Genomic DNA, 57407 nt, shown 5'->3' on the forward strand with positions numbered 1-57407 from the left:
AGCCCCCTCTCAAGCTCACTCAATCAACCTGATCCACCGCGTCGCCGGGTTTTAGGGCCGCTGCGCGCCCCAGCGGGAGCAAGCTCCCTCGCCACGGTTGTTATGAGTGAAACACCAAAAACAGCAGCACGATGTTCACCACCAGGGACACCAGCGCCAAGGTCCGCCAGACCTTCAGCGGCTCGCGCTCCAGCAGTGGCCGGGGCCTGACGTTCAAGCTGCGGCGTTCACCCTGCTCCAGCAGCAACAACCACTCTTCGGCGGTTTCAAAGCGTTGCTCCGGGTCTGCGGCGACGGCGCGTTCCAGGCTTTGCCCGAGCCATTCGGCCAAGTCCGGTCGATAGCGACTGGCACTGACCGGTACGCCAAAGCGCGGGCGTTGGAAGGCTTCGATTTCGCCGTAGGGATAATGCCCGGTCAGCAGGAAGTACAAGGTCACGCCGACCGAGTACAAGTCCTGTTGCGCCGTCGGTGCGGCGCCGCCGAAGGCTTCCGGGGCGATGTAGCTGGGGGTGCCGGGCAAGACGTTGGCCTGGTCCTCGGACAGGCCCGGGCAGTACGCCAGGCCGAAATCCAGCAAACGCAATTCCCCGTCATCCCCCAGGTGCAGGTTTTCCGGCTTGATGTCGCGGTGGTAGATCTGCCTTCGATGTAACAGGCCTACTGCCCGTACCAGCCGCTGCGCCAGGTCCAGCCACTGGGCCAGAGGCAGTGGCCCGCCCTGGTTGAACAGCTCGGCCAGGGTCGCGCCCGGATATTCACGCATCACGTAGTACAAATGCTGACGCTGGGGAACGCCATGGACCTCGGGAAACTGCCGCCCGGCGACGCGCTTGAGAAACCACTCCTCCGAGAGCAACGCCTGCCCCGCGCGGCTATCGTCCCGTAGTTGCGCGGGCAGGGTTTTCAGCAGCCAAGGTTGGCCCTGACCATCGTGTACCCGGTAGAGCAACGATTGCTGGCTGTGGCCGAGCAGGCTTTCGATCTGCCAGCCCTCGAACATCTGGCCCGGTTTCAGCGCAGGCGGCAGGGGCCATTGCTGCAACTGGATCAGCGCATCGCCGATGCTCGCTTCGCCCACCGCATCGACCCGCACCAGCAAGGCACTGGCGTTGTCCTGGCTGCCGGCCAGGTGCGCGGCGTTGACCAGGGTCTGGGCGGCGACGTCCAGGTCCGGTTGATCGCGAAGAATGCCGGCAATGGCCGTGTCGCCCAGCACTGCCCAGACGCCGTCGCTGAGCAGCACGAAGGTTTCGTCGATGCGCAGTTCGCCGTCAAGAAAGTCGAGGATCAGGTGTTGGTCCAGGCCCAGGGCACGCTTGAGCACATGCTGCATGCCCTGTTGTTCCCAGACGTGGTCTTCGCTGACCCGTTGCAGATGATCGGCGTGCCAGCGGTAGACCCGGCAATCGCCGACATGGGCGAGGGTGAAGCGCCGGCCCCGCAGGACCAGGGCGCTGACGGTGGTGAGCAGCGGCTGTCCGCCACCGTTGGCTTGCAGCCAGCGATTCTGCGCCAACAGCAACCGGTCCAATGCCTGGGCCACGCCCCAGGTCTGTGGCGTGGAGTAGTAATCCAGGGCCAGGGCCTGCAAGGTCGAACGGGCGGCCAGCCCGCCATCGGCGCATTGGCTCACGCCGTCGGCGATGGCGAACAGGTATCCCTTGCTGGCGGCCAGGGCCGGGGCGGGGGTGACCAGGCGCAGGGCGTCCTGGTTTTCCTCCCGCGGGCCGATGGCACTGGCTTCGGCGAAACTCAGTTGCAGGCTCATGGAGGCTATTTATACCCGAGCCGCAGTGACGGCGGCCGAACCCCAAGTGGTCCTCCAACGGCGCTTGACGCCGTGCAGGCCGAACCAGGCCAGGACACCGAGGCTGGCAAACAACCACAGTGCCAGTTGATAGCTGCCGGTGCTCTGCTTGATCGCGCCCATGCCCGCCGCCAGGGCGAAGCCGCCGATGCCGCCGGCCATGCCGATCAGCCCGGTCATCACGCCGATCTCGCGACGGAAGCGTTGTGGCACCAGTTGGAACACCGCGCCGTTGCCTGCACCCAAACCGAGCATGGTGCAGACGAACAGGGCCAGGGCGGCGTAGGAGCTCGGCAGGTTGAAGCCCACTGCGGCGATGCAGACGGCCGCGACGGTGTACATGCCCAGCAAGGTGCGGATGCCGCCGAAACGGTCCGCCAGGGCGCCGCCCAATGGACGCATCAGGCTGCCACCGAAGACGCAGGCGGCGGTGTAGTAGCCAGCGGTGACCGGGCTCAGGCCATATTGGTCGTTGAAGTAGCCGGGCAGGGCGCTGGCCAGGCCGATGAAGCCGCCGAAGGTCACGCTGTAGAAGAACATGAACCACCAGCTGTCGCGGTCGCCCAGGGCCTTGAGGTAGTCGGCCATGGATTTGGCTTTTGGCCGCTCGGGGGCGTTCTTGGCCAACCAGGCGAAGAGCACCAGGGTCAGCACCAGCGGGATCAGCGCGAAGCCGAACACGTTGCTCCAGCCGAAGGCCACCGCCATGACCGGAGCGATCAGCGCCGCGAGCACGGTGCCCGAGTTACCGGCACCGGCAATACCCATGGCCTTGCCCTGATGCTGTGGTGGATACCACTGGGACGCCAGCGGCAAGGCCACGGCGAACGACGCGCCGGCCACGCCCAGGAACAGGCCTAGCAACAACGCTTGCTCGTAGCTGTGGATGCCCAGTTTCCAGGCGCAGAACAGCGCACCGATCACAATCACCTGGCCCACCATGCCAGCAGTCTTCGGCGAAATCCGATCGGCCAGCAGGCCCATGAACAACCGCAGTACGGCGCCAGCCAGGATCGGCGTCGCGACCATCAGGCCGCGTTGCTGGGTGGTCAGGTGCAGGTCGGCAGAGATCTGTACCGCCAGTGGACCGAGCAGGTACCAGACCATGAAGCTCAGGTCGAAGTAGAGGAAGGCCGCGAACAGTGTCGGGGTATGGCCGGATTTCCAGAAGCTTGAATTCATCGCGCACCTCAGCTGTAAAAGTCTCGAGAAATGAGTCAGTGCTTTGAGCAGTGCGCCGCCTGTGGTCGCACCACCGGCCCCGAAGGGCCAAAACAAAAAAACGCCGCAACCCGGATCGCCAGAAAGGCAAGGAGGGTGTGCGACGTCTTTGTCGTAGGTGGGGCAACCGCCGTTGGTTACCTGTGGGTTTGCTTAAGCGAGATCTGTGCCAAGTCTGTCACGATCGTTCCTACGCTCTGCGCGGGAATGCCGCGCCAGGGACGCTCCGCGTTCCGCTTCACAAGGTGACGCAGAACGTCACAGGATGCATTCCAACGCAGAGCGTGGGAACGATCATCAGTAGGGCGGTAAGGCAGGCGCTACAAGGCTTTCAGCCCAGCAGCTCATTCATGGCAATGATCTGCTCCGCCACCTGGATCAGCTTCTGCTGGCGGCTCATGGCCTGGCGGCGCATCAGGGTGTAGGCCTGCTCCTCGTTGCATTCCTTCATCTTCATCAACATGCCCTTGGCCAGTTCGATGCGCTTGCGCTCGGCCAGTTGCTGGTCGCGGGCCAGGAGCTGGGCGCGCAGGGCCTGGTCGCTTTCGAAGCGGGCCATGGCCACGTCGAGGATCGGTTGCAGGCGTGCGGCGTGGATGCCTTCGACGATGTAGGCGCTCACCCCCGACTTGATCGCCTGGCGCATCACGTCGGGGTCGTGCTCGTCGGTAAACATGACGATCGGTCGTGGTTGGTCGCGGCTGACCAGCACCACTTGCTCCATGACATCCCGTCCGGGTGACTCGGTATCGATCAGGATCACGTCCGGACGCACCGTTTCGACGCGCGCCGGCAGGTCGATGGTCAATCCGGATTCATCGATGACTTCGAATCCGGCTTCAATCAGGGCGGCTTTGAGGCGGCCGACTTTTTTCGCGGTGTCGTTGATCAGCAGGATACGCAGCATGGTCGAGGCTCCTGTCAGCGGCTGGCGAAAAGGGGAGCCGCATCGCTCAAGGCGTGCAGTTTGAAGCTGCGGGCATACTTGGCCGGGTCCGAACCGTCCCAGGTGGTGCCATCGATCAACTGGCTGCTGCGCATGTCCTGGCGCGGGGACGCGATGCCCAGTGCGCCAGCGGCTTCACGGTACAGCTTGAGCTGCTGGACGTCCTGGGCCACGGCCAGGTAATCCGGGTCTTCGCGCAACAGGCCCCAGCGACGGAACTGGGTCATGAACCACATGCCGTCGGACAGGTACGGCAGGTTCACCTCGCCATTGCCGTGGAAGCGCATGGCGTGGGGATCCTGCCAACTGTTGCCCAAGCCATCGGCATAGATCCCCAGCAAGCGCGGCTCGATGCAGTCCAGTGGCGCGTCGAGGTATTCGGGCGCGCTCAACAGTTGTGCGGTGCTGCGACGGTTTTCGCTGCTTTGTTCGATGAAGCGGCTGGCTTCGAGGATCGCCATCACCAGGGCCCGGGCGGTATTGGGGTACTGCTCGACGAATGCGCGGGTGCAGCCCAGGACTTTTTCCGGGTGATCGGGCCAGATGGTCTGGGTGGTCGCCAGGGTAAAACCCAGGTTCTGCTTCACCGCGCTGGCGCACCAGGGTTCACCGACGCAAAAACCGTCGATACGTCCGGCTTGCAGGTGCGCGATCATTTGCGGCGGCGGCACCACGACGCTGTCGACATCCGACAAGGGATGGATGCCCTGGGCGGCGAGCCAGTAATAAAGCCACATGGCATGGGTGCCGGTGGGGAAGGTCTGGGCGAAGGTCAGTTTCGGGCGAGTTTGGTGCACGTGCTGTTCCAGTGCCTCAGGACTGGTCACGCCCTGGGCCTGCAAGCCATGGGACAGGTTGATGCTCTGGCCGTTCTGGTTCAGGCCCATCAGCACGGCCATGTCGGTCGGCGCGACGCCGCCGATCCCCAGGTGCACGGCGTAGATCAGGCCGTACAGGCTATGGGCGGCATCGATTTCACCACTGACCAGCTTGTCCCGCAGGTTGGCCCAGGACGTCTGGCGCTTGAGGTTCAGGGTCAGGCCGTAGGGTTGGGCGAAGCCCTGGGTGGCGGCCACGACCACCGGGGCACAGTCACTCAAGGCCATGAAACCCAGGTTGACTGCGCTCTTTTCCGGGGCATCGCTACCGTTGACCCAGGCCAGGGGATTGGCTGGAACTTCATTCATCGCGCATCACCTTCCACGTAAAAAAAGCGCCGTACCCAGCGCTGCCAGGGCAGGGCCGGATGACGACGCCGTTGTCCTTTAAATCAGTGTGGCACTCATTCCGCCATTGGCATGGGCGCCGATGAACGAAAAGGGTGCAAGGCATATGCCAGTGCGTGCCCCATCACCTTTCCATCAAGATTCAAGACGCCGGGTCTTTCATCCTGTCGGCCCTTCCAAGGCTACGTAGCAAAGGAGACCGGTGTGCAGGACAAATCATCTCGCTCCACGGCATTGCCTGAACAGCGCGAACGGGTGCTGCACCTGCGTGTCGCGCAAAGCCCGGTTCAACTGAGCGCCGCGAGGTTTGGCGTCAGTCATCGCCTGCCGGTCGGTTGGGAAGGGGTGGTGGTGGCGGGTGATTCGCTGCGCTGGAGTGGTGGCCCGTTGCAGGTCCAGCCTGTGACTGCGGCGCCGCTGGTGAAGTTGCAGGCTTTTTTCGACATGAGCAATGCCTTCGTCGAGGTCGGGCAACGGGGGGCAGTTGGACCGTGGGCCCTGTTGCCGGTGACCGAGGAAGTCGTCCGCTCCCAGGAACGATTCGAACGCTGGTTCATCGGCCAGGCGCTGGGCGGCACCGCGGCCTATCACGCGGCTGCCAACCTGTTGCGGCATCACGAGAGCTACGGGCTCGTACGGTTTTTATTGGAACAAGGCACCCACAGCGAAAAACTTAACACGCTGGCCCAGCGCTACGGTGTGTCGGTTTCGCATTTTCGGCGGCTGTGCCAGCAGGCCTTGGGGAGCGCGGCCAAACCGGTGTTGCGCGGCTGGCGCACGGCCCAGGCGCTGCTGAACATGAGTCTTCAGGACGGCTCGCTGACCGATGTGGCGCTGGAGTTCGGCTTTGCCTCCTCTTCACACTTTTCCAAGGAAGTCCGCGAACTGGTGGGTTTCGCGCCCAGCAGCCTGGCGGATATCACCTACCTGCCAGGCAAGTGAGTCGATGAGCCAGCGACGATTTTCCCTGACCCTTTCATGGTTGTGCCTGAGTACCGCGATGCTGCTCCCAGCATTGGCCGCCCGGGCTGATGTCTACAGCTTCGAAGCCCGGGAGCAGAGCGCGCGGACTTTTTTCAGCGAGTTGTCCGGGTCGTTGGGCAAGCCGGTCATTGTCAGCAAGGCCGCGGCGGCCAAACGGATCGGCGGTACGTTCGATCTGCGCACCCCGCAACGGACTTTCGAGCGTGTCAGCGCGCAGATGGGGCTGATCTGGTACAGCGATGGCCAGGCGATTTATCTGTATGACGCCTCGGAAATCAAAAGCGCGATGATGTCGCTGCAGACCCTGACCGTCGCCAAGCTCCAGGCCTTCCTGGGGCGTTCGGGGCTGCACGATGTCCGGTATCCGTTGCGTCACGACGGTCTGCGGACATTCCATGTCTCGGGCCCGCCGATCTATGTCGACCTGGTGGTGCAAGCCGCCGGCTTGATGGACAACCAGCGCTCGGAGCTGCTGCTGGGCAAGCAGCAGATCGGTGTGATCCAAGTGCGAAACACCTTTGTCAGTGACCGCAACTATGAGCTGCGCGACGACAAGGTGACCATTCCAGGGCTGGCCACTGTGATCGAGGCCCTGTTGCGCGGCGAAAAGCACGAGGTCGAGCCGTCGGTGGCGCAAGGCACCGCGTCGGGAGTGCGGGGCGCGATGCCGCTGTTTCCCCTGGCGGGCCTGGCGGACACCCCCTCGAACCAAGACCCGAGGGCCCCGCGAATCATTGCGCGGGAGGTGGCCGCCGGCAACATTCGGGTGGTGGCCTACCCGGACACCAACAGCCTGTTGGTCAAGGGGCTGCCGGAGCAGGTGCGCTTCATCGAGAACCTGGTCAATGCCCTGGACACGCCGAAACGCCACGTCGAGTTGTCGTTGTGGATCATCGACCTGCACAAGGATGAGCTCAACCAACTGGGCATCAACTGGCAAGGCGCGGTGAAGTCCGGGGCCACCTTCAGCGCATCGCTCAACGCCGGCTCGGCGACCACCCTCGATGGCGCCTCGTTCGTCACCCAGGTCATGGCCCTGGAGCGGACCCAGCGGGCCAATGTCGTCTCGCGCCCGGTGATCCTGACGCAAGAGAACGTGCCGGCGATCTTCGATAACAACCGCACCTTCTATGCCCCCTTGGTCGGGGAGCGCAGTGTCGATCTGCAGCATGTGACCTACGGCACGTTGGTGAATGTACTGCCGCGTTTCGCCCACGCGGACGAGATCGAGATGTCGCTCAATATCGAGGACGGCAACGAAGTCGAGAGTCCGGGCCAGGGTGAGCGCCAGGGCGCGTTGCCGACGGTCGGTCGCACCCGCATCAGTACCGTAGCGCGAGTACCCCAAGGCAAGAGTCTGTTGGTGGGCGGTTTCACCCGCGATGACCACGGCGAGCAGATCGGGCGCGTCCCGGTGTTGGGGGCGATTCCCTGGATCGGTCGCTTGTTCAGCTATCGCCAAGGGCGCTCGGCCAACACGGTGCGCGTATTCCTGATCCAGCCCAAGGAGATTCGCGAGGCTTTTGAACCGGCCACGAGCGAGCCGGGCGGGCAGTTGCTGACTCCGCAGCAGCACGAGCGGGTGCGTCGAATGTACTTCCGGATGTCAGAGAAATGATGCTGCCCCCGGTTTCCCTCGGTGGCCGGGCTGCCCAGGCGCGGCTCAATGCCGAGAAAGCCGCCGAACACCCGCAACCACCCGTCGATGCCGAGACGCCGGAGGACAGCGCAACGGCCGCAGTGGCGCAGCGCCTCGTGCAGATCAGCGACGAACTCTCGGCGGCACTGACCCAATTCCGTGGTCGCCGGTTGTTTGAGCTCAAGTCCGAGGCCATGACCGACACCTTCGAGCGCGTGCTGGAAGACGACACCGTGCCCAAGGCCCGGCAGGTGCTGAGCCTGGCGCGGTTGGCGGACAAGCCCGTCGCCTGGTTGCTGCAAATGGCGCGAAGCCTGTTTCCCGATGACAGCGACCTGGCCCTGGTGCTACGGGCGTTGTTGCGCCGCAAGAACCTGGAAACGCTGACCCGGCAGCGCCTCGAAACGCTGTTGCAGACGGTGGTTGCCCAAGCCTCCCCCAAGCGCCTGAACGCCGGGATCAACGCGGCGCTCAAGGCCAGGATGTTCGGCAAGAGCCTGGCGGTGCGGGCCGGCCTGCTACGCGAGACTTACCGGGATTTCCTCGAATCCGACGAAGGCCCGCTCAGCTGTTACCAGGACTGGATCGCCCTGTATGGCGCGGCGCAACGCAGCGGGGTGCTGGCCTTCATCGAAGCGGCGGTGCTCACCGACATCAGCGCCCAGGACCCCAGTTGTTCGCGCGCCGAGTTCGGCCAATTGCTAGCAAAGGTGACCGACCTCAAGCGCCTGCGTTCGGCCGATGAGCTGTTTATCGGCGCAGTACTTGGCGATGCCGTCATCTGCCGGCACAACCCCGAGGAGTCCGACTGGTTGGTGTTCCTCTTCGGCGTGTTGACCTACCCCGATGACCTCGACCAGTTGTTGCTCGGTGCGTTGGGCGAACAAGTGCTGCTCAGTGCCCACCGTGAGCGATCGATACTCTTGCAGACCCTGCGCCGGCTCAGCCTGCGGTTGCCCTTGCCCCTGTTTGCCGATGAGGAGGCGCCACAGCGCCTGGCCACCCAGTTCACCCGCTTGGCGGACGTCGCCTATGCCCATGAATGCATCGATCAGCGCCGCTCGGGTGGTTGCCCATGACCCTGCTCAATGGGTTCTTGCGCAACGTCGGCGCTCGCCCGGAGCTGCTGATCCTGACCTTGATGGTGATGATCATCGCCATGTTGATCATCCCCTTGCCCACGGTGCTGGTGGATTTTCTCATCGGCCTGAACATCGTCATCTCCCTGCTGGTGTTCATGGGCTCGTTCTACATCGAGCGCATCCTCAGCTATTCGACGTTCCCGGCGTTGCTGCTGTTGACGACCTTGTTTCGCCTGGCGCTGTCGATCAGCACCAGCCGGCTGATCCTCAGCCAGGCCGATGCCGGCGAGATCATCGCCTCGTTCGGTGACTTTGTGATCGGCGAAAGCCTGGTGGTGGGCTTCGTGATTTTTTCCATCGTCACCATCGTCCAGTTCATCGTGATCACCAAAGGCTCGGAGCGGGTGGCGGAAGTCGCCGCGCGTTTTTCCCTGGACGGGATGCCGGGCAAGCAGATGAGCATCGACGGTGACCTCAAGGCCGGCGCCATCGACGCGGCCCAGGCCCGGGAAAAACGCAGCGTGCTGGAGCGCGAAAGCCAGCTGTACGGGTCTTTTGACGGGGCGATGAAATTCATCAAGGGCGATGCCATCGCCGGGATCATCATTATCTTCGTCAACTTTATCGGCGGCATGGCCATCGGCGTCGGGCAACTGGGCATGGACCTGTCCACCGCGCTGTCGACCTACACCCTGTTGACCATCGGCGATGGCCTGGTGGCCCAGATCCCGGCGCTGCTGATCGCCATCGGTGCCGGCTTCATCGTCACCCGCGTCAACGGCGACGACAGCAACCTGGGGCGCAACATGCTCACCCAGATGCTCGGCAACCCGTTCGTCCTTGGTGTTACCGCGTTGCTGGCGGTGGGTGTGGGGCTGTTGCCGGGTTTCCCGTTGCTGACGTTCCTGTCGATTGCCGGCGTGTTGGGGCTGGTGGTGTTTGTGCGCCAGCGCAAATCGTCACGACAGGCTAGCCCGGGCCAAAGCCGCGCCGAAGCCGCCGAGCAAGACGCGCTGCCGAGCGAGTCAGGACTGCTCGATGACGTCGACAACCTCGCGACAGAAACCATCGCCTTGATGCTGCTGGTGCCCAAGACGCAACTCGAAGCGCTGGAAAAGCAGCGTTGGGCGGCGCGCTTTCGCAGCCAGTTTTTCGTCGACTACGGCTTGCGCATTCCCGAGCCACGGCTGCGGGCCAGCGAGGCGCTGCCGGCGCATCAAGTGGCGGTGTTGATCAACGAAGTGCGGGCCGAGCAGTTCGACATTCATTTCGATCACTGGCGCCTGCTGGATTACTCGCCGGAGCTGGACCCGTTGGGTTTTGCCTTGGTGCGCGGCAACGACAGCAATCGCCTGGGCGGTGTCTGGGTCAGCGCCGCCGACCGCGAGCGGGTGCAGCAGTTGGGCTATCACCTACGGCCCGCCGATGAAGAATGCTATCGCTGCCTGGTCACGCTGCTGGCGCGCAACATCCAGGAGTTCTTTGGCGTGCAGGAAACCAAGCAGTTGCTCGACGAAATGGAAACCCGCTGCCCCGACCTGCTCAAGGAAGTCTATCGCCACGTCACCGTGCAGAAGATCGCCGAAGTGCTGCAGCGCCTGATCGGCGAGCGCATCTCCGTGCGCAACATGAAGCTGATCCTCGAATCCCTTGCCCATTGGGCCTCCCGGGAAAAGGACGTGCTGGCGCTGGTCGAACACGTGCGCGGCGCCATGGCCCGCTACATCAGCAACAAGTTTGCCCAGGGCAACGACCTGCGCGTGCTGCTGTTGTCGCCAGAGTTCGAAGAAGTGGTGCGCCGTGGCATCCGGCAAACCTCCGGCGGCAGTTTCCTCAACCTGGAACCGGCCGAATCGGAAGAACTGATGGACCGCCTCAGTGTCGGCCTGGACAGCGTGCACATCGCCCACAAGGACATGGTGTTGCTGTGTTCGGTGGATGTGCGGCGCTACATCAAGAAACTCATCGAGGGACGTTTCCGGGAGCTGGACGTCATGTCGTTCGGCGAAATCTCCGAGAGCGTGTCCGTCAATGTCATCAAAACCCTGTGAGGACACTGCACATGGCGGTTGGAAATAGCCTCCGCCTGGAGCGACAGGCGGCCCACCCCTTGCGCTTGAGCGGGCCACTGATAGAAGCGGCGCTGCCCGGGGTGGTGGTCGGCGAAGTCTGCGAAGTGCGTCGGCACTGGCGCTCGCCCGAGGTCGCGGCCAGGGCGCAGGTGATCGGCTTCAAGCCCGGTGCCGTGTTGCTCAGCCTGCTGGGTGATGGCAAAGGCTTGTCCCGGGAGTCGATGATCGTGCCCACCGGCTCGACCTTGCAACTGACCTGCAGTGACGCCTTGCTCGGCAGTGTGGTCGATCCCCAGGGCACGATCGTCGAGCGCCTGGCGCCTTCGACGGCGGTGGCGCAACGGGATTGTCCGGTGGATGCCGACCCGCCGTCCTACCAGCAGCGACGCCCGGTGGCGGAATCGCTGCGCACCGGCATCCGCGTCATCGATGGCTTACTGACCTGTGGTGTCGGTCAGCGCATCGGCATTTTTGCCGCCGCCGGTTCCGGCAAGACCACCTTGATCAACATGCTGATCGAGCACACCGACGCAGAGGTCTTCGTGATCGGCCTGATTGGCGAACGTGGGCGGGAGGTGACTGAGTTCATCGCGCACCTGCGCCAGTCGCCCAAGCATTCTCGTTGCGTGGTGGTATTCGCCACTTCGGATTTTTCCTCGGTGGATCGCTGCAACTCGGCGCTGCAAGCCACCACCATCGCCGAGTATTTTCGCGACCAGGGGCGGCGCGTGGTGTTGTTGCTGGACTCGTTGACCCGCTACGCCCGCGCCCGTCGCGACCTGGCCTTGGCGGCCGGTGAAGCCCCGGCGCGGCGCGGCTATCCGGCCTCGGTGTTCGATGCCTTGCCGCGCTTGCTGGAGCGACCAGGGGTAACCGCGACCGGCAGCATCACCGCCTGGTACACGGTGCTGTTGGAAAGCGACGACGAGCCGGATCCGATCGCCGAGGAGATTCGTTCCATCCTCGATGGCCATGTCTACCTCAGCCGTGCCCTGGCGGCCAAGGGGCACTACCCGGCCATCGATGTCCTGCGCAGCGTCAGCCGGGTGGCGACCCAAGTCACCACGCCGCAGGTGCAGCAACTGGCCGCGTCGACCCGGGAAACCCTGGCCCGTCTTGAACAGTTGCAGGTCTTTCTCGACATGGGCGAGTACAGCCCGGGCGCGGACGCGGCCAATGACCACGCGATGCACCGGCGTGATGCCCTTGACCGATGGCTGCGCCAGCCGACGGGCGAGTGTTGCGAGCCGGACGAAACCTTACGGAGCCTGCATGAAATCCTTGCCTGAGCAGCGACGCTTGTTGGCCTTCAGCGAGTTCCGGCGGCAACGCGGCGAGCAGGCGCTGCTGCACGTCCAGCGCCAATTGCAGCCGCTGCTGACGGAGCGCGGCGGCTTCGAGGCGCAGGAAGCGGCGCTGCAAGACCTGTTGGCCAGCCATCGCGCCAATGACTGCGTGCTGGATCACGCGCAGCTGTTGGCGCTGTTGCGCACCCAGGCGGTGATCCGTCGGCGGATCGATCTGCTGCGGGTCGAGCGGGATCGTGTGGACCAGCAGTGCCGGCAGGTCGAACAGCAGTTGCAGGTGCAGCGCGAGCGGTTGCGTGGACTGCTGCGCAAGCACGACAAGTATGAGCGTTCCGTCCAGCAACTGTTACGGGTTCAACGGCTTGAAGCGGTGCGCCGGGAAGAGCGGGAACTGGAAGAAATGATGGAAGGACGGCGATGAAAGAGCTCTCAGTGGTTCCCGCTCGGCCGGTCCAGGTCTTGGACCCCGTCGACGAAGGCCCGATGGATGAGCTGCAAGACCTGCTTGTCCCGGTGCAGGAGGATGAACTGCCACAGGGCGTGCTGGACCTGATGGTTGCGCTGGTTCGGCCTCATCGCGAGCCGATGGACAATGGCCGTGCGCTGGCCTGGCGTTCGATGAGTACTGTTCAGGGCGGCGCGGAGGTTGAGCGTGATGGGGAGCGCTCGGGTGCCCGCGAAGCGGTGGAGGTTGAAGCCGTTCGCGCGCCACCCCGTGCCCAGGTCGCAATGACTTTTCCACACGCCGGCCCACCGCTCAGCCAGATGGCACGCCATCCGTTGTCTCAACGCTTGGAGCCAGCGGTGGATCCATCAACGCTGCCGACCTACTCGGCATTGATCGAGCCGCCACGGCATGAGCCGTTCACCGCTGCCAGTGAGCAGTCGCTGGCCCTTGGCGATGAACCGCTGCCCCAGGCGCCGTTGAGCCTTCAAGGCACGCGTCACGCACCGACGGTTGCCACGGCATCCGTCCCTGCATCGACGCCGCCACCCGCACTCGATGTCATGGTCGAGACGTTGCCGGGTGCGGATCGAGGGTTCCTGCAAGTCCCCTTCAACCGAGGGGGGGCCAGCGGACAAGTGACGATCAGCCGCGGGTCTGAAGAGCCCACTCGACCCCTGACGCTCAGCCCCAGCAATGCCCTGGTGTTCGAGCAACTCAAGGAACCTTTCGCCCTGGCCCGGGAGCCTGCCTGGCGGCTGACCGACAGTGGCGGCGAGCAGCCGCGCCAGGGTTCGCAGCAGGGGCCGGACGAGGATCCGGACGAACAGGCTGAGCCTGCGGCATGAGCGCATTGCAGCTGCGTCGGGTCGAGCCTTTGGTGCATGCCCACGCCCAGGCGATTCAACGCTGGCGGCGCGGCGGTCGGGACGCGGATCTGGCCAAGGTGCCCAAGCGTTCCGACTATTTGAGCTTCTGCGCACAGGGTGATGGCGGGCCCTGGCGCGGGCTAATCAGGGCCCGTGACTGGTTGCACCATTCGCTCCCGACCTTGCAAGCGCTGCTGACGCAGCCGTGCCCGTTGCCCCGTATCGTCGAGTTGTTCCGGGCGGTGCCACGGCCCTTGTCACTGGAGGTGGACGAGTTGCGTTACAGCCATCTGTCGGACATCGAATCCGTGGCCCCGGCGCGCTTGCCGACGGGCGAAGTGCCGTGGCTCGACACCCCCGGAGGGCGCGTGTGGTTGACCCAATTGCCGCCCAGGAATGCCCAGCGCGGCCCCGTAACCGCCGACTCATGGCTGAAGACGTTGCCAATGCGCCTGGAACTGATCCTCGGCGTCAGTCACCTGAGCCTTGCCAGTCGAATACGGCTGGGGGAGGGCGACGTGCTGCGCATCGCCCAGCCCATGCAACGCTGCTTTGTGGCGGGCCAATGCCTTGGCGTTTTCACCTTTACCGAAGAGGGTTTACACATGCAACCGACCGTGGCCGAGGCCAGTTCAGAAAGCCCGTCAGAACCTGCCGTGGAAATCGACCTGGGATCGCTCCCGGTGCGCCTGGAATTCCTGCTCGCCACCCATGATCTCGACCTGGCCGCGCTGTCGCAGATCATCGCCGGGCAACTGATCCCGCTGGCTGACGACGCGGCCCGGCACATCGAGGTGCGCGCCAACGGCAAGCCCGTGGCCCTGGGCGAACTGGTGCAGTTGGACGGGCAGTTGGGCGTCGAATTGCTGAAGGTCTATCGGGACGGTGACGATGAATGACGTTTCGCTGATCGCGCTGCTGGCGTTCGCTTCGTTGCTGCCGTTCCTGGTGGCGGCGGGCACTTGCTACCTCAAGTTCTCGATTGTCTTCGTCATCGTGCGCAACGCCTTGGGCTTGCAGCAAGTGCCGTCGAACATGGCGCTCAATGCGATTGCCCTGATGCTCGCGGTGTTCGTCATGACGCCGGTCGTGAAGCAGGGCCATGACTACTACAAGACCGAGGCGGTGGCCTTTACCGATATCGAATCGGTGGTGAATTTCGCCGAGAACGGCCTGGGCAGCTACAAGGATTACCTGCGCAAATACACCGACCCGGAGCTGGCGCTGTTCTTCGAGCGGGCCCAGGCGGTCCAGGATGAAACCGACGCCGGTTGGCCCGCCGATGAAGCGCTGGCGCCTTCGCTGTTTTCGTTGCTGCCGGCCTACGCCCTGAGTGAAATCAAGAGTGCCTTCAAGATCGGCTTCTACCTGTACCTGCCCTTCGTGATTGTCGACCTGGTGATCTCCAGCATCCTGCTGGCGCTGGGCATGATGATGATGAGCCCGGTGATCATTTCCGTGCCGATCAAGCTGGTGCTGTTTGTCGCCCTGGATGGCTGGGCGCTGCTGTCCACCGGGCTGGTCAAGCAATACCTGACCTTGCTGGCGTAGGCGCAGCCATGAACGATCTGGTCTACGCCGGCAACAAGACCCTGTACCTGATCCTGCTGATGGTGGCCTGGCCGATCGTCGTCGCCACGGTGGTCGGCCTGGTGGTGGGCTTGATCCAGACCGTGACCCAGTTGCAGGAACAGACCCTGCCGTTCGGCTTCAAGCTGCTGGCGGTCGCCGCGTGCCTGTTCCTGCTCTCGGGCTGGTACGGCGAAACCTTGCTGGACTTCAGCCGCGAAGTCATCCGCCTGGCGTTGGGTTAGGCCGATGACGGTGACGCTGTTCTTCGAGCTGTATGCGGGGTTTGCCGCCGCGCTGTTGGGCGTGGCGCGCCTGGCGCCGATTTTCTTCATGTTGCCGTTTCTCAACAGCGGCGTGCTGACCGGTGTCGCGCGCCAGGCGGTGATTGTCCTGGTGGCGCTGGGGTTCTGGGCCTACGTCGGCGTGCCGGCGCCCGCCCTCGACAGCCTGGCGTTCCTCGGCTTGATGCTGCGGGAGGTGAGTATCGGCGTGCTGCTGGGTGTGCTGCTGTGCTGGCCGTTCTGGGTGCTGCATGCCATGGGCAACCTGATCGACAACCAGCGCGGCGCCATGCTCAGCAGCACGGTGGATCCGGCGAACGGTGTCGACACGTCGGAGTTGGCGAATTTTCTCCAGTTGTTCGCGGCGGCGGTGTACCTCGAAGGCGGAGGGATGCTGTTGATGCTGGAAACCGTCGCGCAGAGCTATCGCATCTGTGCGCCGGGCAACGACTGCGTGATGCACTTGCCGGCTCTCCACGCGCTATTGGATGTGCTGGTGAGCAAGACGCTGGTGATCAGTGCGCCGGTGGTGGCGACCTTGCTGGTCAGCGAAGCCTTGCTCGGTTTGCTCTCGCGCTATGCGCCGCAAATGAATGCGTTCTCCGTGTCGTTGACGGTCAAGAGCCTGGTGGCGCTGGTGGTGTTGATGCTGTATTTCGGCGTGCACCTGCCAGACGAAGTCCTGCGCATGGGCGGGATGTCCGAGGGGCTGGCGCAGTCTCTGGGCGACGGGGAGGGCGATCATGTCATCCAGCGCCTCGAAGACTGAAAAGCCCACCGCCAAGCGCCTACGGGATGCCGCCCGCAAGGGCCAGACGTTCAAGGCCAAGGACCTGGTCATCACCTGCCTGACCCTGTGCGGCATCAGTTACCTGGTCTTCAACAGCTCGCTGTTCGAGATCATGGAGGTCTACCGGCGCATCATCGCCAGCGATTTTGACGTTGAACTGCAAGCCTACTCGGCGGTGCTGGTGCTGGTCGGCCTCAAGACGTTGCTGCCGCTGTTGCTGGTCTGCGTGCTGACCAGTGCGTTGCCGGCCCTGCTGCAAAGTGGTTTTGCCCTGGCCAGCGAAGCGTTGAAGCTGAATCTCGGCGCCTTGAACCCGATCAATGGTTTCAAGAAATTGTTCAGCCTGCGCACGGTCAAGGACACCTTCAAGGCGCTGTTGTACCTGGGCAGTTTTGCCATGGCGCTGTGGCTCGTCTGGGTCACCCAGCGGCAATTGCTATTTGCCCAGCTGTTCGCCCAGGCAGCGGACCTGTTCGCGATCTGGGGGCATCTGCTGCTGGTGTTGGTGCTGGCGTTCCTGGCCTGCATCCTGCTGATCGTCGTGCTCGATGCCCTCAGCGAATATTGGTTGTTCATGAAAGACCAGATGATGGACAAGGACGCGGTCAAGCGTGAACACAAGGAGCAGGACGGCAACCCACAGATCAAGGGCCGCCGCCGTGACCTGCACATGGAGCTGTTGTCGGAGCAGGTCAAATCCGACGTGCGCAGCTCGCGCATGATCATCGCCAATCCGACGCACATTGCCATCGGTGTGTATTTCCGCCCGGAAATCACCTTGCTGCCGTTCATCTCCCTGATGGAAACCAACCAACGCGCCCTGGCGGTGCGGGCGTATGCCAAGGCAGTCGGTGTGCCGGTGATCAACGACAAAGCCTTGGCCCGACGGATCTTCAAGACCCACCAGCGCTACAGCTTCCTCCAGGTGCAGGAAGTCGAGGAAGTGCTGCGCCTGCTGATCTGGCTGGAACAGGTCGAACAGGCTTGAGGCCCACTCATCATCGACGGCGCCGTACACCTGTGGCGAGGGGATTTATCCCCGTTGGGCTGCGAAGCGGCCCCAGAAAAGCAGCGAGCGCTGCGCACTCGAGCGGGGATAAATCCCCTCGCCACAGAAGCAAAACCCGACGACGCGGTGCATCAGGTTGATTGGCGTGGTCTTCGGGGGGCTGCTGCGCAGCCCAGCGGGAGCAAGCTCCCTCGCCACAAGAGCCGTTCGCCAGCTGGAGATTTCGTCTGGGGGCAACACCGACCCGAAACAGCACCCCATCCACCACGCCGAGCACCCAACCCCGTGGCGAGGGAGCTTGCTCCCGCTGGGTCGCGCAGCGGCCCCAAAACCTGACGACGCGGTGCATCAGGTTGATTGGCGTGGTCTTCGGGGGTCTGCTGCGCAGCCCAGCGGGAGCAAGCTCCCTCGCCACAAGAGCCGTTCTGCCAGCTGGAGATTTCGTCTGGAGGCAACACCGACCCGAAACAGCACCCCATCAACCACGCCGAGCACCCACTCCGTGGCGAGGGAGCTTGCTCCCGCTGGGTCGCGCAGCGGCCCCAAAACCCGACGACGCGGTGCATCAGGTTGATTGGAGTTGGTCTTGCGGGGGGGGGCTGCTGCGCAGCCCAGCGGGAGCAAGCTCCCTCGCCACAAAGGCAAGGATGAGCGCAATTTGGCAGCGTGACCTATCGGCGTTTTGGCTCAATGCACCCGTCAGCAACGCTGACGTTTTTTCAGGAGTGTGGCCGATGAATCGCGACAACAAACAAGACGAGCAGGTGGCCCTGGAGGTCGTGGACGCGGTACTCGGTGGCGCGGCGTTGAAAGACGTGCAAGGCATCAGTGACGAACACATGGACAGCCTCTATGCCTTCGCCTTCCAGTTCTACGAACAAGGACGGCTGGACGACGCCGAGAAGTTCTTCCACTTCCTGTGCATCTACGACTTCTACAACAGCCATTACTGGATGGGACTGGCGGCGGTGCACCAGCTCAAGCAAAACCACCAGAAGGCCATCGACCTGTATGCCATCGCGTTTGCCCAAGGCAAGAACGACTACCGGCCAATGCTCTACACCGGCCAGTGTCATCTGGCCCTGGGCAAGGTCGGCAAGGCCAGGTTGTGTTTCGAATACGTGATCGAGCAAGCCGCGGAAGACGATCTGCGCGAGCAGGCCAAGGTGTATCTCGACACCCTGGCCCACATGGAACTGCACTGTTCGGAGGACTGAACATGACTGACATAGGAAGTACCCGTAGCGCTCCCTTCCTGGGGGGAATGAGCCGCACCGAAGCCTTTGAAAAGTACGGCGCGGCGGCCAGCAAGGCCGCCAGGACCACGGACTATCAGGAGGCCGGTCGCAAAGCCCTGGCGGACCTGATGTCAGTGCAATACGACGGTCACGATGGCCGCTCCGCGCCCAGTACGGGTCGACCGGTGCTGCACGCACCACCGCCGCGGGCCGATGGCAACAAGCAGGAAACCAACGGTGACCTGTTCACCCTGTTGATGGCGATGATTGCCGAGCTGATCGGTGAGGTCGACGTCAACAAACTGAAAAACCGCCTGGAGATGTTGCAGAGCATGGCCGGTGCCCGCCAGCAGGGGCTTGAAAACCTCTCGGCCGAATACGCCGCCGCCGTCCAGGCCATGGCGGATGCCGAGGGGGATGTCGGCAGCAGCCAGGCGCAACTCGACCAATTGCACGAGCGGGTCCTGCATTTCCAAGGTCTGCTGGAAGACAGCGAAGCGCGGTTGGCACAACTGGACCCTGACTCGCCCGAATACGCCGAAGAGCTGGCCCGTCGCGACCAGCTCAAGGGCGAACTGGCGAGCCACACCCAAACGTTCAATGCAGCGACCGCCGCGCACCTGAAGCTGATCGAGATCGCCAATACCTTTGCCAAAACCTTGAGCGGGGTGATCGCGAAAGTGGTGGTGTCCGGCGGCGCAGGCCCCGACCAAAAGGAAACCGACGAAAAAGCCCTCAGCAGCAGTGCATTGGCCTTACTCAACCGCTTGAAGATCATCGAGTTGCTCGGTGAGGCAGCGCAGAACAAGGAGGAACTCAGCCAGGAGTTGTTCCAGGAGCTGCAAGTCAAGCTCCAGGAGCACATGAAGCGTGAGTCGGATAAATACCTGGAGGAAGTGCGCAAGGCCGAGGCGTTGCAGAAAACCATGGGCTGCATCGGCAAGATCGTCGGGGCGATATTGGCCGCCGCCACCATCGTCGCCGGGGTCCTGACCGCCAACGTGGCCCTGATCGTGGTTGGGGTGGTTGGCGCGGCGGTAATGATTGCCGATGCGGTGGTCGAGGAGAAAACCGGCAAATCGTTCATGGCCGAGGCTATGAAGCCGCTGACCGTCGCCATGCAAGAGGCCATCGAGTTCTTCACCGAGCTCTACACCCAGATACTGATAGAGGTGGGCGTTGATGAAGACAAGGCCAAGGAAATCGCGCAGATCGCCGGCATGATCCAGGGCGTCGTTTCGACGCTGGCCGCCATTGCCTTGGTGGCGGTTGTCGGGACGGCGGTGATCGGGCCGATGGTCAGCGCCGTCGCCTCGAAACTGGGGTCGGTGGTCGCCCAGGCCGCGCCCGCCGCAATGCAAGCCATGAAGCAGGTGGCAACCTCGGTGGGCAAATCGGTGACCCAGATGCTCACGCAGCTGCGCAGCTTGGTGACCAACGGCGCCGATGCGGTATCGCTGGCCCGTTACGCCGCCAACCTGGAGATCGTCCAGGCCGTCACCGAGTTCGGCCATGTCGCGGCGCAGGGCGTGATGCAAATCGAGGCCGGTCGGCATCAGGCCCAGGCGGCCGTGCATTTGGCCGATGTGCGAGTGCGCATGGCGATCAGCGAGGAAATCAGCAAATACCTGACCCAGGTAGTCGACGACTACGGCCAGGCGATGCGGGAGCGAACCCATCAGATCGAGCAGGTGTTTGCCGATCTGCAGCGCAGTCACAACGTCAGCCTGAACATGGTTCGGAACGTTTGAAAATCACGGATAGCAGGTACCTACGATGAAGGCTATTGACACTTCGAGCACGCATGTTTTTGTCCTCAATGCAGGGCAAGACGTGTTAACCGCTCAAACTGAATCTTCAAACCCCCTCAAAAGGAAGTCCCTCTCCGATTCAGCGGTTTTCGGCGAGATCACCGCAAGACAAGTCCTCCAGAACCCCAGCATCACGGCGCCTTCAGCTGCGGAGCTGGAGAGTGCGATCAACGCCTACCAGCCCACCGAGTCGGACTGGCAAGACTTCATGGCCGCCTCGATGATGCTCAGCGATGAAGTGCGCAACGAGCTGATCTTCGATCCTGGCGCCTGGGAGAAACACGCGAACGTGCTGGTGGCCGCGATCATCGCACTGAACATCGCACGGGTCGCCAACGCTCAACTGCGTGGGCATTTCAGCGTCATGGCCTCCGAGGCGGCCAAGGCCCAAGGTGCGGCCATTATCGAGTCAGGCGAGGCCGCACGGAACAGTGCTATTACGGGGGCGATCGTGTCCGGTGCAATCTCCGGGTTCGCCCTGCTCAAGACCCTCCATGGCCAGACGTTGAAGCATGCGGATATCAACCTGCACAAACGCAACGCCATGGACGCTCGCAATATCGAACGCGACCTCAAGCTTGAACGCAGTCGCAGCGAGTGGAATCCGCAGGGCACCTACAAGATCAAGACTCTTGATGAATTCGGTCGCGCGAAGACGGTCGATTTCAAACCCAGCGGTTCACCCCGGCCACCCGAGGACCAAGCCTGGTTCGACAAGGAAATCCTCAAGGCACAGGAGGTCGGTCGCAACGCCAAGTGGCTGAGCGAGACAGACCCCCAGAACCGCTTGAACCTGCACAAGCCCAACGCCCTGAACGCCAGGAACATCGAACGCGACCTCAAGCTTGAACGCGACCGCACGGACTGGAATTCGGACACCACCTACAAGATCAGGACATTCGACGCGTTCGGCCGCCCGACGCTGGTCGATTTCAAACCCAAGGGGTCGCCCCTGTCACCCAAGGACCAAGCCTGGTTCGAAAAACAAATATCCAACGCGCAAAAGGTCAGCGAGACCTCCGACTGGCTGAGCCAGATGGGCAGCCGGGGTATTGAAAGAAAACTGGAAATCGGCCGCGCCCTCAGCGCCATGGCGACGAACCTGAGCCAAGTGGTGTCGAGCATGGTGCGCCTGGCTGAGTACACCGCGCGGGAGAAAGAGGTGCTGCAGCAAAGTGCGCAGAACAGCCAGAAGAGCCTGGGGGATGAAGTCGCTCAGAAGGACGCGGCCGATGCCGCATTGCTGCAAAAACTGATGGACATGGTCATGCAGCTTTTTCAATCACGCAGTGACGTTATTCGCGCCGTGACGGCTTGAGGAGAGGAATATGGAAATCACCAGATTCATACAGACACCTGTCGTCTTGCTGCCGAACATCGACGCCACGGTCGATACGCCGTTGCCTGTGGACATTCCCGTTGAAGTACAAACGGTCAGCTCTCTGACACAGTTGCTCGACCGCTCCGTGAGCGCACTCAATCGCAGCCTCGCCAATCTGCTCAGGGGCCCATTCAACGCCAAGTCGCTGGAAGGCATGACCACCGAGTCCATGGCGCAACTTATCCCGGAGCTTCTCGAACAGATCCACGCCAAGCGCGATCGCTCACACCTGTGGGCCCAGCGCGCCCACCAGTGTTGTGCGGTGATGAGCCACAGCATGAAGTCCACGCTTCTGGACGACAGTCGACTGCGCCAGCTCAATGAGGAACAAGGCGAGATCCTGCGCAGCCTCAAGCAAGCCGTGGACCAGGACAAACCCTTCGAAATCGCGGAGGCCCTGGATGCCGGGATCAATTCCTCCAATGACTTCTTCGACAAACTGCTCGATCTGATCGACCTGATCAAGAACGGCTACCTGGCCGGTTACGAACACATCATCAAGGCCTATACCGACTTCTTCGCTGATTTCAACGCTGAAATCACCGCGAAGATGAAGGACTGGATCGAGGGGACGAACGACGGTAAAGAGGTCAAGGTAAGTGTCAGCGGATTGCGCGCCGCGTTGACCAGTCTGATCAATAAATACAGCCACCCCAACTCCGCGTCCGTACTCTTTCCGAAACCTGGCGACGGCGCAGCGAGCAAGGAAGAAGCAGAGAAATGGCTCAAGGCCCTGGGCTTGCCCGCCAGTTGCCTGAAACAGAATCCTCCGCCGGATAGCGGCTGGTGTGTCGTCATCGACCTCAGTCCATTGACGACCATGCTAGGTAGCGTGCCGAGCGGAGGCACAGTGACGTGGGATACCGCCAAGTACAACCAATGGCAAACCGGCTTCAACGCCCAGGAAGAACGCCTGAAAAACATGCTGCAGTCCCTTACCCAGAAGTATTCGAATGCCAATTCGTACCATGACAATTTCAATAAGACGCTGTCGGCACATTTGAATCAGTTTGCGGATATGTTGAGGGCGATGTTGAATTTTTAGTTGTGAGTGTCTGGAGAGTGAGTATGTCTGTTGTTGAGGCAGCTGTTGAGCCTAATGTAATAAGGCTGCTGGCCGAGTATTTTTCGAAGGCACATCGAGAAATATGCAGAAGTTCGCGGCTTGTGGAAGATTTGAAGGCTGATTCTGTCGATATAGTAGAAGTCGTCATGATTATAGAGGGCGCCTTTAATATAGAGCTGTCGTCGAATCAGGTGGCGGAATGGAGATCTGTGGTGGATATTGTTAAATCAATTGCAAGTGGCGAGAGAATGCGTGCTGTAATTGAAGGCTAAGGGCTAGCCACGAAAAAATATATAAATGGGCGGGTGGTCTGATCGATTTTGGTCGATTGGCCACTCTCAAAATTAGCGGGGGCTGAAGTCAGCCAAAAATGCATGGCTACCTCAGAGAGTTCTAAAATGGGTCGTTATAGATGGTTGTATCCTGCAATCCTTTATCATTCTCTCAAAATGTTCATCAAGAACTCAGTTCGCTGGTTCGTGAGGCACTGACTGTGCTAGGAGTTTCAGACCGACTGTTGCACGATTTTGACTCGCACTCAACCATAGCTATTGATATGGATGAAGAATGGTCAATTAATATTTCACTGGTCGATGATCGCCTTTTTGTCTGGTCGTTCATCGACATTAGCGAAGAGCTATTGATCGAGAATTCGAGAAGTGTCATTCCCGTCATTACCAGCCCAATGGAATATGTTGAGACGGGGCATTTAACATTAGGCAAGTGCGATGATGGCTTCGAACTAAAAGCGTTGATTGATCCGCTTGCAGTAGCTGGAAATAAACTTGGCCAAGTCATCCGTGATTTCCATGGCGCACTGAAAGTAATATATAGCCAGCGTTGAGGGTGAGTATTTAGTATTGGAATATTGATTCAGTCACACCGCTCGGTCAGCGGGCATCGAGCAGAGTAGCAGGGTGAGCTGTCTCACCAAATTATCGAATACGACACCTCTACCGCGTTAGCCCGGAACGGGGCTGAAATTACAATCATCAATCCTGTTAAAGTTATCAAGGATACAGACAATGACTCAAATCCAAGCATCGCAACGTTCTACCGCTACTATACCGACTGAGCAAAGTCATCAGCGCAATCAGGCCCTAACGGTAAAGGCGGTGCACAACACTCAAGAATCGCCAATGCGCAGAACACTGGACGCCTATGGTATAGATGATACTCGGGGAGCATTTAGCCAGCTAAATCGGGAGAAATACCATGTGTTTGTAAAAAAAGACAGCGCAGGCACCCCTGATCTAACCCATGGCGCCTATGTGTCTAAACAGGATGAAGACGGCTATGGTAACTTTAACTGGTTGAACCCAAAGGGCCTTATCAAATATCAAACCCAAGATGTCGCGGTCATCACCTTTACGAACAAAGATCAGCTGACACAGCTCAGTGATACATACCTGAAGCGTCCCCTGCCGGTATTTCTCACCAAGATACTCAACGCAGAAGCCTGTCTGGATACAGATCTTTATCGTCGGAATGCGAGCCTGGCTGAATTTATCTCGCCGATCGACCTCACGCAGCATGGCTATCTCATTGGGCCCAATTCACCGTACTGTGATGCAACAGTCTTAGATACCTATGTCAATGCTCCCGAGACACTCAAAAACAGTAAAGATGGCATCATCTTGTGTACCTATGCGATTCATCCGGGTATACAGTCCGAATTTCTAGCGGCTCGACATCACCCATCTGGCCCTGAAAGGCTTGAAACAAGCCAGCAGACGCCGCAAAGTACGATCGGTGATAAAACAAAGCTTGAACCCTTGACCAGTATTTTAAGTTTAAAGCAGGAGCATATTCCGCAACTGGAAAAATTGCGGGGTGAGACATTTAAACATCTTCGAGAGGTTTACGCTGTAGGCGAACATGATAACGTCAGGATGTTCTTTCATTTCCCCGTTGCAGAAAAAACCGCCACGCTCCACTTGCACACCTGGGTTAACAAGGGCGATCACCCGCTGAATGAACCCCGGTCTTTCGATCTCGATACAATCATTGCGCATCTTGAGTCTGGAAAAGACATCGGAGATTTTGTTCTTAGTCGTAACGAGGGATCCTATTTCTTACCTACCTCGGACACCATCAAGGATATCAGCGGAATCCCATTTAAAGGTCTGCGCGACAATGTCTTAAATCTGCCGTTGTAGTTTATGTGCAGCCATTGTCTTGCCGGTGCAGTACGTTCAGAGAAGCCTTGGCCACTGAGCGCAGCCAACGTACCTGTCATTTATAGCATGACAATCACAGGAGTTTATTAATGACTTCAATTCAGGTATTGCAGTATTCTGCTGCGACTAAGCTCGCTGATTCGAGTCAGTCCCGACATCAGGCGCCGGATGTACAGGCAGTACGTAACTCTCAGGTCTACCCGAAGACACATAAATATTCGGAGATCAGCAGAACATTGGATGCTTATGGTATAGATGATAATCGGAACATACTAAGCCAGTTGAGTCAGGATAAATATCAAGTTTTGATCAAGTCAGACAATTCAGGTGTCGCCGATTTTAATCATGGCGCCTATATATCAAAAAAACTTGAAGATGACTACGGCGCTTTTAGATGGCTAAGCCCAAGAGGGTTGCAAAAATATCAGACTGACGACTTGGCTCAGGTAACGCTGGGAACTACTAATCTGGCGCAGCTCCAGCAAACATACAAAGATGCACCTGTCACCCAATTTTTGGTTGAGCTGCTGTACGGTAACAATCGGGAGTCAGGCAACAAGGTATACGACGAGGTTTACAAAGAAAACCCCGATGTCTTCTATTACTCCGCCCCGTTGGGAATGGACAATGGATTCCTGATTTACCCGAATATTCCCTACATGTCGAAAACTTACACCGAAGGAAAAACCACGGATCTGTCCACTAGACCAGAAGGTATCCAGCTGATGGCCTGGGCTGTTCATCCAACAGCGCCACAGGATTTGATCCAGGAAATCAACGGTGATCTTTCGATAGGAAAAAAAACGACTAGTCAGAAGATTGAATTAAATCAGCGTCGCGCTGAATCAATGTCGGGCGTGAAATCATTAACCTCTATATTGGACCTGGAACAGGGTGATGTCGAGATGCTGGAAAAGCTGAAGATGGACAGTCTTCAGCATCTACTTGATATTTATGGGGTGTCTGCTGAAAAAGATAAAATCAATCTGTTTTTCCATTTTCCGGTAGCACCATCGACCGCTACCTTGCACCTGCATATTTGGGTAAACAAAGGGGATCATCCATTGAATGAATCGCGCGCATTTGCTATTGATGAGGTCATTCATCATTTAAGGCAGGGTGAAAATATCGATACGCTGATATTGTCCAGAAACGAGGGGCAATTCATATTGCCAACCAAAGACATGTTACACCAGATCAAGGGCATGCCTGAAAGTAAAACGCCAAGTCCTGTCGATTATCGCGAACTCAAGCTGCCTATCGGCGTTGCGAATGGATAAGATTAATTCGCATGTTCTCTTACCCACTTTGATTAAGTGGACATCATTGTCTTCAGGGATGCTCTGAAGTTGCCATGCGTCTCTGGCTGTCTTCACCTTCGTGATTTTGAAAGCGGTAATCGGCGATACGCTCGATGGCGCAACGGCCGCTGCTCGGAACGACAGCTTGGTCGAGACCGTCAAGGTCAACGACCAAGCGTCCTCTACGTGGCTGCGCCTCGCATTTAGGCATTTTTCCTACGGTTACAGGCGTGATTTCTTTAGCTAATAGGCGTGCCACCCTACGGAATCCTCCCACACATCTTCCTATAGTCACGCAGCTCGCCATCCCGAGCCTTTCCACCCGACAGGCTCAATCGCGCTTCAGTCACTTTCTATAGAGAAGTCTCAGAGTATGGACAGTACAACTGATCAAACGCCGGGCAGGTCATTCGTTTTTGACCGCTGGCTATTGCAAAGCGATGGAACGCTGATGCGAGATGGACAAGGAGTTCATGTTCCACCCAAAGAGTTGCAAGTACTGCGCTTGTTGCTGAGTTCGGCGGGGACCGTCGTCAGCAAGGAATATCTGCTGGACCATGCCTGGCCACGGATGGATGCCGCGGAGGAGTCGTTGACCCGCTGTATCTATGCGCTGCGCAAGTTGCTCAAGGACAACAAGGATTACATCGCAACGGTGTACGGCCAGGGTTATCGGTTCACCGAGCCGGTGGTTGAGCTCGATGCGCCGGACCCGGTGAAGGCGATGGCGCCTTCGCTGGCGGTGTTGCCGTTTCGCAACCTGGACGAGACGGCGGCGCTGGATTTGCAGGACCTGGTAATCCGGCAGTTGAGCACCGCATTCGGCGAGGCCTTGCACGTCATTCCCTCGGGCTTGATAGCAGGCTGCGGCGCATCGAACGACGTCCGCTCGCAGGTGCAGCGGTTGGCGGCGGACTACTGCCTGAGCGGACGTTCTGTCGGTTCGGGTGAGCAGCGTTACTGGTCGGTGGAGTTGATTCGCGGCAGCGATCAGGCGCTGTTGCATGGCCAGACACTGGACGCTGGTGATCCGGGGGAGGCGCTTGGTGCGTTGACGTGCCTGGTGGCGCAGCGCGTATCCGGGTTGCGTCCGGTGGGTGAGCGCTGCGGTTCCTATTCGGTGGCGGTGGCCTATCTGCGTGGGCTGTGCAGCCTGCAGCAATACACCGCGCAAAGCCTGGACGATGCCCAGGTGCTGTTCCGGCAATGTCTGAAACTCGATGCCGGGTACGCGCCACCCTGGTGCGGCCTCACGGATGTCTGGCTGGGGCAGGTGATGATCGGCCTGGGCAACCCGGCGGCGGCAATCGAGCAGGCGCATGCGACAGTTTCCAATGCACTGGCGCTGGACCCCGGCAATCTTTCGGCATTGACCCGCCTGGCATTGCTGACCAGTTTGCGCGGCTGTGACCAGGCAGCCGAAGTGTTGTTCCGGCGCTGCCTGTTGTCCGCCGACCGGGCTGATGTGCTGTATTTCCAGGCCTGGCATCACTGGTTCTGGCTACGCAGTGAGCAGGCGGCGCGGATGATCGAGCAGTGCCTGGAGCACGATCCGGGTTGCGTACGGGCGCGGATCCTGCGCGAGCGCATTCAAGCGCAGCCGGCCTGGACCCATGAGCGACTCCTGGCATGATGCGGCGCAGCGGCAAGTGGTTGTTTTGTCTTGGCCTGGGTCTGGGCGTGACCCAGGCGCACGCCTGGTGCTGGAGCAGGGCGGGGCAGTTGCATGCCATCGAACCCGAGCTGCTGCAAGCGATTGCCGATGTCGAATCCGGGCAGCGGCCAGACGCAATCAACCACAACCGCAACGGCACCCGCGATATCGGGCTGATGCAGATCAACAGCATCCACCTGCCCCGATTGAATGCCCAAGGCATTACCGAGCAGCGTCTGCTGGATGAGCCGTGCCTGTCGGTGGAAGTCGGTGCCCAGGTGCTGGCCGAATTCATCGCCCGCTATGGCTACAACTGGACGGCAGTCGGCGCCTACAACGCCGGCCATTCGCCTCACCGTCAAGCGGCGCGGCTTCGCTATGCCCGCAAAGTCTGGAAACGCTATCAGGCGTTCACCCAGGCGCGAATGGCAGCACCGTGAGCCGGGCTGGTCCAGGGATTCTGATCCTTTGCGGGAGGCAATCGGCAGATTTGCATCAGGAACCCTGGGGCCGGCCTTTCTAACCTGCCTGCTCATTTGACTGCCCTGGAGTTAGGACGGTGACAGTCCCGACGGCCCTCCCTCTACAGCCCTGCGTCTTGCGGATACTCAATGGCCCGTTGCAAGGCTGTGAGTTCCCGCTGGGTGAAGGCGCGACCCTGTTCGTGGTGGGGGCTGTGGATGTGCTCGGGGACGGCGTCCGTTCTGCCAGCGTTCCGGCTGAAACCCTCTTCGTTCCCCTGGAGGAAGGTGGCTGCAATTTCGAGGTGCTGGCCGACCAGGCCACGGCGGACGGTGTGCCGTTGCGGTTGCTCGGCGATTCGGTGGAGGTACGCCATTGTGCCTTCCAGGCCAGGGTGCAGATCGGCAGCCTGCAAATCGTCTTGCGTCCTGAACACCAACCCTGGGCGCCCGAATGCCTGGGTCAAGCACCCGAGACGCCGTCCAATGCCAGCGCTCTCGAGCGTTGGCGGGCCCCTTGGATGCGCTGGGGCGCCGGCGGTCTGGCGCTGATTGTTCTGGTTACCGTGATGGGGCTTTGGTCGATGCCGGGGCCTGCGCCGGAAACCGATATTCGCGCGTTGATCAGCGGCGGCAGTGCCGAGGTTCAGGTGCTGTCGGGGCGCGATCATTCGGTCTACGTCTTTGTGTCTTCCGAACGCGATGCCGGTTGGAGCCGACAGGTGCTGACGCGCCACAACGCCCTGAACGGCAAGGTGCTGATGAGGGACCAGGAGCGTGGTCGACTGGAGCAGGTGCTGATCGATCACGATCCGCAACTGGCCTGGCACTTCCTGGACCTCAAGGACCCGTCGACGCCGCGGCTGCTGCTCAGCACCCAGCGCAACCTGCTCACGCCGGACAAGCAAGCGCAACTGCTCGATGTGCTGCTCGCGGCGGCGCCTTATGCCCGCGACGTCGTGGTGCAGATGCAGGATGACACGCTGCTCGCCGACCTGGCGCAGGGCGGCTTGCAACGCCTGGCCCTGGCCTTCAACCGGATCGAGCACGCGGACAGTGTCACGTTCGCCGTCGAGGGCAACCTGCAGGATTCCGAACTGGCCGCCACTCGCCAGTATGTCGACCGCTTTTACCGGCAGTGGGGTGATCGCTACGTGCATTTCACTGTCGAGCTCAAGGACGACGCGCTCAAGGGCCTGTCGTTTCAAACCGGCCCGCAGGGCTACGTCAAGACGAGTGCTTCGTCCTGGTTTTTTCCAAACAGACACAATAGGTGAGCAATGGCTGGTATCGGTTTACCCATCACATTTCCCGACGACTTTCTCGGCGAGCAAGCTGCTGCGTTCGAACTCGGTGCACAGAAACTCAAGGACGTCCTGGATAAAGCGCTGGAGGACCTGAAAAAAGATGCCTCTGACCCTGGGCTGCTAGCGGCCTACCAGACCGCGTTTTCCTCCTACACGGTCTTTCGCAACGCCCAGACCAACACCATCAAGGGCTTCAAGGACATCGACATGGCGATCATCCAGGCGGCCCGCTGACGCTGGCTTTTTTCGATTGGCCATCGCCGTGACGATGGCCATTTTCATGAGTGCATCGTATGTCCATCCTCAGTGTTTCCCCTTCGCTCGTTCACGGCTCGACCTTCATTGAACTGCGCGGTCCGCAGGAAGGCCCGGTCGTGTCACTGGAATCGCGCTTGATCGAGGCGTTTGCCGGTTCCGCCGTGGACAGCGGCCAGGAAGTCGCCGCGATCAATCAGTTGCTGCTGCGTCCGGATATCAGCGACCCTGAAGTATTGGCCCAGTTGCAGGAGATGACCGGGCAATACAACGTCGATATCAACTTGCTCAACGTGCTGGTGCGCAAGGCCGTAGGCACGGCAGAAACCTTGTTGCGTGCGTCATGAAAGCGGGCGTGGTGTTGCTGCTGTTGGGCCTGGCGCTGGCGGGGTGTCGCCAACCGAGCCTGCTTGAAGGGCTGGATCAGCAGCAGGCCAATGAAGTGCTTTCGGTCTTGCAACGCAACAACATCGCGGCGGTGAAAGTCGACGCCGGCAAAGCCGGTTATGCGGTGAAAATCGATCAGTCGGATTTTTCCGCCGCCGTCGATCTGCTCAACCTTTATTCGTTGCCGTCCCGGCCACGCCTGCAGGTTGCGGAGATGTTTCCCGCCGATTCCCTGGTGGCCTCGCCCCGCGCGGAAAAAGCCCGGTTGTATTCGGCGTTGGAGCAGCGCATCGAGCAGTCGCTGGCGGTGCTCGAAGGTGTGGTTTCCGCGCGGGTGCATGTCAGTTATGACCTGGATGCCGGTGAAGGCGGGCGCAAGTCGCCGCCTATCCATCTCTCGGCGGTGGTGCTGCATGAGCGCGATGTCGAACCGCAGTTGCTGATCACCGACATCAAGCGTTTTCTCAAGAACAGTTTTGCGGCGGTGGAGTACGAGAACGTCTCGGTGGTGCTGTCCAAGCGCGCGTCCATCCAGCATGTCGCGCCAACGGTTATCGCAGCTCAGGGGCGTCCGAGTTGGCCGTGGTGGCTGGCGCTGATCGGCGGGTCGCTGTTGGCCGCTGGTGCCTGGGCCTATCGTCAGTCAAGTGCAGGGCGGCGTGATGACGGACGTTGACTGCTTGCAGCAGATTCTCGCTGAGCCTTTGGGGTATCTGCATCCTCAGCGCCTGGTGGTGCCCGCGAGATTCGAGGGGGCCGAGGCGTGGAGCCTACTTAACCGGATCGTGCTCGAAGGGCTGGCGATGCAAGGGCCTTGGCCATCGATGCCACTGACCGGCGTGGCGAAACAATGGGTTCGTCACTGGCGACGATTGCCTTATATCGCCTTGCTGATGGGCGCTTATCGTTTGATGCCCGATCTGGCACGAGGCGCTGCGCTGGGTTGCCTGCCGATGTCGGTTCGTCGTTTCGCGAGTTACAGCTTAGGGGGGCGAGGCGGTCTGCCGATCGACCGCTCACCTGTTGTCGTGGCCCAGGTTGAAGCGGCTGGCCTCAATGCGTTGTGGAGCTGGCACGAACAGGTTCCCGCCGCGCTGCTCGATCGTCTGGCATTGCAATTTTCCGAGGCGGTCGTGCGCTTGCATCGGCAATGGCCGCTCACGAAGCCCAATCCAAGCCTGTTCTTTCTGGCGGTGCAGCATGCTCGACTCTATCCGCTCCCTGACTGACCTGCCTGTGGGCGAGGACGCGCGCCTGGCGCGCGAGGACATCGCCGCTGCCCGTCGCCGCCAGCGCTTGCAGCGTGAGGCCCAACGCCGCGCCCGCGAGTGTGTCGAGCAGGCCCGGCGCGATGCCGAAGCGCTGCACGCCCAGGCGTTTCAACAGGGTTATGCCGAGGGCATTCTGCGCGCCACCGGGCAACTGGCTGACGGTTTGTTGAAGTCGCAAACCCTGGGCCTGCAATTGCGCCACGCGCTGGCTCGGGCCGCGCGTGATCTGCTCGCCCAAGCCTTGAGCCAGCCGCAATGGCTGGATGAAATGCTGGAACGTTGGCTGGCCGCACACCCGGTCGATTCGACCGCAGTCCTGCAGGTGCTGGTGCCGCTGCATTGCCGCCCGCGCGGCCATGAACTGCGGGACAGCCTGCGCCAGCAATGGGCCGGCGAACTGATTCTGGAATATCACCCGCAGGAGCGCTATGTGCTGCGGCTCGCGGATCAACTGCTGGAATTCGACGTTGAAACGATCCAGGAACGGTTGGCGCCCAGGTTGCTGGCGAGCATCGCCGCCCTGCCGGAGTCGGTTCGCGCTCTGGACCAGGCATCGTTACAGACCCTGACGGACTTGTGCTCAAGCTTCGTCGAGCACCCCACCGATTCCACGGCAACCGAGGTTCACCATGAAGATTGAAACCATGAGCGGTTCCAGCACGCTGGATCGCAGCGTCAGTCCGGCGGTGGAGACGCTGGAAGCGCGCCTGCTGGCTGCTGGTGAGCAAAGCAAACGTCCGGACCCTGAGTTCGAGCACTTGTATCAATTGCTGCTGGCCATGGAAGGGCAGGGCGAGAAGGCGATTCATGAGTTTCTTCGCACACTGCGTGGGGCGGACGGAGAAACCGCTGCGTACCCCACCGCGATGGCATTGAAGACGATCACGCAGCAGGTGCTGGTTCGGTTGAAGGACGAGGGCCTGGAAAAGTCGCAGCTCTATAAGGAAGTCCGCGGGGCCAATGGCCTGGCGTTTGCCATGGAAGTTTATGTATTGGGCGTTATGCGTGATGTGTTTCAGCCCATGGGGGATGACGCTTGGGAGAGGAGTGAGTGGTGAGGAGTTTTTGATGGTTTACATAACAATATGGAGAAACAACCATGCAAATTGTGAATGGGGCGAGCGTTCCTACGAGGGCTGTCCAGAGCGACTTCGTTTCATCTTCAAATGGTTCGGCAGGGGCATTAGAGACGCTTGACGCTGGAAAGCTGGATACTTCGGGGTTTGAACTGAGCCGATTGGGGTCGCCTAAGCAGATCGCAGCGGGTCTTGAGCATTTAGATCGTGCAGCAGCCATTGGATTGGAGAGTCTCGCCACTTATCAGGGGCAGGAAGATCTGGTTATAAGGTCCCGGATTTCCGAATTTGTTGAAGAGGGTAATCTGCCCGCCGAAAGAAGCGGAATTTTTAGCTTTGTAGATGAAGGGGCAGCAGGCACCGGAAACCGCGAGGATCGCTTGAAAGCTGTGCTCGAGGCCGGCCTGGAACTGCTCGAAGCCGCCAAAGGGCCAGGGCTCAACCTGCTGAATGTCGCCGGGCACACGGGGATGATCATTGCGCTGGCCACCGGTTTGCGTCAGTACGTTGGCTATCTCGTCGAGCAGGCTATGCGCGAAGGTGATACACCTGAGGCCGCTCGGACATGGGCGACCGTTGCGCTGGCAATGATAGGGCCAGCGTTGACGCTGATGGGGGCTGTCCACAGGGAGGTTGCAGGGGAGGCGACCTGGAAGTCTCGGGCGGGGAGTCTTTTCATGGCGATTGCTGTATTTGGAAGCACGCTCGGGGCCGTTCTCACGGGAGCGGCGGCAAAGCTTTTCCCTACAATAGCCGGCGGAGTCGTCTACATCATGGCCCGGGCGCTGGCTCAGTCCTTCTTCACTTTGAAAGACAACGCAGGTCCCGCGAACGCAGCGGTAACCGGGGTTACAGCTGCGGCTTATGGCGCGGTTCAATTTGCGTTGGCAGAACTGGGTAAGGCCATGCCATTGAGTGGTCCTGCCAGGGCAGCCGAGGGGCTTGGTTACAATTTCGGGGCGGACGTTATTCAAGCCGCGCTGAATGCTCTCGGAATGATAGCCGATGTAGCTACCTTCACTGCCTGCAAAAGTTTGGATGTGCTATCACGCAAGTTAGGGCCGGATTCGGTCTTTTCTGATCCGGAGTCTTTACAACAGATGGCCCTGGAGGTACGCGCTGGTGTTCAGTGGCCCACCAGAACGCAATTGGCCGATGCATTCATAAAAGTTGCAGGGGCACGCCTTTCGTTTGGGCACACTGTCAGCCTGTTCGTAGGTGCGGCAGCAGCTTTGTTGAGTGAGTCCGAGATCGGTGAGGATGCCCAGGGCCATGTTCTCAATGGCTGTTTCGCCGTAATGATGATGCTTCTTTACTTTCCACTCATTTTTACCAACCTAAAGGCAACCGGCCGAACCTTTACTCCGGAGGGTATTAACACGCCTTGATCCAGCCCCAAGAGCGAGCAGCCATAGGTTGCTCGCTCCTGTCCCTTTACCCCGGCTATAATCCCCGCCTCATTTCGTCGATCGAGTCAAACCCACCCATGTACACCCTGGCCCGTCAGCTGCTGTTCAAACTTTCCCCGGAAACCTCCCACGATCTGTCCCTGGACCTGATCGGCGCGGGTGGACGTTTGGGCCTCAACGGTTTGCTGTGCAAGGCGCCGGTGAACCTGCCGGTGACGGTGATGGGGCTGGAATTCCCCAACCCGGTCGGGTTGGCGGCAGGGCTGGACAAGAACGGTGCGGCCATCGACGGGTTCGCCCAGTTGGGTTTCGGTTTCGTGGAAATCGGCACCGTCACCCCGCGCCCGCAGCCGGGTAATCCCAAGCCACGGCTTTTCCGTCTGCCCGAGGCCGAGGCGATCATCAACCGCATGGGCTTCAACAACCTGGGCGTCGACAATCTGCTGGCCCGGGTGGCCGCGGCCAAGTACAAGGGCGTGCTGGGCATCAACATCGGCAAGAATTTCGACACCCCGGTGGAGCGTGCCGTCGACGATTACCTGATCTGCCTGGACAAGGTCTACGCCCACGCCAGCTACGTGACCGTCAACGTCAGCTCGCCGAACACCCCGGGGCTGCGCAGCCTGCAATTCGGCGACTCCCTCAAGCAACTGCTGGCCGACCTGGCCCGGCGACGCGCCGAGCTGGCGGTGATGCATGGCCGGCATGTGCCGCTGGCGATCAAGATCGCCCCGGACATGACCGACGAAGAAACCACCCAGGTCGCCCAGGCCCTGATCGAGACGGGCATGGACGCGGTGATCGCCACCAACACGACCCTGGGTCGCGAAGGGGTCGAAGGGCTGGAGCATGGTGACGAGGCGGGTGGGTTGTCGGGAGCGCCGGTGCGTGACAAGAGCACTCATACCGTGAAGGTGCTGGCCGCCGAACTGTCGGGGCGCTTGCCGATCATTGCGGCGGGTGGGATTACCGAAGGCCGGCATGCCGCCGAGAAAATCACCGCCGGGGCGAGCCTGGTGCAGATTTATTCGGGCTTTATCTATAAAGGACCGGCGTTGATCCGTGAGTCGGTGGATGCGATCGCGGCGTTGCGTTGACTTAAGGCTGGGTGGAACCTTGTGGCGAGGGAGCTTGCTCCCGCTGGACTGCGCAGCAGTCCTGAAACCGGCTGACGCCATTTGCCTGGCTCACCGTGCAATGGCTTTTTGGGGCTGCTGCGCAGCCCAGCGGGAGCAAGCTCCCTCGCCACAACAGTGTTCGCAGCTCAGGCAATGACATAAAGCCCAGGCATTAAAAAGGGCTCCTCGAAGGAGCCCCCTGGGCCGTAGCCCGCCGTCCGGATGGGACGTGCGTGGTTAAATCGATATGGGTGTCAAATTGTCGAGTTCTTGAGTATTAAGCCCTGTGTCAGCCGACGGCGTGAAGTTCGTTGAGTCTATGGATACCCGCAGTGCCGGTCATACCGTCCCAGTTGTCGCCGCGTCCTTCTCGCCAGCCATTGATCCAGGCTTGACGTACCGACGGTAGAGTAAAGGGGCAAAGCTCACGGGATTTACCACCAACGCCATATTGGTAACCACGTAAAAATGCTCTTTCCAACGGATCACGCTTAAGTCTTCTCATAGGGTGTTGCCCTCACTTGTTGACTGTTACTTAGCGTCGACCTCTATCGAGGCCGGGGCAGAATCATTCTGCCGTTGGTGGCTCGTTGCCGGCGTGACGAGCCGAGGTGTTGACGCCGTTGCGACGTCAACCTGTGTTGAGTTCTAACCAAAGCGTCACATGGATGGAATGATCGTTTTGTCATAAGCACGTAACAATAAAGATGTTAGGGCGATAAGTAACTTGATGTTCGTTGACCGCTTTTGAGCAAGACCCCTGTATGATCGGCCCTGCGCCGAAAGGGGTAGGTCTGGCTCGGATGAGAATGTCCTCCCGTTGCACTCGGGTACTATTCGACGAAAGGGTCGAGTTTTCACAATTTGTTGCACAGAATTTTTTTTCTGCCTTCGCATCTAAGCTCTTTTAACCTGAGCGGCGAGGGTGGCACGGCACACTTTCGTGCCACACGGGTGTTCTTGAGAAAAGCACCTGATTGAACCTGGCCCGGCAATGCGTTGCCCGGTCCACTTAGCCAAAGGCTCTGGAATCCCCATGTCCGATCGTTTCGAACTCTTCCTCACTTGCCCCAAGGGCCTCGAAGGCCTGCTCATCGAGGAAGCCGTCGGGCTTGGCCTTGAAGAAGCGCGCGAGCACACCTCGGCGGTGCGCGGCATGGCCGACATGGAAACGGCCTATCGCCTGTGCCTGTGGTCGCGCCTGGCCAACCGCGTGCTGCTGGTGCTCAAGCGCTTCCCAATGAAGGACGCCGAAGACCTCTACCACGGCGTGCTGGATGTTGACTGGCAAGACCACATGCTGGCCGATGGCACGCTGGCGGTGGAGTTCAGTGGCCACGGTTCGGGCATCGACAACACCCATTTCGGCGCCTTGAAGGTCAAGGACGCCATCGTCGACAAGCTGCGCACGCCGTCGGGCGAGCGACCGTCCATCGACAAGCTCAACCCCGACCTGCGCATCCACCTGCGCCTGGACCGTGGCGAAGCCATTCTCTCCCTGGACCTTTCCGGCCACAGCCTGCACCAGCGCGGTTATCGCCTGCAGCAAGGTGCCGCGCCGCTGAAGGAAAACCTCGCCGCCGCGATCCTGATTCGCGCCGGTTGGCCGCGCATTGCCGCTGAAGGCGGGGCGCTGGCCGACCCGATGTGCGGTGTGGGCACGTTCCTGGTAGAAGCCGGGATGATCGCCGCCGATATGGCGCCGAACCTGCGTCGCCAGCAGTGGGGCTTTACCGCCTGGCTCGGCCACGTGCCGGCGCTGTGGAAGAAACTCCACGAAGAGGCCACCGCTCGTGCTGAGGCCGGGTTGGCCAAGCCACCGTTGTGGATTCGCGGCTACGAAGCTGACCCACGGCTGATTCAACCGGGCCGCAACAACGTCGAACGTGCCGGCCTGAGCGAATGGATCAAGATCTATCAAGGCGAAGTCGCCACCTTCGAGCCGCGTCCGGACCAGAACCAGAAGGGCTTGGTGATCTGCAACCCGCCGTACGGCGAGCGCCTGGGCGATGAAGCCAGCCTGCTTTACCTCTACCAGAACCTCGGCGAGCGTCTGCGCCAGGCCTGCCTGAACTGGGAGGCGGCGGTGTTCACTGGCGCGCCGGACCTGGGCAAGCGCATGGGCATTCGCAGTCACAAGCAGTATTCGTTCTGGAACGGCGCCTTGCCGTGCAAATTGCTGCTGATCAAGGTGTTGCCAGACCAGTTCGTCACGGGTGAGCGTCGCACCCCGGAACAACGTCAGGCCGAGCGCGAGCAGGCCGCCTACGATCAGGCCCCGGAAGTCCCGCAAGAGCGCCAGTACAACAAGAACGGTAACCCGATCAAACCGGCCCCGGCGCCAGCCCCCGTCGTGGAGCAGGCGCGGTTGAGCGAAGGCGGGCAGATGTTCGCCAATCGCCTGCAAAAGAACCTCAAGTTGCTGAGTAAGTGGGCCAAGCGTGAAGGGGTGGACTGCTACCGGGTCTACGATGCCGACATGCCGGAATACTCCATGGCCATTGACCTGTACCACGATTGGGTACACGTCCAGGAATACGTCGCGCCAAAATCCATCGACCCGGAAAAGGCTTCGGCCCGGTTGTTCGACGCCCTGGCGGCGATTCCCCAGGCGCTGAACGTGGATAAGAGCCGCGTGGTGATCAAGCGTCGCGAGCGCCAGAGCGGCACCAAGCAGTACGAGCGCCAGAGTGCCCAGGGCAAGTTCACCGAGGTCAACGAAGGTGGCGTGAAGCTGCTGGTCAACCTCACCGATTACCTGGATACCGGACTGTTTCTCGACCATCGACCGATGCGCCTGCGGATCCAGAAAGAAGCCGCCGGCAAGCGCTTCCTCAACCTGTTCTGCTATACCGCGACCGCCAGCGTCCATGCGGCCAAGGGCGGGGCGCGGAGCACCACCAGCGTCGACCTGTCGAAAACCTACTTGGATTGGGCACGCCGCAACCTGTCGCTCAATGGTTTTTCGGAGAAGAACCGCCTGGAGCAGGGCGATGTGATGGCTTGGCTTGAGGCCAGCCGTGACGAGTACGACCTGATCTTCATCGACCCGCCGACCTTCTCCAATTCCAAGCGCATGGAAGGCATCTTTGACGTGCAGCGTGACCATGTCCAATTGCTGGACCTGGCCATGGCGCGCCTGGCGCCTGGCGGCGTGCTGTATTTCTCCAACAACTTCCGCAAGTTCCAGCTCGAGGACAACCTCGGCGAGCGTTATGCGGTGGAAGAGATCACCGCCAAGACGATTGATCCGGATTTTGCCCGCAACGGCAAGATCCACCGCGCCTGGAAGATCATGGCGCGTTGAGTCGGGGCTGATTGGATCCACGAAGCCTTGTAATTCAAGGCTTCTAGCCTCGTTGGGGACTGGCTAAAGTGATGGCGAATAGCTATAACTTAGGCTGTGTCCAGGGCTGTGCCTATGCCTGGTTCCTTTCTGAGTTGTGTTTATGGCATTGCATCAGGTGCGTCCCAGGATCCTGGGCTTTATCAGCGAAGACGTGTCGGCCTGGCTGGTCGCTTCGCTGGTCCTGCTGGCCGGTATGTTCCTGACCGGCTTGCTGACTTGGGCGATGATGAATCTGTTCCACCAGCAACTGCGCCAGCGCTTCGAGCTGCAAGCCGAGGAGCGTTTCAGCCGCATCGAGGAACACTTCCAGGATCAGGAGCAACGCCTCGACAGCCTCAGGCGTTTCTTTGCCAACTCTGAAGATGTCTCCAACAACGAATTCCGTGGTTACGCTGACGTGCTATTGCGCCGTATCCGGGCGTTCGCCTGGGCGCCCAGGGTGCTGCGCGACGAACGGCAATCGTTCGAACAACAAGCGCAAGCCGACGGGGCCACTCAATTCACGATCCGCGAGCCGGACGGTAGCGGTGGCCTGCGACAGGCCGCCGAACGAGATGAATACGCACCGCTGCGCTACATCCAGAGCCAGGCTTCCTACGGGACACCGCTGGGCCTGGACCTGCTTTCCGAACCCTTGCGCCGTGCCACCGTTGAGCGGGCCCGCCAGCGAGGCGGGCCGGTGGTTTCGCAGCCATTGGACCTGATGGGCGCCGACCCGGTATTTGCCCGGGGGGTACTGTTGGTTGCGCCGGTCACCCGGGAGTCGGCCAGCGAACCGTTCGGGTACGTGGTGGCGGCCATCAGCATGCGCCAACTGGCGGGTGACGGGCTGCCAGCGTCCAGTCACGACAATCTGTCGATGCGTGTCATGGACCTGTCTACCGAAAACGCGGAGGAGGCGCTGTTCGAATCCCACAACCCGCCGGGCCGTAGCGATTTGTCGGCGACTCGCCTGTTGCGCCTGGCCGATCGCGACTACCGGGTGGAGTTGCGGCCCAGCCGGGTGTTCCTGTCCACCAATCATTCTTCGGTCACCAGTATGGTGATACTTGGCGGCTTGCTCAGCCTGCTGCTCAGCGTCTTGCTCTATGTACTGGTCAGCCAGCGGCAGCGGGCCTTGAAACTGGTAGAGCAACGCACCCGTGAACTACGCGCCCGGGAGCAGGAGCTGCGCGGTACCCATGGGCAGTTGCGTGGTGTGCTGGATGCCGCGACTCAGGTCGCGATCATCGCCACGGACCTGCGCGGCGTCATCACCACCTTCAACGCCGGTGCCGAGCAGATGCTCGGCTACCCGAGTTGCGAGGTCCTGCAGAGCATGACCCTGGAAAGCCTGCATGTACCGCGCGAACTCCAGGCCCGCGCCGCCCAACTCGGCGCGCGCTTTGGCAAGCCGATTCCGGCGTGCCACGCGATGTTGCTCGAGGGCGGCGAACAGGGCGGGCAGCAGGCGCGGGAGTGGACCCTGGTGCGCCGCGATGGCAGCCACCTGACCGTGAACATGCTCGCCACACCGATGCTCGATGACCAGGGACTGTGGATCGGGCACCTGGCGATCTGCATCGACATCACCGAACGCAAGCGCGTCCACGAAGCGTTGGCTGCCCGTGATGTGTTGCTGAAAAAGCTCAGTGCCCACGTGCCCGGGGGGATCTACCAGTTCAAAATGGATTTCAACGGTCGCTTCAGCGTGATCTATGCCAGCGACGGCATTCGCGACATCTATGAATTGGAACCCGATGTGCTGGTGCAGAACGCCGAGGCGATTTTCTCGCGCATTCACCCGTTGGACAGCACGCGTGTCCGCGCTTCGATTCGCGCTTCGGCCCACACCTTGAGCCCGTGGCGGGAAGAGTACCGGGTGCAACTGCCCTTGCGCGGCCTGCGTTGGGTACGCGGCGAGGCCACGCCCGAGGAGCTGCCCGGCGGCGGGGTGTTGTGGCACGGGTATATCTCGGATATTTCCGACCTCAAGCGCGTGGAAGAAGAGCTGCGGGCCTTGTCCGTGACCGACGCGCTGACCGGTATTCGCAATCGCCGCTATTTCCAGGAGCGCCTGACTTCGGAGATGGCTCGGGTCGAGCGCGGTTCCGGAGGACTGGCGGTCATCATGCTCGACATTGACCACTTCAAGCGCATCAACGACCAGCATGGCCACGCAGTGGGCGACCGGGTGTTGCAGGCCGTCTGCCAGCGTGTCGCCCAACGGTTGCGGCGCACCGATGTGTTCTGCCGGCTGGGGGGCGAAGAGTTCGTGGTGCTGTGCCCGGACACTGACAGCGACAGCGCCTACACCTTGGCATTGGAGTTGTGGGAAGGCTTGCGGGCGGCGCCCATCGAGGGCGTGGGGTTTGTCACCGCCAGCTTCGGTATCGCCACCTGGCGCGCCGGGGAAGGCGCCGATGCGTTGCTGCTAAGGGCTGACTCGGGCGTGTATGCGGCCAAGCAGGCCGGGCGGGATCGGGTTGAGGTGCAGTTGGGTTAGCCACTTAGGCTGGGTATATGGTAGTGCCGTTCAGTTAAGGATGGTTTGAATCATTGTGGCGAGGGGATTTATCCCCGTTGGGCTGCGTAGCAGCCCCAAAAGACTGAATGTAACCAACCCGGCATACTTCGGTGGCTGGGTTCAGGGCCGCTTCGCAGCCCAGCGGGGATAAATCCCCTCGCCACAGATTCATCGAATGCCTTAAGTGAATAGCATTATGGGTATATGGGGGCGAAGTGTGGGAGCGAGCAAGCCCGCTCCCACAGTTGATCTCTGGCGGGATTAGAGCACCGAAGCCGTCTGCGGCAGTTTCGGCTGGCGGTACAGGTCCAGCAGCACCTGGTCCAGCACCGACGAAGCGCCCCAAGGTTTCGGATCGTTGAGAATCGCCACCACCGCCCAGGTGTTGCCATTGATGTCACGGCTGTAGCCGGCGATGGCGCGGACGGTGTTCAGGGTGCCGGTCTTGACATGGGCTTCGCCGGCCATGGCGGTGGTCTTCAGGCGTTTGCGCATGGTGCCGTCGGTGCCGGCAATCGGCATCGAACTGATGAACTCGGCCGAGTACGGGCTGCGCCAGGCGGCTTGCAGCATGGCCGCCATTTCCCGGGCGCTGACCCGTTCGGCGCGGGACAGGCCGGAGCCGTTCTCCATCACCAGGTGCGGCGCGGTGATGCCTTTCTTGGCCAACCACTGGCGCACCACCCGTTGCGCGGCCTTGGCGTCATCACCGTCGGCTTCGTTACGGAACTGTGCGCCGAGGCTCAGGAACAACTGCTGGGCCATGGTGTTGTTACTGTATTTGTTGATGTCGCGGATGATCTCCGCCAGGTCCGGGGAGAATGCCCGGGCCAGCACCTTGGCGTTGCTCGGGGTCGCGGCCAGGCGGTCCGTGCCCTGGATGCTGCCGCCCAGCTCTTTCCAGATCGCCCGCACCGCTCCTGCGGTGTAGGTAGCATGGTCCAGCAGCGACAGGTAGGTCTGGGAGCTGCAACCGTCACCGAGCTGGCCGCCGACGGTCACCGTCACGCTGCCGTCCGCCTGGGCCACCGGGTTGTAGCGCACACCGCCGGCGCATTGCTTGGAGTTGACGGCCTTGACCTGATTGTCGATGCGAATGCTCGCAATTGGCGGCTCCACCGACACCAGTACCCGGCCGCCGTCATTGCGGGCGACGAAGCGCAGGGCCTTGAGGTTGACCAGCAACGAGTCGGGCTTGACCAGGAACGGTTTGTTTTCGTCGTTGCCGTCGTCGTTGAATTCGGGCAGTTGCGGCTGGATGAAGAAGCCGCGGTCCAGCACCAGGTCGCCGGTGACCTGCTGCACACCGTTGGCCCGCAGGTCGCGCATCAGCAGCCAGAGTTTTTCCATGTTCAGCTTGGGATCGCCGCCGCCCTTGAGGTACAGGTTGCCGTTGAGGATCCCGCCGCTGAGAGTGCCATCGGTGTAGAACTCGGTTTTCCACTGGTGATTGGGGCCGAGCATTTCCAGGGCCGCGTAGGTGGTCACCAGTTTCATGGTGGACGCTGGATTGACCGAAACGTCGGCGTTGTACAGGGTCGGAGTGCCGGGGCCATTGAGCGGCACCATCACCAGGGACAGGGCGTCATTCTGCAGTTTGCTGGCCTTGAGGGCTTTTTGCACATTGGGCGACAGGGCAGTGTTGATCGTGGCGGCGTGGGCGGTGACAGGGAGGGCCAGGGGAAGAAGAAGGCTGGCCAGAAGCAGTGGACGCAAAGATTTGATCATTTGTAATAAAACCCTACGGGCGAGGGGGAAAAGACGAGGACATGAAAATGAACGCCCTCAACGGTCATGAAAGTGTCGGCATTATGCCCCAAGCCGCAACGGCTGGGGCCGTGCCTGAGCCCTTCGGCCGCTATTTTTTACCGACGGTAGGTCGATACACCCGATCAGTCGGGCAAACGACGCACCAAACTGGTAAAGTGCCGGCCGTTATTACTTATGAGGATTGTTCCAATGGCGACTAACCGTTCCCAGCGTCTGCGCAAAAAACTGTGCGTGGATGAATTTCAAGAGCTGGGTTTCGAACTGAACCTGGATTTCAAAGAAGATCTGGCCGATGAGGCTATTGACGCTTTCCTCGACGCTTTCCTGAAAGAAGCCATGGAGGCCAACGGCCTGGGCTACGTCGGCGGCGACGACTACGGTCTGGTTTGCCTGCAGAAGCGTGGTTCGGTTTCCGAAGAGCAGCGCGCTACCGTTGAAGCCTGGCTCAAGGCGCGTCCTGAGCTGACCAGCGTTGAAGTGAGCCCGCTGATGGACGTCTGGTACCCGGAAAAGCCGATCAACCCGGTCGCTTGATGGTCCGATGATGTTCCGAAACCGGCTGCCCGTTTGGGGGCCGGTTTTTTTGTGCCTGTCTGTTGGGTATTGAGTGACCTTCAGGCCGCTATCGCGAGCAAGCTCGCGATGCTTTCAGGCGTTGCGCCAGTTCAGAATCACCAGGCTCAACACCCCCGCCACAATCCCCCAGAACGCCGAACCGATGGAGAACAGCGTCAGCCCCGACGCCGTGACCATGAAGGTGATCAACGCCGCTTCCCGCTCCTTCACTTCACTCATGGCGATGCTCAAGCCATTGATGATCGAGCCGAACAGCGCCAAGGCCGCGATGGACAGCACCAGCTCCTTGGGCAGCGCCGCGAACAACGCCGCCAGCGTGGCGCCAAACACCCCGGCAATCCCGTAGAAAATCCCACACCAGACCGCCGCCGTGTAGCGCTTGTTGCGATCTTCGTGGGCGTGGGGGCCGGTGCAGATCGCCGCGCTGATGGCCGCCAGGTTGATGCCGTGGGAGCCGAACGGCGCCAGCAGTAGCGAAGCGATGCCGGTGCTGGTGATCAGCGGCGAGGCCGGTACGTTGTAGCCGTCGGCCCGCAGCACGGCGATGCCGGGCATGTTCTGCGAGGTCATTGCCACCACGAACAACGGAATGCCGATGCTGATGGTGGCCGCCAGGGAAAAGTGCGGCGTGGTCCACACCGGTGTCGCGACTTCCAGGGCAAAGCCGCTGAAGTCCAGCAGCCCCAACAGGCCCGACAGCGCCGTACCGATCAACAATGCCGCCAGTACCGCATAGCGGGGCGACAGGCGCTTGACGATCAGGTAGGTGAAAAACATCCCCAGCACCAGGCCGGTGCGATGCTGGGTGGCGACAAAGATCTCGCTGCCGATCTTGAACAGGATCCCCGCCAGCAACGCCGCCGCCAGCGAGGCCGGGATGCGCTTGACCAGGCGCTCGAAACTGCCGGTCAGGCCACAGATCGTCACCAATACTGCACAGGTGATATAGGCGCCGATGGCCTCGCCATAACTCACGCCACCCAGACTGGTGATCAGCAGCGCTGCGCCGGGTGTCGACCAGGCGATGGTGATCGGTGTGCGATAGCGCAGCGATAGCCCGATGGAACACACCGCCATGCCGATGGAAATTGCCCAGATCCACGAAGAAATTTGTCCGCTGGTCAGCCCGGCTGCCTGCCCGGCCTGGAACATCAGCACCAGGGAACTGGTGTAGCCGGTCATCATCGCGATGAACCCGGCGACGATGGCCGAGGGTGAGGTGTCGGCGAATGGACGAAGTGGCGTGGTCGTGACTTCGGTCATGGTGGACGATGATCCTTATTATAAATTGGCAGAATCTGAAGCAGCCCGGTGGCGAAGGAGCTTGCTCCCGCTGGGTGGCGCAGCCGCCCCAAAACCAGCCGATGCGGTGGGTCAGGCCATACGGCGTCGGTCTGTTTGGGCGTGCTCCGCACGCCAGCGGGAGCAAGCTCCCTCGCCACAGGGTTTTGGTTTTAAGCCTAAACTCAACGCAGTAGCCGATTGCAATACAGCCATGCCCGCAAACAGCCGTACAGTCGTGTTGCCATCAGAGGTTGTGTACAATCGCCGTGTCATTTACGCGATACTTGCCAGCGACCCGCTGTGCCGTATTACAGTCACGGTCAATTCGCCGCCGTTTTCCCGACCCGAGTGCCCATGAACGAACAGTTGCAACCCCTCAAGAAACAACCGCGAGCCGGTAAAGCCGGCCGCAGCGGAACCCAGGACGATATTGTCTATGCGCATATCTTCGAGGCTATCCTCGAACAACGCCTGGCGCCCGGTACCAAGTTGAGCGAAGAGGCACTGGGGGAGATTTTCGGGGTCAGCCGCACGATCATTCGTCGGGCGCTGTCACGCCTGGCCCACGAAGGCGTGGTGTTGCTGCGGCCCAACCGCGGCGCCGTGGTGGCCAGCCCGAGTGTCGAAGAGGCTCGCCAGGTCTTCATGGCCCGGCGCCTGGTGGAAAGGGCGATCACCGAATTGGCGGTGCAGCATGCCACGGCTGAACAATTGGCTGAGCTGCGGCAGATGGTCAGCGACGAACGCGACAGTTTCTCCCGTGGCGACCGCGGCGCCGGCATCCGTTTGTCGGGCGAGTTCCACCTCAAGCTGGCCGAAGCGGCGAAGAACGCCCCGCTGATCAGCTTCCAGCGCAGCCTCGTGTCCCAGACATCGCTGATCATCGCCCAGTACGAAAGCGGCAACCGTTCCCACTGTTCCTATGACGAACACACTCAGTTGATCGACGCCATCGAGGCCCGCGATGCCACACTGGCCGTGGACCTGATGATGCATCACATGGACCACATCGACAGCAAGCTCAACCTCGACGAGGAAAGCGCGTCGGATGACTTGCATGCGGTGTTCTCGCATTTGTTGCAGAGCAAGAAGCCGGGGCGGTCGACCGCTAAGCTTTGAGGGGTTGAATCAGCCTGATCGTTCCCACGCTCTGGGAACGCAGCCCGGGACGCTGCGCGTCCCAAAAGCCGAACGCAGAGCGTCCGTTGAGGCATTCCCACGCAGAGCGTGGGAATGATCAAAAATCTAGCGCTGATGCACCAATTTACCGGCCGCATAAGTCTGTGCCACCGTCCGGTCATCCCCCAGCGTCATCAGCACGAACAACCGCTCGGCAATGTCCTTGGCCTGCTTGAGGCGATAGCCCAGCAGCGGCGTGGCGTTGTAGTCCAGCACCAGGAAGTCCGCATCGGAACCCGGCTGCAGCGTGCCGATCTTGTCCTCCAGGCGCAGGGCCCGGGCGCCGCCGAGGGTGGCCAGGTACAGTGACTTGAACGGGCTCAGCCGCGCACCCTGCAGCTGCATCACCTTGTAGGCTTCGTTGAGGGTTTGCAGCAGCGAAAAACTGGTGCCGCCGCCCACATCCGTGCCCAACCCCACGTTCACCTTGTGTTTTTCGGCCATCGGCAGGTTGAACAGGCCGCTGCCCAGGAAAAAGTTCGAGGTCGGGCAGAAGGCGATGGCCGAACCGGTCTCGGCCAGGCGAGCGCATTCGTCGTCGCACAGGTGCACGCCATGGGCGAACACCGAGCGTTCGCCGAGCAGTTGGTAGTGGTCGTAGACGTCCAGGTAACCCTTGCGCTCCGGGAACAGCTCTTTGACCCATTGCACTTCCTGCAGGTTTTCACTGATGTGGGTCTGCATGTACAAATCGGGATATTCCCCCAGCAACTGACCGGCCAGAGTCAATTGCTCCGCAGTGCTGGTGGGCGCGAAGCGTGGGGTCACCGCGTAGTGCAGGCGGCCCTTGCCGTGCCAGCGCTCGATCAGCGCCTTGCTCTCGGTGTAGCTGGATTCGGCTGTGTCGACCAGGTAGTCCGGGGCGTTGCGGTCCATCATCACTTTGCCGGCGATCATCCGCAGGTCGAGCTTCTGGGCCACTTCAAAAAACGAATTCACCGATTGCGGGTGCACGCTGCCGAACACCAGCGCGGTGGTGGTGCCGTTGCGCAGCAGTTCCTTGACGAAAATATCGGCCACGGCATCGGCGTGGGCCTTGTCGGCGAACTGGCTTTCGCAGGGGAAGGTGTAGGTGTTGAGCCAGTCCAGCAACTGTTCGCCGTAGGCGCCGACCATGCCGGTCTGCGGCAAGTGGATGTGGGTGTCGATCAAGCCGGGGGTGATCAGCGTATCCGGGTAATGAGTGACTTCGATGTCAGTTGCCAGGGTCGGCAGCAGGTCACGGGCGTGGCCGATGGCGCTGATCTGGCCGTTTTCCACCACCAGCAAACCGTCTTCGAAATATTCATAGGACGCCTCGATACCGACTTCGGCCGGGTCGGCGAGGCTGTGGAGCAGGGCGGCGCGGTAGGCTTTGCGTGTCAGGGGCATGGGAATTCTCAACGAGTGTTCAACGGTTCGCCTGGCTGCGGCGCGAGGCCGGCAGCAGCTTGGCGATCGGTTCGGCGCGGGCGGTGTGCTGGCCGAAATCCGCGTTATAGGTGGCGATGATTTCGCCGGCGATGGAGATGGCGATTTCCACAGGCAACTTGCCTTTGACTTCGCCGATGCCCATGGGGCAACGCATGCGTTGCAAGGCGGCGCTGTCGAAACCGCGATCACGCAGGCGATGCTCGAACTTGACCCGTTTGGTCTTCGAACCGATCAGGCCGAAGTAGGCAAAGTCGTTGCGCTTGAGGATCGCGGCGCTCAGTTCCAGGTCGAGCTGATGATTGTGGGTCATGACGATGCAGTAGCTGCCGGCGGGCAAGTCGTCGACTTCGTCCAGTGGCTCTTCGCTGACGATCTTGTGCACGCCATGGGGCAGGTGTTCGGGAAACTCCGCCTCCCGCGAATCGATCCAGCGCACCTTGCAGGGCAGGCTCGCCAGCAGCGGCACCAGGGCGCGGCCGACGTGGCCGGCGCCGAACACGGCGATTTGCGCCTGGACCTGGCCCATGGGTTCGAACAGCAACACGGTGACGCCGCCGCAGCACTGGCCCAGGCTCGCACCGAGGCTGAAGCGCTCCAGATGGGTGTTCTGCTGGCCGCTGGCGAGCATGTGCCGGGCGATTTCCATGGCCTTGTATTCCAGGTGCCCGCCACCGATGGTGTCGAACGTCTGGCTGGCGCTGATGACCATCTTCGAACCGGAGTTGCGTGGGGTGGAGCCGAGTTCTTCGATGATCGTCACCAGCACGCAGGGTTCGCCGCGGGTTTGCAGGTCGGCGAGGGCGCTGATCCAGTTGTACATATTCACCTCGACTGATCGTTCCCACGCTCTGCGTGGGAATGCATCTTTGGACGCTTCGCGTCCGCTCTTCAAAGCGGAGCCATCTCGGCTTCGGCTTGCGTAGGCTTCACGGCCTTCAACTGCCGCATCTGCTCACACCCCCACAACACTCGCTCCGGCGTTGCTGGGGCGTCGATGTTCGGTTGGTGCTGGTAATCCCCCAGGCTCGCCACGGCGTCCTTGATGGCGCACCACGCGGCGATGCCGAGCATGAACGGCGGCTCGCCCACGGCCTTGGAGTGGAACACCGTGTCTTCGGGGTTCTTGCGGTTTTCCACCAGCTTGACCCGCAGGTCCAGCGGCATGTCGGCCACGGCGGGGATCTTGTAGCTGGCCGGGCCATTGGTCATCAGCTTGCCTTTGTCGTTCCACACCAGCTCTTCCATGGTCAGCCAGCCCATGCCTTGGATGAAGCCGCCCTCGACCTGGCCGATGTCGATGGCCGGGTTCAGCGAGGCGCCGACGTCGTGGAGGATGTCGGTGCGCAGCATCTTGTACTCGCCGGTGAGGGTGTCGACGATCACTTCGGCGCAGGCCGCGCCAAAGGCGTAGTAGTAGAAGGGGCGGCCACGGGCCTGGCTGCGGTCGTAGTAGATTTTCGGGGTCTTGTAGAAGCCGGTGCTCGACAGCGAGACCTGGGCGAAATACGCCTGCTGTACCAGCGCCTCGAAGGTCAGGATGTGGTCGCGCACCCGCACATGGCCGTTGTGGAATTCCACGTCTTCTTCGCTGACCTTGTACTGCCGTGCAGCGAATTCCACCAGGCGCTGCTTGATGGTCTCGGCCGCATTCTGCGCCGCCTTGCCGTTCAGGTCGGCGCCGCTGGAGGCCGCGGTGGGCGAGGTGTTCGGCACCTTGTCGGTGTTGGTCGCGGTGATCTGCACGCGGTCCATTTCCACCTGGAACACCTCGGCCACCACCTGGGCGACCTTGGTGTTCAGGCCCTGGCCCATTTCGGTGCCGCCATGGTTCAAATGGATGCTGCCATCGGTGTAGACGTGGATCAAGGCGCCTGCCTGGTTGAGGAAACTGGCGGTGAACGAAATGCCGAATTTCACCGGGGTCAGCGCCAGGCCTTTTTTCAGGATCGGGCTATTGGCGTTGTAGCGGCGGATCGCCTCGCGGCGTTCGGCGTACTGGCTGCTTTCTTCAAGCTCGGCGGTCATTTCCTCGAGCATGTTGTGCTCGACGGTCTGGTAGTAGTGGGTGACGTTGCGCTCGGTCTTGCCGTAATAGTTGGCCTTGCGCACGGCCAGCGGATCCAAGCCCAGGTGCCGGGCGATGGCATCCATCACCTCTTCGATGGCGACCATGCCTTGCGGCCCACCGAAACCGCGGTAAGCGGTGTTCGAAGCGGTGTTGGTCTTGCAGCGGTGACCGTTGATGGTCGCATCGCCCAGGTAGTAGGCGTTGTCGGCATGGAACATCGCCCGGTCGACAATCGACGCCGACAGGTCTGGCGAGCAACCGCAGTTACCCGCCAGATCCAGGGCGATGCCGTGCAAGCGCCCGCGGCTGTCGAAGCCGACGTCGTATTCGATGTAGAAGGGATGGCGCTTGCCGGTCATCAGCATGTCTTCGACCCGGGGCAGGCGCATCTTGGTCGGCTGGCCAGTGAGGTGGGCGATGACGGCGCACAGGCACGCCGGGCTGGCGGCTTGGGTTTCCTTGCCGCCAAAGCCGCCGCCCATGCGGCGCATGTCCACCACGACCTTGTTCATCGACACGCCCAGCACTTCGGCCACCAGTTTCTGCACTTCGGTGGGGTTCTGGGTCGAGCAGTAGACGATCATGCCGCCGTCTTCGGTGGGCATTACCGAAGAAATCTGGGTTTCCAGGTAAAAGTGCTCCTGGCCGCCGATGTGCAGCGAACCCTGGATGCGATGCTCGGCGCTCGCCAGCGCCGTGGCCGAATCGCCACGTTGGTGGGTGTGGCTGTCGAGCACGAAATGCCGCTTGCGCAGGGCTTCGACCACGTCCAGCACCGGCTCCAGGTCTTCGTACTCGACGATGGCCGCCATCGCCGCTTTGCGCGCGGTGTCCAGGTCCTTGGCGGCGACGGCCAACACCGGTTGGCCGACGAACTGCACGTCATCGATGGCCAGCAGCGGGTCGCCGGGCAACAGTGGGCCGATGTCCTTCAGGCCGGGGATGTCTTGGTGGGTAATGGCGATGCGCACGCCTTCGAAGGCGTAACAGGGCGCGGTGTCGATGCGGACGATCCGGGCATGGGCGCGGTCCGACAGTCGGGCATAGACGTGCAACTGGTTCGGGAATTCCAGGCGGTCATCGATGTACTGGGCCTCGCCGGACACATGCTTGGCGGCGCTGTCGTGCTTGACGCTGCGGCCCACGCCAGTGGTCAGGTCGCGGGCGAACAGCTCGGCGAGTTCGGCTTGGGTCTTTTCTACGGTGTGATGGTTAGACATAAGCGGTCACCCGAGTCTCGATGTGCGGTGTTTGCAGTTCGATGAAGTACTTGCGCAACAGGTTGCGGGCGCTGAGCAGGCGGTATTCCTTGCTGGCGCGGAAATCCGACAGCGGTGTGAAGTCCTCGGCCAGGGCGGCGCAGGCGCGTTCGACGGTGCTGTCGGTCCACGGCGCACCGATCAGTGCCGCTTCGCAATGGGTGGCGCGCTTGGGTGTGGCGGCCATGCCGCCGAAGGCAATGCGGGCTTCGCGGACCACGCCGTTGTCGATGCGCAGGTTGAACGCCGCGCACACCGCGGAAATATCATCGTCCAGGCGCTTGGAGACCTTGTAGGCGCGGAACGCCTGCTCGGCACTGGCCCGGGGCACGATGATCTTCTCGATGAATTCGCTTTCCTGGCGCGCCGTGACGCGGTAGTCGATGAAATAGTCTTCCAGCGCCAGGGTCCGGCGGGTCTGGCCCTTGCACAGCACGATTTGCGCGCCGAGGGCGATCAGCAGCGGCGGCGAGTCGCCGATCGGCGAGGCGTTGCCGATGTTGCCGCCCAAGGTGCCTTGGTTGCGGATCTGCAGCGAGGCAAAGCGTTGCAGCAGTTCGCCGAAGTCCGGGTATTCGGCTTTCAGGGCTTCGTAGCAATCGGAGAGGGCGGTGGCGGCGCCGATCTCCAGGCGATCGTCGAAACGCTCGATGCGCTTGAGTTCGGCGACGTTGCCCACGTAGATCATCACCGGCAGGGTGCGGTGGAACTGAGTGACTTCCAGGGCCAGGTCCGTGCCGCCGGCCAGCAGGCGCGCCTGGGGATAAGCATCGTAGAGATCGGCCAGGTCGGCCACGGTCAGCGGCACCAGGCAGCGCTTGTCGCCGCTGTTGAGCTCGCCGGTCTCGGTCGGTGCGATGGCTTTGAGGCGGGCGATGGTCTCGGCCTCGCGGGCGTCGAACTGGTCCGGTTGCTTGCCGCAGCAGGCCTGCTCGGCGGCGGCCAGGATCGGCCGGTAGCCGGTGCAACGGCAGAGATTGCCGGCCAGGGCTTCGTGGGCTTTATGGGCGTCGGATTGTTCGCTGTTCTTTTGCAGGGCGAACAGCGACATGACGAAGCCTGGTGTGCAGAAGCCGCATTGCGAGCCGTGGCAATCGACCATCGCTTGTTGGACGCTGTGCAGCTGGCCCTGGTGCTTGAGGTCTTCGACGCTGATCAGTTGCTTGCCGTGCAGGGCCGAGACGAAAGTCAGGCACGAATTGAGGCTGCGGTAGCGCATGCGCTCACGGCCGGTTTCATCCATATGCAGTTCGCCCACCACCACGGTGCACGCGCCACAGTCGCCGCTGGCGCAGCCTTCTTTGGTACCGGACTTACCAACATGCTCGCGTAAATAGTTGAGCACGGTCAGGTTCGGGTCCAGGGCGTGCTCGCTACGGAGTTCCTGGTTGAGTAAAAACTGGATCACGGAAGGCCTCGCAGACTCATTATTGTTGTATCGACTTGGGCCGAATTTATCAGTTTTGACTTTTCGGTCAATGATTTTCTGACTTAAAGGTCAGGAAAATTCGTTTTGTCGATGAACAACGTGTAGGTTCAGTATTGACCCTTGGGTGACGCCCTGCTTTTTTGCTTGAATCGTGCCAAAAACCCGCTGCAGGCCCTGCGCCATGACGTATCGAGTGCGCTACACTGCGCCGCTTGTGCAAATCGAAGAGTTTGAAGGACAACCATGACGTTCAAGGCCCCGGACAGCCTCGCCGAGCAAATCGCCCACCATCTCGCCGAACGCATCATTCGCGGCGAAATGAAGCCGGGAGAGCGCATCCAGGAGCAGAAGGTCACGCTGGCGCTCAACGTCAGCCGCGGTTCGGTCCGCGAGGCCTTGCTGATCCTGGAGCGACGCCACTTGATCGCGATCCTGCCGCGCCGCGGCGCCCACGTCACCGAACTCACCGAGCACAAGGTGCGCAGCCTCTGCACGTTGATGAGCGAGCTGTACATCCTGCTGGGTTACGCCGTGGCCCATGGCTGGAAAGAGCAGGCCGACATGGCGCCGTTCGTGGCGATCCAGCAGCGTCTCAACGACGCCTACGCGCGCCAGGACATCCGTACCTTCGTCGATGAAAGCTTCAGCGTGATGCGCGCCGCCTATCCCTTTGCCAACAACCCGTACTTGCAGGAAACCGTCGAGAACCTGCAACCGGCCATGAGCCGTGCCTATTTCCTGGCCCTGGACCAGCGCAAGGCGGAAATGAGCGAGTTCCTCGACCTGTTCCAGCGCCTGCTCGCCGCTGTGCTGGCCCGTGATCTGCCGCAGATTCGCCTCGTGCTGACGGCCTACGCCCAGCGCAGTTGCGATCTGGTGGTCTCTGCCCTGACGAAGGCCTGAACGTGCGGCTCAAGTGCATCAAATTGGCGGGGTTCAAATCCTTCGTCGACCCGACTACGGTGAACTTCCCCAGTAACATGGCGGCAGTGGTCGGGCCCAATGGTTGCGGCAAGTCGAACATTATCGATGCCGTGCGTTGGGTGATGGGCGAGAGCTCGGCCAAGAACCTGCGCGGCGAGTCGATGACCGACGTCATCTTCAACGGCTCCACCAGCCGAAAGCCGGTGAGCCAGGCCAGCATCGAGCTGGTGTTCGATAACTCCGACGGCACCCTGGTGGGTGAATACGCCGCGTATGCGGAAATCTCCATTCGTCGCAAAGTGACCCGCGACAGCCAGAACAGCTACTTCCTCAACGGCACCAAGTGCCGACGCCGCGACATCACCGATATTTTCCTCGGCACCGGCCTGGGCCCGCGCAGCTACTCGATCATCGAACAGGGCATGATCTCCAAGCTGATCGAGGCCAAGCCTGAAGATCTGCGCAACTTCATTGAAGAAGCCGCCGGTATTTCCAAATACAAGGAACGGCGGCGCGAAACCGAAAACCGCATTCGTCGCACCCACGAAAACCTCGCGCGCCTGACCGACCTGCGCGAAGAACTCGAGCGCCAGCTGGAACGTCTGCACCGTCAGGCCGAGGCCGCGAAGAAGTACCAGGAATACAAGGGCGAGGAGCGCCAGCTCAAGGCCCAACTTTCGGCCCTGCGCTGGCAGGCGTTGAACGAGCAGGTCGGTCAGCGTGAGGCGATCATCGGCAACCAGGAAGTCAGTTTCGAGGCCCTGGTGGCCGAGCAACGCAACGCCGACGCCGCCATCGAACGCCTGCGTGACGGTCACCACGACCTGTCGGAGCGCTTCAATCTGGTGCAGGGGCGCTTCTATTCCGTGGGGGGCGACATCGCCCGGGTCGAGCAGAGCATCCAGCACGGTCAGCAACGGCTGCGGCAGTTGCAGGATGACTTGAAGGAAGCCGAGCGGGCGCGCCTGGAAACCGAATCCCACCTGGGCCACGACCGCACGCTGCTATTGACCCTTGGCGAAGAGCTGGACCGGCTCACGCCAGAGCAGGAAATCACCAGCGCCGCCGCCGAAGAAGCCGCCGCAGCCCTGGAAGAAGCCGAGCTGACCATGCACGGCTGGCAAGAGCAGTGGGACAGCTTCAACCTGACCTCGGCCGAGCCACGGCGCCAGGCTGAAGTCCAGCAGTCGCGCATCCAGCAGTTGGAAACCAGCATGGAGCGCCTCGCCGAACGGCAGCGCCGCCTGGCCGAAGAGCGTGCCTTGCTCGCGGCAGACCCGGAAGACGCGGCGATTTTGGACCTGAGCGAGCAACTGGCGACCAGCGAAGCCACTCTCGAAGATTTGCAGGCCAGCGAAGACGCCCAAGTCGAACGGCTTGAGCAACTGCGCCAGGCCTTGCAACTGGCCTTGCAGAACCAGCAACAGGCCCAGGGCGAATTGCAGCGGCTCAATGGGCGTTTGGCTTCGCTGGAAGCCTTGCAGCAAGCCGCGCTGGACCCAGGCACCGGCACCGCCGAGTGGCTGCGCGACCAGCATCTGGCCGAGCGTCCGCGACTGGCCGAGGGCCTGAAGGTCGATGCCGGTTGGGAGCTGGCGGTGGAAACCGTGCTGGGTGCCGACCTGCAAGCGGTGCTGGTGGATGACTTCGACGGCTTCGACCTGTCGGGTTTCACCCAGGGCGATCTGCGCCTGCTCAGCCCGGCTGGCGACGGCGTACGAATCCCCGGCAGCTTGCTGGACAAGGTCGAGGCCCAGGTCGACCTGTCGCCCTGGCTGGGGCAGGTCAAACCGGTGGACAGCCTTGAACAGGCCTTGGCCCTGCGCGGGCAGTTGGCGGCCGGCGAAAGCCTGATCAGCCGTGACGGGTATTGGGTTGGCCGGCATTTCCTGCGGGTGCGCCGGGCCAGTGAAGCCGAGAGCGGCATGCTCGCCCGGGGCCAGGAAATCCAGCGCCTGGGCGCCGAACGGGAAGAGCGCGAAGCCAGCGTCGAAGCCCTGGAAACCGAATTGCAAAACCTGCGGGCGCAACAGCGTCAGCAGGAGAACGGTCGCGAACACCTGCGGCGGCTGTTGCAGGATGAGGCGCGCCAGCAAGGCGAGCTCAAGGCGCAGTTGTCGGCCGGCAAGGCCAAGGTCGAACAGCTGGCGTTGCGTCGCACCCGCCTGGAAGAAGAAATCGCCGAACTGGGCGAGCAGCGGGCGCTGGAGCACGAACAGATCGGCGAGGCGCGCTTGCAACTGCAAGAAGCCCTCGACGCCATGGCACTGGACACCGAGCAGCGCGAACTGCTGCTGGCCCAGCGTGACAGTCTGCGCGAGCGCCTGGATCGGGTGCGCCAGGAAGCACGCCAGCACAAGGATCATGCTCATCAGTTGGCGGTGCGCCTGGGCTCGCTCAAGGCCCAGCACGATTCCACGCGCCAGGCCTTGGAACGGCTGGAAATGCAGTCCGAACGCCTGACCGAAAAACGCGAGCAGTTGAGCCTCAATCTGGAGGAGGGCGAAGCGCCGCTGGAAGAGCTGCGTCTCAAGCTCGAAGAGTTGCTCGACAAGCGCATGAGCGTCGACGAAGAACTCAAGACGGCGCAGATCGCCCTGGAGGACGCCGACCGTGAACTGCGCGACGCCGAAAAGCGTCGCAGCCAGGCCGAGCAGCAATCGCAACTGATCCGCGGCCAAATGGAACAGCAGCGCATGGAGTGGCAAGCCCTGACGGTGCGGCGCAAAGCCTTGCAGGACCAGTTGCTGGAAGACGGCTACGACCTCGATGGTGTGCTCGCCACCCTGGTGGCCGGGGCGAACGAGAAGGACGCCGAGGAGGAGTTGGAACGCATTGCCCAGCGCATCCAGCGCCTGGGGGCAATCAACCTGGCGGCCATCGACGAGTACCAGCAGCAGTCCGAGCGCAAGCGTTACCTGGACGCCCAGAACGACGATCTGGTGGAAGCGCTGGAGACCCTGGAAAACGTCATTCGCAAGATCGACAAGGAAACCCGCAACCGCTTCAAGGATACCTTTGATCAGATCAACGGTGGTTTGCAGGCCCTTTTCCCAAAAGTTTTCGGTGGCGGCAGCGCTTACTTGGAACTGACGGGCGAAGATTTACTCGATACAGGGGTGACAATCATGGCGCGTCCTCCTGGCAAGAAGAACAGCACCATCCATTTGCTCTCCGGTGGCGAAAAGGCGCTGACCGCGCTGGCCCTGGTTTTTGCCATCTTCAAATTGAACCCGGCGCCGTTCTGCATGCTCGACGAGGTCGACGCACCACTGGACGACGCCAACGTAGGCCGTTACGCACGGCTGGTGAAGGAGATGTCTGAAACGGTGCAGTTCATCTACATCACCCACAACAAAATCGCCATGGAAATGGCCGATCAGTTGATGGGCGTGACCATGCATGAGCCGGGCTGTTCGCGGCTGGTGGCGGTGGATGTGGAGGAGGCCATGGCCATGGTGGATGCCTGAACAACCGGTTGTAGGGCTTCTACTTGGAACGCTGTAGGTATTTTTTACCCTTGGGCCTGTTGTTCAAATCACAGATTGGGCACAAGCCTGTGCGACAGACGGTGTAAAGTTATCTTTGGTCGTGCTAGTTTAATGTCAATTTTTCGTATGCGTGGGCAAAAGGCCATTCAGAACATAGAGTTGGCGCCACGTTTTAAAGCGGTTTGCAAATAGCTAAGCCCCTTATTTTTCAGCATTTTTATAGAGGCACGGGATTACATGGAAATCGGTCTGCGCGAGTGGCTGATCGTCATCGGCATCATTGTCATTGCCGGTATTCTTTTCGACGGCTGGCGTCGCATGCGCGGCGGCAAGGGGAAGCTGAAGTTTCGCCTGGACCGCAGCTTGTCGAACCTGCCGGATGAGGATGACAACGCCGAGCTGCTGGGCCCGCCCCGGGTGCTGGACACCCACAAGGAGCCGCAGCTGGACGAACACGACTTGCCGTCGATGAGCGCGCCTGTCCGTGAGCCACGGGAATCGGGCTCCAAGCGCGGCAAGCGCAACAGCGAGCCATCCCAGGGTGATTTGAACCTGAACCTCGACCTGGATGGTGGTCCGAGCTTCAGCAGTCGCGACAGCGACTTCCCGGACGAGAACAAAACCTCGAGCGCCGACAAGGACCAGGCCCAGGCTGAAGAAGTGTTGGTGATCAGCGTGATCTGCCGCGATCCGGCCGGTTTCAAGGGCCCGGCGTTGCTGCAGAACATTCTGGAAAGCGGCCTGCGTTTCGGCGAGATGGACATTTTCCACCGTCACGAGAGCATGGCCGGCAACGGCGAGGTGCTGTTCTCCATGGCCAACGCCGTCAAGCCCGGGGTGTTCGACCTGGACGACATCGATCATTTCAGCACGCCAGCGGTGAGTTTCTTCCTCGGCCTGCCGGGCCCACGTCATCCCAAGCAAGCCTTCGACGTGATGGTGGCTGCGGCGCGCAAGCTGTCCCAGGAGCTCAATGGCGAACTCAAGGATG

General features: G+C 61.2%; 50 protein-coding genes (1 of these 50 only partly in view). 39 read left to right on the plus strand and 11 right to left on the minus strand.

Annotated features, from left to right (window positions below):
• Positions 1 to 100: 100 nt before the first annotated feature.
• The 4 genes from BLU76_RS13145 to BLU76_RS13160 form a co-directional block, all read right to left on the minus strand.
• Entirely contained in the window at positions 101 to 1771 is a 1671-nt protein-coding gene (locus BLU76_RS13145; RefSeq protein ID WP_092222995.1) for a bifunctional protein-serine/threonine kinase/phosphatase, read from the minus strand.
• A gap of 9 nt (positions 1772 to 1780) precedes the next feature.
• Positions 1781 to 2992 carry a nitrate/nitrite transporter gene (locus BLU76_RS13150; RefSeq protein ID WP_039589025.1) on the minus strand — a complete coding sequence of 404 codons (1212 nt, stop codon included), beginning with the start codon at positions 2990 to 2992 and terminating at the stop codon, positions 1781 to 1783.
• 370 nt (positions 2993 to 3362) lie between these two features.
• Positions 3363 to 3938, minus strand: a complete 576-nt coding sequence (locus BLU76_RS13155; protein WP_025212689.1) for an ANTAR domain-containing response regulator — start codon at positions 3936 to 3938, stop codon at positions 3363 to 3365.
• Positions 3939 to 3952: 14 nt separating this feature from the next.
• Positions 3953 to 5164, minus strand: a complete 1212-nt coding sequence (locus tag BLU76_RS13160; RefSeq protein ID WP_092222997.1) for a CmpA/NrtA family ABC transporter substrate-binding protein — start codon at positions 5162 to 5164, stop codon at positions 3953 to 3955.
• A 243-nt stretch (positions 5165 to 5407) separates the two neighbouring features.
• On the opposite strand from BLU76_RS13160, the gene BLU76_RS13165 reads away from it, so the two are divergent.
• From BLU76_RS13165 to BLU76_RS13330, 31 genes are all read left to right on the plus strand, one after another.
• Positions 5408 to 6145, plus strand: coding sequence for a helix-turn-helix domain-containing protein (locus BLU76_RS13165; protein WP_092151044.1), 738 nt, complete (start codon positions 5408 to 5410; stop codon positions 6143 to 6145).
• A 4-nt stretch (positions 6146 to 6149) separates the two neighbouring features.
• Positions 6150 to 7805, plus strand: coding sequence for a type III secretion system outer membrane ring subunit SctC (gene sctC, locus BLU76_RS13170; RefSeq protein ID WP_092222999.1), 1656 nt, complete (start codon positions 6150 to 6152; stop codon positions 7803 to 7805).
• A complete protein-coding gene (gene sctW, locus BLU76_RS13175) occupies positions 7802 to 8905 on the plus strand; it encodes a type III secretion system gatekeeper subunit SctW (RefSeq protein ID WP_092223001.1) in 1104 nt (367 codons plus the stop codon). Before sctC ends, sctW begins: the two co-directional genes overlap by 4 nt.
• Before the next feature lie 2 nt (positions 8906 to 8907).
• Positions 8908 to 10959, plus strand: a complete 2052-nt coding sequence (locus BLU76_RS13180; RefSeq protein ID WP_305882118.1) for an EscV/YscV/HrcV family type III secretion system export apparatus protein — start codon at positions 8908 to 8910, stop codon at positions 10957 to 10959.
• A gap of 11 nt (positions 10960 to 10970) precedes the next feature.
• Positions 10971 to 12269 (plus strand): type III secretion system ATPase SctN, encoded by a 1299-nt coding sequence (sctN, locus tag BLU76_RS13185; protein ID WP_092223005.1) that lies wholly within the window; start codon positions 10971 to 10973, stop codon positions 12267 to 12269.
• On the plus strand, positions 12253 to 12708 hold the full coding sequence (locus tag BLU76_RS13190; protein ID WP_092151059.1) for a type III secretion protein: 456 nt from the start codon (positions 12253 to 12255) through the stop codon (positions 12706 to 12708). Before sctN ends, BLU76_RS13190 begins: the two co-directional genes overlap by 17 nt.
• Positions 12705 to 13580 carry a SpaN/EivJ family type III secretion system needle length determinant gene (locus tag BLU76_RS13195; protein ID WP_170867298.1) on the plus strand — a complete coding sequence of 292 codons (876 nt, stop codon included), beginning with the start codon at positions 12705 to 12707 and terminating at the stop codon, positions 13578 to 13580. Before BLU76_RS13190 ends, BLU76_RS13195 begins: the two co-directional genes overlap by 4 nt.
• On the plus strand, positions 13577 to 14500 hold the full coding sequence (locus BLU76_RS13200) for a FliM/FliN family flagellar motor switch protein (protein WP_092223007.1): 924 nt from the start codon (positions 13577 to 13579) through the stop codon (positions 14498 to 14500). The genes BLU76_RS13195 and BLU76_RS13200 overlap by 4 nt, the downstream gene beginning before the upstream one ends.
• Complete coding sequence (locus BLU76_RS13205; protein ID WP_092223009.1) at positions 14493 to 15152, plus strand: EscR/YscR/HrcR family type III secretion system export apparatus protein; 660 nt, start codon at positions 14493 to 14495, stop codon at positions 15150 to 15152. Before BLU76_RS13200 ends, BLU76_RS13205 begins: the two co-directional genes overlap by 8 nt.
• Positions 15153 to 15160: 8 nt before the next feature.
• On the plus strand, positions 15161 to 15415 hold the full coding sequence (locus BLU76_RS13210; RefSeq protein WP_092223011.1) for an EscS/YscS/HrcS family type III secretion system export apparatus protein: 255 nt from the start codon (positions 15161 to 15163) through the stop codon (positions 15413 to 15415).
• Positions 15416 to 15419: 4 nt separating this feature from the next.
• On the plus strand, positions 15420 to 16223 hold the full coding sequence (gene sctT / locus BLU76_RS13215) for a type III secretion system export apparatus subunit SctT (protein ID WP_092223013.1): 804 nt from the start codon (positions 15420 to 15422) through the stop codon (positions 16221 to 16223).
• Positions 16198 to 17232: an EscU/YscU/HrcU family type III secretion system export apparatus switch protein gene (locus BLU76_RS13220; protein ID WP_092223015.1), complete on the plus strand. Its 1035-nt coding sequence runs from the start codon at positions 16198 to 16200 to the stop codon at positions 17230 to 17232. Before sctT ends, BLU76_RS13220 begins: the two co-directional genes overlap by 26 nt.
• A 755-nt stretch (positions 17233 to 17987) precedes the next feature.
• Complete coding sequence (gene sicA, locus BLU76_RS13230; protein ID WP_092148526.1) at positions 17988 to 18470, plus strand: type III secretion system translocator chaperone SicA; 483 nt, start codon at positions 17988 to 17990, stop codon at positions 18468 to 18470.
• Positions 18471 to 18472: 2 nt separating this feature from the next.
• Positions 18473 to 20242, plus strand: coding sequence for a type III secretion system translocon subunit SseC family protein (gene sctE / locus BLU76_RS13235; RefSeq protein WP_092223019.1), 1770 nt, complete (start codon positions 18473 to 18475; stop codon positions 20240 to 20242).
• Between the two features lie 268 nt (positions 20243 to 20510).
• Positions 20511 to 21620: a cell invasion protein gene (locus tag BLU76_RS31875; protein ID WP_256572672.1), complete on the plus strand. Its 1110-nt coding sequence runs from the start codon at positions 20511 to 20513 to the stop codon at positions 21618 to 21620.
• Between the two features lie 10 nt (positions 21621 to 21630).
• A complete protein-coding gene (locus BLU76_RS13250) occupies positions 21631 to 22728 on the plus strand; it encodes an IpaD/SipD/SspD family type III secretion system needle tip protein (RefSeq protein WP_092223021.1) in 1098 nt (365 codons plus the stop codon).
• A 23-nt stretch (positions 22729 to 22751) separates the two neighbouring features.
• Positions 22752 to 23021 (plus strand): phosphopantetheine-binding protein, encoded by a 270-nt coding sequence (locus tag BLU76_RS13255; protein WP_092223023.1) that lies wholly within the window; start codon positions 22752 to 22754, stop codon positions 23019 to 23021.
• Between the two features lie 140 nt (positions 23022 to 23161).
• Positions 23162 to 23593 (plus strand): InvB/SpaK family type III secretion system chaperone, encoded by a 432-nt coding sequence (locus tag BLU76_RS13260; protein WP_092223025.1) that lies wholly within the window; start codon positions 23162 to 23164, stop codon positions 23591 to 23593.
• Between the two features lie 181 nt (positions 23594 to 23774).
• Complete coding sequence (locus tag BLU76_RS30740) at positions 23775 to 24908, plus strand: hypothetical protein (protein WP_139211602.1); 1134 nt, start codon at positions 23775 to 23777, stop codon at positions 24906 to 24908.
• Positions 24909 to 25018: 110 nt separating this feature from the next.
• Positions 25019 to 26209, plus strand: coding sequence for a m7GpppX diphosphatase (locus BLU76_RS13275; RefSeq protein ID WP_092223031.1), 1191 nt, complete (start codon positions 25019 to 25021; stop codon positions 26207 to 26209).
• A gap of 472 nt (positions 26210 to 26681) precedes the next feature.
• Positions 26682 to 27863, plus strand: a complete 1182-nt coding sequence (locus tag BLU76_RS13280; RefSeq protein ID WP_256572673.1) for a winged helix-turn-helix domain-containing protein — start codon at positions 26682 to 26684, stop codon at positions 27861 to 27863.
• Entirely contained in the window at positions 27860 to 28324 is a 465-nt protein-coding gene (locus BLU76_RS13285) for a transglycosylase SLT domain-containing protein (RefSeq protein WP_092223035.1), read from the plus strand. Before BLU76_RS13280 ends, BLU76_RS13285 begins: the two co-directional genes overlap by 4 nt.
• Before the next feature lie 119 nt (positions 28325 to 28443).
• Positions 28444 to 29622: a PrgH/EprH family type III secretion apparatus protein gene (locus BLU76_RS13290; RefSeq protein WP_092223037.1), complete on the plus strand. Its 1179-nt coding sequence runs from the start codon at positions 28444 to 28446 to the stop codon at positions 29620 to 29622.
• A gap of 3 nt (positions 29623 to 29625) precedes the next feature.
• Positions 29626 to 29886 carry a type III secretion system needle filament subunit SctF gene (sctF, locus tag BLU76_RS13295; RefSeq protein WP_072340799.1) on the plus strand — a complete coding sequence of 87 codons (261 nt, stop codon included), beginning with the start codon at positions 29626 to 29628 and terminating at the stop codon, positions 29884 to 29886.
• 59 nt (positions 29887 to 29945) lie between these two features.
• Positions 29946 to 30254, plus strand: coding sequence for a type III secretion system inner rod subunit SctI (gene sctI / locus BLU76_RS13300; protein ID WP_092223039.1), 309 nt, complete (start codon positions 29946 to 29948; stop codon positions 30252 to 30254).
• Positions 30251 to 30970 carry an EscJ/YscJ/HrcJ family type III secretion inner membrane ring protein gene (locus BLU76_RS13305; protein ID WP_092223041.1) on the plus strand — a complete coding sequence of 240 codons (720 nt, stop codon included), beginning with the start codon at positions 30251 to 30253 and terminating at the stop codon, positions 30968 to 30970. Before sctI ends, BLU76_RS13305 begins: the two co-directional genes overlap by 4 nt.
• A complete protein-coding gene (locus tag BLU76_RS13310) occupies positions 30957 to 31523 on the plus strand; it encodes a secretion system protein (protein ID WP_092223043.1) in 567 nt (188 codons plus the stop codon). Before BLU76_RS13305 ends, BLU76_RS13310 begins: the two co-directional genes overlap by 14 nt.
• Positions 31495 to 32205 carry an oxygen-regulated invasion protein OrgB gene (locus BLU76_RS13315; protein ID WP_092223106.1) on the plus strand — a complete coding sequence of 237 codons (711 nt, stop codon included), beginning with the start codon at positions 31495 to 31497 and terminating at the stop codon, positions 32203 to 32205. Before BLU76_RS13310 ends, BLU76_RS13315 begins: the two co-directional genes overlap by 29 nt.
• Positions 32195 to 32623 (plus strand): hypothetical protein, encoded by a 429-nt coding sequence (locus BLU76_RS13320; RefSeq protein ID WP_256572674.1) that lies wholly within the window; start codon positions 32195 to 32197, stop codon positions 32621 to 32623. The genes BLU76_RS13315 and BLU76_RS13320 overlap by 11 nt, the downstream gene beginning before the upstream one ends.
• Positions 32624 to 32664: 41 nt before the next feature.
• Entirely contained in the window at positions 32665 to 34029 is a 1365-nt protein-coding gene (locus BLU76_RS13325; RefSeq protein WP_256572675.1) for a hypothetical protein, read from the plus strand.
• A 98-nt stretch (positions 34030 to 34127) separates the two neighbouring features.
• Positions 34128 to 35147: a quinone-dependent dihydroorotate dehydrogenase gene (locus BLU76_RS13330; protein WP_092223045.1), complete on the plus strand. Its 1020-nt coding sequence runs from the start codon at positions 34128 to 34130 to the stop codon at positions 35145 to 35147.
• A 310-nt stretch (positions 35148 to 35457) separates the two neighbouring features.
• Here BLU76_RS13330 and rmf read toward each other — a convergent pair whose 3' ends face one another.
• Complete coding sequence (rmf, locus tag BLU76_RS13335; protein WP_003223300.1) at positions 35458 to 35673, minus strand: ribosome modulation factor; 216 nt, start codon at positions 35671 to 35673, stop codon at positions 35458 to 35460.
• A gap of 531 nt (positions 35674 to 36204) precedes the next feature.
• Here rmf and rlmKL point away from each other — a divergent pair.
• The gene (rlmKL, locus tag BLU76_RS13340) at positions 36205 to 38475 is read left to right on the plus strand and encodes a bifunctional 23S rRNA (guanine(2069)-N(7))-methyltransferase RlmK/23S rRNA (guanine(2445)-N(2))-methyltransferase RlmL (protein WP_092148487.1); all 2271 of its coding nucleotides are present in this window, start codon (positions 36205 to 36207) and stop codon (positions 38473 to 38475) included.
• Positions 38476 to 38617: 142 nt separating this feature from the next.
• Complete coding sequence (locus BLU76_RS13345) at positions 38618 to 41002, plus strand: sensor domain-containing diguanylate cyclase (protein WP_092223047.1); 2385 nt, start codon at positions 38618 to 38620, stop codon at positions 41000 to 41002.
• A 282-nt stretch (positions 41003 to 41284) separates the two neighbouring features.
• On the opposite strand, the gene dacB is transcribed toward BLU76_RS13345, so the two are convergent.
• On the minus strand, positions 41285 to 42751 hold the full coding sequence (gene dacB / locus BLU76_RS13350) for a D-alanyl-D-alanine carboxypeptidase/D-alanyl-D-alanine endopeptidase (protein WP_092223049.1): 1467 nt from the start codon (positions 42749 to 42751) through the stop codon (positions 41285 to 41287).
• Positions 42752 to 42792: 41 nt separating this feature from the next.
• On the opposite strand from dacB, the gene BLU76_RS30745 reads away from it, so the two are divergent.
• Together BLU76_RS30745 and BLU76_RS13355 are read left to right on the plus strand one after the other, a co-directional pair.
• Positions 42793 to 42993 (plus strand): hypothetical protein, encoded by a 201-nt coding sequence (locus tag BLU76_RS30745; protein WP_139211603.1) that lies wholly within the window; start codon positions 42793 to 42795, stop codon positions 42991 to 42993.
• On the plus strand, positions 42983 to 43327 hold the full coding sequence (locus tag BLU76_RS13355; protein WP_092148478.1) for a YggL family protein: 345 nt from the start codon (positions 42983 to 42985) through the stop codon (positions 43325 to 43327). Before BLU76_RS30745 ends, BLU76_RS13355 begins: the two co-directional genes overlap by 11 nt.
• 114 nt (positions 43328 to 43441) lie before the next feature.
• On the opposite strand, the gene BLU76_RS13360 is transcribed toward BLU76_RS13355, so the two are convergent.
• Positions 43442 to 44632: a benzoate/H(+) symporter BenE family transporter gene (locus BLU76_RS13360; RefSeq protein WP_092223051.1), complete on the minus strand. Its 1191-nt coding sequence runs from the start codon at positions 44630 to 44632 to the stop codon at positions 43442 to 43444.
• A 375-nt stretch (positions 44633 to 45007) separates the two neighbouring features.
• Between BLU76_RS13360 and BLU76_RS13365 the strand changes: the two genes are divergently transcribed.
• Positions 45008 to 45772: a GntR family transcriptional regulator gene (locus BLU76_RS13365; RefSeq protein ID WP_003183531.1), complete on the plus strand. Its 765-nt coding sequence runs from the start codon at positions 45008 to 45010 to the stop codon at positions 45770 to 45772.
• A 126-nt stretch (positions 45773 to 45898) separates the two neighbouring features.
• Here BLU76_RS13365 and guaD read toward each other — a convergent pair whose 3' ends face one another.
• From guaD to xdhA, 4 genes are all read right to left on the minus strand, one after another.
• Positions 45899 to 47203: a guanine deaminase gene (guaD, locus tag BLU76_RS13370; protein ID WP_092223053.1), complete on the minus strand. Its 1305-nt coding sequence runs from the start codon at positions 47201 to 47203 to the stop codon at positions 45899 to 45901.
• A gap of 19 nt (positions 47204 to 47222) precedes the next feature.
• Positions 47223 to 48065, minus strand: coding sequence for a xanthine dehydrogenase accessory protein XdhC (gene xdhC, locus BLU76_RS13375; RefSeq protein ID WP_092223055.1), 843 nt, complete (start codon positions 48063 to 48065; stop codon positions 47223 to 47225).
• Between the two features lie 68 nt (positions 48066 to 48133).
• A complete protein-coding gene (gene xdhB, locus BLU76_RS13380) occupies positions 48134 to 50533 on the minus strand; it encodes a xanthine dehydrogenase molybdopterin binding subunit (RefSeq protein ID WP_092223057.1) in 2400 nt (799 codons plus the stop codon).
• A complete protein-coding gene (gene xdhA, locus BLU76_RS13385) occupies positions 50526 to 51980 on the minus strand; it encodes a xanthine dehydrogenase small subunit (RefSeq protein ID WP_092223059.1) in 1455 nt (484 codons plus the stop codon). Before xdhA ends, xdhB begins: the two co-directional genes overlap by 8 nt.
• A 264-nt stretch (positions 51981 to 52244) precedes the next feature.
• On the opposite strand from xdhA, the gene BLU76_RS13390 reads away from it, so the two are divergent.
• The 3 genes from BLU76_RS13390 to zipA form a co-directional block, all read left to right on the plus strand.
• The gene (locus BLU76_RS13390; RefSeq protein WP_063322225.1) at positions 52245 to 52904 is read left to right on the plus strand and encodes a GntR family transcriptional regulator; all 660 of its coding nucleotides are present in this window, start codon (positions 52245 to 52247) and stop codon (positions 52902 to 52904) included.
• A gap of 2 nt (positions 52905 to 52906) precedes the next feature.
• Entirely contained in the window at positions 52907 to 56395 is a 3489-nt protein-coding gene (gene smc, locus BLU76_RS13395) for a chromosome segregation protein SMC (protein WP_092148460.1), read from the plus strand.
• A 258-nt stretch (positions 56396 to 56653) separates the two neighbouring features.
• Positions 56654 to 57407, plus strand: the 5' portion of a protein-coding gene (gene zipA / locus BLU76_RS13400) for a cell division protein ZipA (RefSeq protein ID WP_092223061.1). It continues 92 nt past the right edge of the window; only the first 754 of its 846 coding nucleotides appear in the window; its start codon is at positions 56654 to 56656; its stop codon lies off the right edge, out of view.

The sequence above is a fragment of the Pseudomonas sp. NFACC08-1 genome (assembly GCF_900106735.1).
GTDB classification, from domain to species: domain Bacteria; phylum Pseudomonadota; class Gammaproteobacteria; order Pseudomonadales; family Pseudomonadaceae; genus Aquipseudomonas; species Aquipseudomonas fluorescens_Q.

Excerpts from the sequence above, each read along its gene's own strand:
- BLU76_RS13145 (WP_092222995.1), bottom strand. The coding sequence starts at position 1,771 with ATGAGCCTGCAACTGAGTTTCGCCGAAGCCAGTGCCATCGGCCCGCGG.
- BLU76_RS13150 (WP_039589025.1), bottom strand. The coding sequence starts at position 2,992 with ATGAATTCAAGCTTCTGGAAATCCGGCCATACCCCGACACTGTTCGCG.
- BLU76_RS13155 (WP_025212689.1), bottom strand. The coding sequence starts at position 3,938 with ATGCTGCGTATCCTGCTGATCAACGACACCGCGAAAAAAGTCGGCCGC.
- BLU76_RS13160 (WP_092222997.1), bottom strand. The coding sequence starts at position 5,164 with ATGAATGAAGTTCCAGCCAATCCCCTGGCCTGGGTCAACGGTAGCGAT.
- sctC (WP_092222999.1), top strand. The coding sequence starts at position 6,150 with ATGAGCCAGCGACGATTTTCCCTGACCCTTTCATGGTTGTGCCTGAGT.
- sctW (WP_092223001.1), top strand. The coding sequence starts at position 7,802 with ATGATGCTGCCCCCGGTTTCCCTCGGTGGCCGGGCTGCCCAGGCGCGG.
- sctN (WP_092223005.1), top strand. The coding sequence starts at position 10,971 with ATGGCGGTTGGAAATAGCCTCCGCCTGGAGCGACAGGCGGCCCACCCC.
- BLU76_RS13190 (WP_092151059.1), top strand. The coding sequence starts at position 12,253 with ATGAAATCCTTGCCTGAGCAGCGACGCTTGTTGGCCTTCAGCGAGTTC.
- BLU76_RS13195 (WP_170867298.1), top strand. The coding sequence starts at position 12,705 with ATGAAAGAGCTCTCAGTGGTTCCCGCTCGGCCGGTCCAGGTCTTGGAC.
- BLU76_RS13200 (WP_092223007.1), top strand. The coding sequence starts at position 13,577 with ATGAGCGCATTGCAGCTGCGTCGGGTCGAGCCTTTGGTGCATGCCCAC.
- BLU76_RS13205 (WP_092223009.1), top strand. The coding sequence starts at position 14,493 with ATGAATGACGTTTCGCTGATCGCGCTGCTGGCGTTCGCTTCGTTGCTG.
- BLU76_RS13210 (WP_092223011.1), top strand. The coding sequence starts at position 15,161 with ATGAACGATCTGGTCTACGCCGGCAACAAGACCCTGTACCTGATCCTG.
- sctT (WP_092223013.1), top strand. The coding sequence starts at position 15,420 with ATGACGGTGACGCTGTTCTTCGAGCTGTATGCGGGGTTTGCCGCCGCG.
- BLU76_RS13220 (WP_092223015.1), top strand. The coding sequence starts at position 16,198 with ATGTCATCCAGCGCCTCGAAGACTGAAAAGCCCACCGCCAAGCGCCTA.
- sicA (WP_092148526.1), top strand. The coding sequence starts at position 17,988 with ATGAATCGCGACAACAAACAAGACGAGCAGGTGGCCCTGGAGGTCGTG.
- sctE (WP_092223019.1), top strand. The coding sequence starts at position 18,473 with ATGACTGACATAGGAAGTACCCGTAGCGCTCCCTTCCTGGGGGGAATG.
- BLU76_RS31875 (WP_256572672.1), top strand. The coding sequence starts at position 20,511 with ATGGCCGCCTCGATGATGCTCAGCGATGAAGTGCGCAACGAGCTGATC.
- BLU76_RS13250 (WP_092223021.1), top strand. The coding sequence starts at position 21,631 with ATGGAAATCACCAGATTCATACAGACACCTGTCGTCTTGCTGCCGAAC.
- BLU76_RS13255 (WP_092223023.1), top strand. The coding sequence starts at position 22,752 with ATGTCTGTTGTTGAGGCAGCTGTTGAGCCTAATGTAATAAGGCTGCTG.
- BLU76_RS13260 (WP_092223025.1), top strand. The coding sequence starts at position 23,162 with ATGGTTGTATCCTGCAATCCTTTATCATTCTCTCAAAATGTTCATCAA.
- BLU76_RS30740 (WP_139211602.1), top strand. The coding sequence starts at position 23,775 with ATGACTCAAATCCAAGCATCGCAACGTTCTACCGCTACTATACCGACT.
- BLU76_RS13275 (WP_092223031.1), top strand. The coding sequence starts at position 25,019 with ATGACTTCAATTCAGGTATTGCAGTATTCTGCTGCGACTAAGCTCGCT.
- BLU76_RS13280 (WP_256572673.1), top strand. The coding sequence starts at position 26,682 with ATGCGAGATGGACAAGGAGTTCATGTTCCACCCAAAGAGTTGCAAGTA.
- BLU76_RS13285 (WP_092223035.1), top strand. The coding sequence starts at position 27,860 with ATGATGCGGCGCAGCGGCAAGTGGTTGTTTTGTCTTGGCCTGGGTCTG.
- sctF (WP_072340799.1), top strand. The coding sequence starts at position 29,626 with ATGGCTGGTATCGGTTTACCCATCACATTTCCCGACGACTTTCTCGGC.
- sctI (WP_092223039.1), top strand. The coding sequence starts at position 29,946 with ATGTCCATCCTCAGTGTTTCCCCTTCGCTCGTTCACGGCTCGACCTTC.
- BLU76_RS13305 (WP_092223041.1), top strand. The coding sequence starts at position 30,251 with ATGAAAGCGGGCGTGGTGTTGCTGCTGTTGGGCCTGGCGCTGGCGGGG.
- BLU76_RS13310 (WP_092223043.1), top strand. The coding sequence starts at position 30,957 with ATGACGGACGTTGACTGCTTGCAGCAGATTCTCGCTGAGCCTTTGGGG.
- BLU76_RS13315 (WP_092223106.1), top strand. The coding sequence starts at position 31,495 with ATGCTCGACTCTATCCGCTCCCTGACTGACCTGCCTGTGGGCGAGGAC.
- BLU76_RS13320 (WP_256572674.1), top strand. The coding sequence starts at position 32,195 with ATGAAGATTGAAACCATGAGCGGTTCCAGCACGCTGGATCGCAGCGTC.
- BLU76_RS13325 (WP_256572675.1), top strand. The coding sequence starts at position 32,665 with ATGCAAATTGTGAATGGGGCGAGCGTTCCTACGAGGGCTGTCCAGAGC.
- BLU76_RS13330 (WP_092223045.1), top strand. The coding sequence starts at position 34,128 with ATGTACACCCTGGCCCGTCAGCTGCTGTTCAAACTTTCCCCGGAAACC.
- rmf (WP_003223300.1), bottom strand. The coding sequence starts at position 35,673 with ATGAGAAGACTTAAGCGTGATCCGTTGGAAAGAGCATTTTTACGTGGT.
- rlmKL (WP_092148487.1), top strand. The coding sequence starts at position 36,205 with ATGTCCGATCGTTTCGAACTCTTCCTCACTTGCCCCAAGGGCCTCGAA.
- BLU76_RS13345 (WP_092223047.1), top strand. The coding sequence starts at position 38,618 with ATGGCATTGCATCAGGTGCGTCCCAGGATCCTGGGCTTTATCAGCGAA.
- dacB (WP_092223049.1), bottom strand. The coding sequence starts at position 42,751 with ATGATCAAATCTTTGCGTCCACTGCTTCTGGCCAGCCTTCTTCTTCCC.
- BLU76_RS30745 (WP_139211603.1), top strand. The coding sequence starts at position 42,793 with ATGAAAATGAACGCCCTCAACGGTCATGAAAGTGTCGGCATTATGCCC.
- BLU76_RS13355 (WP_092148478.1), top strand. The coding sequence starts at position 42,983 with ATGGCGACTAACCGTTCCCAGCGTCTGCGCAAAAAACTGTGCGTGGAT.
- BLU76_RS13360 (WP_092223051.1), bottom strand. The coding sequence starts at position 44,632 with ATGACCGAAGTCACGACCACGCCACTTCGTCCATTCGCCGACACCTCA.
- BLU76_RS13365 (WP_003183531.1), top strand. The coding sequence starts at position 45,008 with ATGAACGAACAGTTGCAACCCCTCAAGAAACAACCGCGAGCCGGTAAA.
- guaD (WP_092223053.1), bottom strand. The coding sequence starts at position 47,203 with ATGCCCCTGACACGCAAAGCCTACCGCGCCGCCCTGCTCCACAGCCTC.
- xdhC (WP_092223055.1), bottom strand. The coding sequence starts at position 48,065 with ATGTACAACTGGATCAGCGCCCTCGCCGACCTGCAAACCCGCGGCGAA.
- xdhB (WP_092223057.1), bottom strand. The coding sequence starts at position 50,533 with ATGTCTAACCATCACACCGTAGAAAAGACCCAAGCCGAACTCGCCGAG.
- BLU76_RS13390 (WP_063322225.1), top strand. The coding sequence starts at position 52,245 with ATGACGTTCAAGGCCCCGGACAGCCTCGCCGAGCAAATCGCCCACCAT.